The organism is Helicobacter pylori SA221C (assembly GCF_000476855.1).
Taxonomy (GTDB): Bacteria; Campylobacterota; Campylobacteria; order Campylobacterales; family Helicobacteraceae; genus Helicobacter; species Helicobacter pylori_DK.
Genome location: NZ_CBPT010000002.1, coordinates 115,344 through 173,014 on the forward strand (window position 1 = coordinate 115,344; position 57,671 = coordinate 173,014).

General features: G+C 38.7%; 52 protein-coding genes, 1 tRNA gene and 4 pseudogenes (1 of these 57 only partly in view). 22 read left to right on the top strand and 35 right to left on the bottom strand.

Features of this window, described 5'->3' with window-relative positions; translation table 11 throughout:
- Window positions 1-42: 42 nt before the first annotated feature.
- The 13 genes from QU01_RS02055 to QU01_RS02115 form a co-directional block, all read right to left on the bottom strand.
- A complete protein-coding gene (locus tag QU01_RS02055; RefSeq protein WP_000638531.1) occupies window positions 43-921 on the bottom strand; it encodes a carbon-nitrogen hydrolase in 879 nt (292 codons plus the stop codon).
- 3 nt (window positions 922-924) lie between these two features.
- Window positions 925-1,071 carry a hypothetical protein gene (locus QU01_RS02060; RefSeq protein ID WP_000656207.1) on the bottom strand — a complete coding sequence of 49 codons (147 nt, stop codon included), beginning with the start codon at window positions 1,069-1,071 and terminating at the stop codon, window positions 925-927.
- Complete coding sequence (locus tag QU01_RS02065; RefSeq protein ID WP_195742650.1) at window positions 1,037-1,744, bottom strand: tRNA threonylcarbamoyladenosine dehydratase; 708 nt, start codon at window positions 1,742-1,744, stop codon at window positions 1,037-1,039. Before QU01_RS02065 ends, QU01_RS02060 begins: the two co-directional genes overlap by 35 nt.
- 52 nt (window positions 1,745-1,796) lie before the next feature.
- Window positions 1,797-2,036, bottom strand: a complete 240-nt coding sequence (locus QU01_RS02070; protein ID WP_033761692.1) for a hypothetical protein — start codon at window positions 2,034-2,036, stop codon at window positions 1,797-1,799.
- Window positions 2,023-2,403: a flagellar export chaperone FliS gene (gene fliS / locus QU01_RS02075; protein WP_001199081.1), complete on the bottom strand. Its 381-nt coding sequence runs from the start codon at window positions 2,401-2,403 to the stop codon at window positions 2,023-2,025. The genes QU01_RS02070 and fliS overlap by 14 nt, the downstream gene beginning before the upstream one ends.
- A 41-nt stretch (window positions 2,404-2,444) precedes the next feature.
- Window positions 2,445-4,502 (bottom strand): flagellar filament capping protein FliD, encoded by a 2,058-nt coding sequence (fliD, locus tag QU01_RS02080; RefSeq protein WP_033761690.1) that lies wholly within the window; start codon window positions 4,500-4,502, stop codon window positions 2,445-2,447.
- 39 nt (window positions 4,503-4,541) lie between these two features.
- The gene (locus QU01_RS02085) at window positions 4,542-4,901 is read right to left on the bottom strand and encodes a FlaG family protein (RefSeq protein ID WP_033761688.1); all 360 of its coding nucleotides are present in this window, start codon (window positions 4,899-4,901) and stop codon (window positions 4,542-4,544) included.
- Window positions 4,902-4,993: 92 nt separating this feature from the next.
- Window positions 4,994-6,196 carry a murein hydrolase activator EnvC family protein gene (locus tag QU01_RS02090; protein WP_033761686.1) on the bottom strand — a complete coding sequence of 401 codons (1,203 nt, stop codon included), beginning with the start codon at window positions 6,194-6,196 and terminating at the stop codon, window positions 4,994-4,996.
- Window positions 6,189-6,995 (bottom strand): FtsX-like permease family protein, encoded by an 807-nt coding sequence (locus tag QU01_RS02095; protein ID WP_033761684.1) that lies wholly within the window; start codon window positions 6,993-6,995, stop codon window positions 6,189-6,191. The genes QU01_RS02090 and QU01_RS02095 overlap by 8 nt, the downstream gene beginning before the upstream one ends.
- Window positions 6,982-7,653, bottom strand: a complete 672-nt coding sequence (locus QU01_RS02100) for an ABC transporter ATP-binding protein (protein ID WP_000111063.1) — start codon at window positions 7,651-7,653, stop codon at window positions 6,982-6,984. The genes QU01_RS02095 and QU01_RS02100 overlap by 14 nt, the downstream gene beginning before the upstream one ends.
- Window positions 7,628-8,830, bottom strand: a complete 1,203-nt coding sequence (gene trmB / locus QU01_RS02105; RefSeq protein WP_033761682.1) for a tRNA (guanosine(46)-N7)-methyltransferase TrmB — start codon at window positions 8,828-8,830, stop codon at window positions 7,628-7,630. Before trmB ends, QU01_RS02100 begins: the two co-directional genes overlap by 26 nt.
- Before the next feature lie 10 nt (window positions 8,831-8,840).
- Window positions 8,841-10,088 (bottom strand): fibronectin type III domain-containing protein, encoded by a 1,248-nt coding sequence (locus tag QU01_RS02110; RefSeq protein WP_033761680.1) that lies wholly within the window; start codon window positions 10,086-10,088, stop codon window positions 8,841-8,843.
- A complete protein-coding gene (locus tag QU01_RS02115) occupies window positions 10,051-11,034 on the bottom strand; it encodes an RluA family pseudouridine synthase (protein WP_033761679.1) in 984 nt (327 codons plus the stop codon). The genes QU01_RS02110 and QU01_RS02115 overlap by 38 nt, the downstream gene beginning before the upstream one ends.
- Window positions 11,035-11,167: 133 nt before the next feature.
- Between QU01_RS02115 and QU01_RS08210 the strand changes: the two are divergent.
- The 4 genes and pseudogenes from QU01_RS08210 to QU01_RS02130 all read left to right on the top strand — a co-directional run bounded on the left by QU01_RS08210 (window position 11,168) and on the right by QU01_RS02130 (window position 13,586).
- Window positions 11,168-11,622 (top strand): annotated as a pseudogene (locus tag QU01_RS08210) (GTPase).
- A 203-nt stretch (window positions 11,623-11,825) separates the two neighbouring features.
- Window positions 11,826-12,380, top strand: a complete 555-nt coding sequence (locus tag QU01_RS07945; RefSeq protein ID WP_033761677.1) for a YcjF family protein — start codon at window positions 11,826-11,828, stop codon at window positions 12,378-12,380.
- Between the two features lie 22 nt (window positions 12,381-12,402).
- Entirely contained in the window at window positions 12,403-13,548 is a 1,146-nt protein-coding gene (locus QU01_RS07950) for an FtsW/RodA/SpoVE family cell cycle protein (protein ID WP_080248334.1), read from the top strand.
- A tRNA-Ile gene (locus tag QU01_RS02130) sits at window positions 13,510-13,586 on the top strand. Before QU01_RS07950 ends, QU01_RS02130 begins: the two co-directional genes overlap by 39 nt.
- Before the next feature lie 24 nt (window positions 13,587-13,610).
- Here the strand turns inward: QU01_RS02130 and QU01_RS02135 are convergent.
- From QU01_RS02135 to QU01_RS02160, 6 genes are all read right to left on the bottom strand, one after another.
- Window positions 13,611-14,567, bottom strand: a complete 957-nt coding sequence (locus QU01_RS02135) for a ribose-phosphate pyrophosphokinase (protein WP_080248325.1) — start codon at window positions 14,565-14,567, stop codon at window positions 13,611-13,613.
- 64 nt (window positions 14,568-14,631) lie between these two features.
- On the bottom strand, window positions 14,632-15,117 hold the full coding sequence (locus tag QU01_RS02140; RefSeq protein ID WP_033761675.1) for an HIT family protein: 486 nt from the start codon (window positions 15,115-15,117) through the stop codon (window positions 14,632-14,634).
- 9 nt (window positions 15,118-15,126) lie between these two features.
- On the bottom strand, window positions 15,127-16,608 hold the full coding sequence (locus tag QU01_RS02145; protein WP_033761674.1) for a Mur ligase family protein: 1,482 nt from the start codon (window positions 16,606-16,608) through the stop codon (window positions 15,127-15,129).
- Window positions 16,595-17,320, bottom strand: coding sequence for a lipase EstV (estV, locus tag QU01_RS02150; RefSeq protein ID WP_033761673.1), 726 nt, complete (start codon window positions 17,318-17,320; stop codon window positions 16,595-16,597). The genes QU01_RS02145 and estV overlap by 14 nt, the downstream gene beginning before the upstream one ends.
- On the bottom strand, window positions 17,320-18,363 hold the full coding sequence (locus tag QU01_RS02155; protein WP_033761671.1) for a D-alanine--D-alanine ligase: 1,044 nt from the start codon (window positions 18,361-18,363) through the stop codon (window positions 17,320-17,322). Before QU01_RS02155 ends, estV begins: the two co-directional genes overlap by 1 nt.
- Before the next feature lie 77 nt (window positions 18,364-18,440).
- Window positions 18,441-18,917 (bottom strand): phosphatidylglycerophosphatase A family protein, encoded by a 477-nt coding sequence (locus QU01_RS02160; protein WP_033761670.1) that lies wholly within the window; start codon window positions 18,915-18,917, stop codon window positions 18,441-18,443.
- 148 nt (window positions 18,918-19,065) lie between these two features.
- On the opposite strand from QU01_RS02160, the gene QU01_RS02165 reads away from it, so the two are divergent.
- The 11 genes and pseudogenes from QU01_RS02165 to sabA all read left to right on the top strand — a co-directional run bounded on the left by QU01_RS02165 (window position 19,066) and on the right by sabA (window position 31,895).
- Window positions 19,066-20,175, top strand: a complete 1,110-nt coding sequence (locus tag QU01_RS02165; protein WP_033761886.1) for a pyridoxal-phosphate-dependent aminotransferase family protein — start codon at window positions 19,066-19,068, stop codon at window positions 20,173-20,175.
- An 8-nt stretch (window positions 20,176-20,183) separates the two neighbouring features.
- Window positions 20,184-20,645, top strand: coding sequence for a phosphoribosyltransferase (locus QU01_RS02170; protein ID WP_033761668.1), 462 nt, complete (start codon window positions 20,184-20,186; stop codon window positions 20,643-20,645).
- Window position 20,646: 1 nt separating this feature from the next.
- The gene (rimO, locus tag QU01_RS02175) at window positions 20,647-21,966 is read left to right on the top strand and encodes a 30S ribosomal protein S12 methylthiotransferase RimO (protein ID WP_033761667.1); all 1,320 of its coding nucleotides are present in this window, start codon (window positions 20,647-20,649) and stop codon (window positions 21,964-21,966) included.
- Between the two features lie 11 nt (window positions 21,967-21,977).
- Window positions 21,978-23,498, top strand: a pseudogene (locus QU01_RS02180) (GTPase); the annotation flags it as partial.
- Window positions 23,495-25,210 (top strand): annotated as a pseudogene (locus QU01_RS02185) (LeoA/HP0731 family dynamin-like GTPase). The pseudogenes QU01_RS02180 and QU01_RS02185, both read left to right, overlap by 4 nt.
- A gap of 163 nt (window positions 25,211-25,373) precedes the next feature.
- Window positions 25,374-25,625 carry a hypothetical protein gene (locus QU01_RS02190; protein ID WP_229260235.1) on the top strand — a complete coding sequence of 84 codons (252 nt, stop codon included), beginning with the start codon at window positions 25,374-25,376 and terminating at the stop codon, window positions 25,623-25,625.
- 8 nt (window positions 25,626-25,633) lie between these two features.
- On the top strand, window positions 25,634-26,701 hold the full coding sequence (locus QU01_RS02195; protein WP_033761661.1) for an HP0729 family protein: 1,068 nt from the start codon (window positions 25,634-25,636) through the stop codon (window positions 26,699-26,701).
- 22 nt (window positions 26,702-26,723) lie between these two features.
- The gene (tilS, locus tag QU01_RS02200) at window positions 26,724-27,755 is read left to right on the top strand and encodes a tRNA lysidine(34) synthetase TilS (protein ID WP_080248335.1); all 1,032 of its coding nucleotides are present in this window, start codon (window positions 26,724-26,726) and stop codon (window positions 27,753-27,755) included.
- Between the two features lie 92 nt (window positions 27,756-27,847).
- Window positions 27,848-28,834 carry a tRNA dihydrouridine synthase gene (locus tag QU01_RS02205; RefSeq protein ID WP_033761658.1) on the top strand — a complete coding sequence of 329 codons (987 nt, stop codon included), beginning with the start codon at window positions 27,848-27,850 and terminating at the stop codon, window positions 28,832-28,834.
- Entirely contained in the window at window positions 28,804-29,721 is a 918-nt protein-coding gene (locus QU01_RS02210; protein ID WP_033761656.1) for an outer membrane beta-barrel protein, read from the top strand. Before QU01_RS02205 ends, QU01_RS02210 begins: the two co-directional genes overlap by 31 nt.
- Before the next feature lie 218 nt (window positions 29,722-29,939).
- A complete protein-coding gene (gene sabA, locus QU01_RS02215) occupies window positions 29,940-31,895 on the top strand; it encodes a Hop family adhesin SabA/HopD (protein ID WP_033761654.1) in 1,956 nt (651 codons plus the stop codon).
- Window positions 31,896-31,969: 74 nt separating this feature from the next.
- On the opposite strand, the gene QU01_RS02220 is transcribed toward sabA, so the two are convergent.
- Window positions 31,970-33,301: an anaerobic C4-dicarboxylate transporter gene (locus QU01_RS02220; RefSeq protein ID WP_080248327.1), complete on the bottom strand. Its 1,332-nt coding sequence runs from the start codon at window positions 33,299-33,301 to the stop codon at window positions 31,970-31,972.
- A gap of 74 nt (window positions 33,302-33,375) precedes the next feature.
- Between QU01_RS02220 and QU01_RS02225 the strand changes: the two genes are divergently transcribed.
- On the top strand, window positions 33,376-34,428 hold the full coding sequence (locus QU01_RS02225; RefSeq protein ID WP_033761652.1) for a type II asparaginase: 1,053 nt from the start codon (window positions 33,376-33,378) through the stop codon (window positions 34,426-34,428).
- A gap of 45 nt (window positions 34,429-34,473) precedes the next feature.
- On the opposite strand, the pseudogene QU01_RS02230 reads toward QU01_RS02225, so the two are convergent.
- The 3 genes and pseudogenes from QU01_RS02230 to QU01_RS02240 all read right to left on the bottom strand — a co-directional run bounded on the left by QU01_RS02230 (window position 34,474) and on the right by QU01_RS02240 (window position 36,001).
- A pseudogene (locus tag QU01_RS02230) lies at window positions 34,474-34,918 on the bottom strand (hypothetical protein).
- A gap of 170 nt (window positions 34,919-35,088) precedes the next feature.
- Window positions 35,089-35,550 carry a sialic acid-binding protein gene (locus tag QU01_RS02235; protein ID WP_033761650.1) on the bottom strand — a complete coding sequence of 154 codons (462 nt, stop codon included), beginning with the start codon at window positions 35,548-35,550 and terminating at the stop codon, window positions 35,089-35,091.
- A 28-nt stretch (window positions 35,551-35,578) separates the two neighbouring features.
- Complete coding sequence (locus QU01_RS02240; RefSeq protein WP_001254636.1) at window positions 35,579-36,001, bottom strand: DUF1104 domain-containing protein; 423 nt, start codon at window positions 35,999-36,001, stop codon at window positions 35,579-35,581.
- A gap of 262 nt (window positions 36,002-36,263) precedes the next feature.
- Here QU01_RS02240 and QU01_RS02245 point away from each other — a divergent pair, with 262 nt between their 5' ends.
- The 5 genes from QU01_RS02245 to QU01_RS02265 all read left to right on the top strand — a co-directional run bounded on the left by QU01_RS02245 (window position 36,264) and on the right by QU01_RS02265 (window position 41,048).
- Window positions 36,264-36,896, top strand: coding sequence for a LysE family transporter (locus QU01_RS02245; protein ID WP_033761648.1), 633 nt, complete (start codon window positions 36,264-36,266; stop codon window positions 36,894-36,896).
- Between the two features lie 68 nt (window positions 36,897-36,964).
- The gene (locus QU01_RS02250; RefSeq protein ID WP_033761647.1) at window positions 36,965-38,668 is read left to right on the top strand and encodes a DNA polymerase III subunit gamma/tau; all 1,704 of its coding nucleotides are present in this window, start codon (window positions 36,965-36,967) and stop codon (window positions 38,666-38,668) included.
- Window positions 38,665-39,066: a tRNA (adenosine(37)-N6)-threonylcarbamoyltransferase complex ATPase subunit type 1 TsaE gene (gene tsaE, locus QU01_RS02255; protein ID WP_001201278.1), complete on the top strand. Its 402-nt coding sequence runs from the start codon at window positions 38,665-38,667 to the stop codon at window positions 39,064-39,066. Before QU01_RS02250 ends, tsaE begins: the two co-directional genes overlap by 4 nt.
- A 12-nt stretch (window positions 39,067-39,078) precedes the next feature.
- Window positions 39,079-39,801: an LPS export ABC transporter ATP-binding protein gene (lptB, locus tag QU01_RS02260; protein ID WP_000353241.1), complete on the top strand. Its 723-nt coding sequence runs from the start codon at window positions 39,079-39,081 to the stop codon at window positions 39,799-39,801.
- Window positions 39,802-39,803: 2 nt separating this feature from the next.
- Window positions 39,804-41,048 (top strand): RNA polymerase factor sigma-54, encoded by a 1,245-nt coding sequence (locus QU01_RS02265; protein WP_033761645.1) that lies wholly within the window; start codon window positions 39,804-39,806, stop codon window positions 41,046-41,048.
- 11 nt (window positions 41,049-41,059) lie between these two features.
- Here the strand turns inward: QU01_RS02265 and QU01_RS02270 are convergent, their stop codons facing one another.
- From QU01_RS02270 to hopE, 7 genes are all read right to left on the bottom strand, one after another.
- Window positions 41,060-41,764, bottom strand: coding sequence for a Fic family protein (locus QU01_RS02270; protein WP_033761642.1), 705 nt, complete (start codon window positions 41,762-41,764; stop codon window positions 41,060-41,062).
- The gene (locus QU01_RS02275) at window positions 41,764-42,984 is read right to left on the bottom strand and encodes an HD domain-containing protein (protein ID WP_033761641.1); all 1,221 of its coding nucleotides are present in this window, start codon (window positions 42,982-42,984) and stop codon (window positions 41,764-41,766) included. Before QU01_RS02275 ends, QU01_RS02270 begins: the two co-directional genes overlap by 1 nt.
- A 190-nt stretch (window positions 42,985-43,174) precedes the next feature.
- A complete protein-coding gene (locus QU01_RS02280; protein ID WP_033761640.1) occupies window positions 43,175-45,268 on the bottom strand; it encodes a porin family protein in 2,094 nt (697 codons plus the stop codon).
- A 226-nt stretch (window positions 45,269-45,494) separates the two neighbouring features.
- Entirely contained in the window at window positions 45,495-46,397 is a 903-nt protein-coding gene (locus tag QU01_RS02285) for an SAM hydrolase/SAM-dependent halogenase family protein (RefSeq protein WP_033761639.1), read from the bottom strand.
- 241 nt (window positions 46,398-46,638) lie between these two features.
- Window positions 46,639-46,983 carry a hypothetical protein gene (locus tag QU01_RS02290; protein WP_033761637.1) on the bottom strand — a complete coding sequence of 115 codons (345 nt, stop codon included), beginning with the start codon at window positions 46,981-46,983 and terminating at the stop codon, window positions 46,639-46,641.
- A gap of 7 nt (window positions 46,984-46,990) precedes the next feature.
- The gene (rsmH, locus tag QU01_RS02295) at window positions 46,991-47,917 is read right to left on the bottom strand and encodes a 16S rRNA (cytosine(1402)-N(4))-methyltransferase RsmH (RefSeq protein WP_033761635.1); all 927 of its coding nucleotides are present in this window, start codon (window positions 47,915-47,917) and stop codon (window positions 46,991-46,993) included.
- A 180-nt stretch (window positions 47,918-48,097) separates the two neighbouring features.
- Complete coding sequence (hopE, locus tag QU01_RS02300) at window positions 48,098-48,919, bottom strand: Hop family outer membrane protein HopE (RefSeq protein ID WP_000395404.1); 822 nt, start codon at window positions 48,917-48,919, stop codon at window positions 48,098-48,100.
- Window positions 48,920-49,083: 164 nt separating this feature from the next.
- Here hopE and uvrA point away from each other — a divergent pair, with 164 nt between their 5' ends.
- On the top strand, window positions 49,084-51,909 hold the full coding sequence (gene uvrA, locus QU01_RS02305) for an excinuclease ABC subunit UvrA (protein WP_195742649.1): 2,826 nt from the start codon (window positions 49,084-49,086) through the stop codon (window positions 51,907-51,909).
- Window positions 51,910-52,809: 900 nt separating this feature from the next.
- Here the strand turns inward: uvrA and QU01_RS08365 are convergent.
- The 5 genes from QU01_RS08365 to QU01_RS02335 all read right to left on the bottom strand — a co-directional run.
- Window positions 52,810-52,992 carry a hypothetical protein gene (locus tag QU01_RS08365; protein WP_229260232.1) on the bottom strand — a complete coding sequence of 61 codons (183 nt, stop codon included), beginning with the start codon at window positions 52,990-52,992 and terminating at the stop codon, window positions 52,810-52,812.
- A gap of 514 nt (window positions 52,993-53,506) precedes the next feature.
- Window positions 53,507-54,652 (bottom strand): transcriptional activator FlgR, encoded by a 1,146-nt coding sequence (gene flgR, locus QU01_RS02320; RefSeq protein WP_033761632.1) that lies wholly within the window; start codon window positions 54,650-54,652, stop codon window positions 53,507-53,509.
- Window positions 54,649-55,122: a hypothetical protein gene (locus QU01_RS02325; RefSeq protein ID WP_033761629.1), complete on the bottom strand. Its 474-nt coding sequence runs from the start codon at window positions 55,120-55,122 to the stop codon at window positions 54,649-54,651. The genes flgR and QU01_RS02325 overlap by 4 nt, the downstream gene beginning before the upstream one ends.
- A complete protein-coding gene (gene gyrA, locus QU01_RS02330; protein ID WP_033761627.1) occupies window positions 55,122-57,620 on the bottom strand; it encodes a DNA topoisomerase (ATP-hydrolyzing) subunit A in 2,499 nt (832 codons plus the stop codon). The genes QU01_RS02325 and gyrA overlap by 1 nt, the downstream gene beginning before the upstream one ends.
- Window positions 57,621-57,635: 15 nt before the next feature.
- Window positions 57,636-57,671: the 3' end of a diacylglycerol kinase gene (locus QU01_RS02335; RefSeq protein WP_033761626.1), read on the bottom strand. Its footprint extends 351 nt past the window's final position; only the last 36 of its 387 coding nucleotides appear in the window; its start codon lies beyond the right edge, outside the window; its stop codon occupies window positions 57,636-57,638.

Consider the following 57,671-nt stretch of genomic DNA (forward strand, 5'->3'; position numbering starts at 1 on the left):
GTTTAATCCTTTCTAACCTTAAATTTTAAACTGATTGACTGATTAAATATAGCGTTTTAACAAATCGTTATAAAAATCAATGCGTCTGTCTCTTAAAAACGGCCACATTCGGCGCACTTCTTCGGTGCGTTCTAAATCAATTTCCGCATACAAAATCTCTTCTTTATCGCTCGCTTTAGCTAAAAACTCGCCCAAAGCCCCCACCACAAAACTAGAGCCAAAAAAAGTAATACCCCCCTTAATCGCGCCGCTAGGATCTAACTCCACGCCCACTCTGTTAGTCGCAATCAAAGGCAAGCCATTAGCGATCGCATGCCCTCTTTGGATCGTCTCCCATGCGTTTTGCTGACGCTTTTTTTCTTCGTTAGAATCTTCTTCTAAAAACCCTATCGCGCTAGGATAGATTAAAATTTCTGCCCCTTTTAAAGCCATAATCCTTGCTGCTTCAGGATACCACTGATCCCAGCACACCATAAGCCCTAATTTCCCCACGCTTGTAATAATAGGCTCAAAGCCCAAATCCCCCGGCGTGAAATAAAATTTTTCATAAAACCCTGGGTCATCAGGAATGTGCATTTTGCGATACACTCCAGCGATTGAGCCATCTTTTTCAAACACAACCGCGCTATTGTGATACAACCCTTTAGCGCGCTTTTCAAATAAAGAAGCGATAAGCACCACTTGAAATTTTTGAGCTAAAGCACTAAAAAAAGCCTTATCTTCTTCAAAATACTCGCCCAAATCAAAAAATTTAGGGTTTTCGCTTTGACAAAAATAACTATAAGGGTTTAATTCTTGCAACACCACTAAATTGGTCTTAGGGTGTTTTTTTAGCGCTTGTTCAAGCAGGTTGGCTGTATGCTCTATGGTTTTTTTTCTAGAGCCGCAATAAGCATGCTGGAGGACGCCTGCATAAATCATTTTTCACTCTTCTTCATAATCAGAGTTATAGTCTTCATAATCGTCATCATCATAGACATTCTTATAATCATTATACTCTTCATCTTCTTCTTCAAAGCCCTCTAATTCTTCTTCTTCAAAATCTTCCAATTCGTCTTCGTAATCTTTCATTCCACTGCCTTTCATTGTTGATAATGTCTTGCACGACTTCACTCGCTATTTGCAAACCAAAACTCGCTGTAACCGCATTAAAACTCCCAAGCTCTATGCAATGCGGAACTTCAGGGCTAAAAACCACTTTAAAATCCCCTTTAAAACGGCGTTTTTTTAAAAAATCCCTAAATTTACGCCCGAATTTATCGCCATAGCTTTCCCACACGCTCCTTACTTGGATGTGTTTAGGGTTCAAACGCTTCGCGCTCCCCATAGAGCTGATAAACTTCCCGTAAGCGAAATTCTGGCATTTTATCGCTAGGCTTGTTTTAATAGGCAAATCGTCCATGCAATCTAAAATGTAATCATAATCTCTAAAATTAAATGAATTTAAAAACGCTTCATCTATATGCAAATTCAAAGCTTGAATGCCCTTATAGAGATCTTGCAACACCAACACTTTAGATTCTCCTATCCTTTCTGAGCCAATCTGGCGGTTTTGATTGGTAACATCAAACACATCTTTGTCAATGATGGTGATTTGCCCTATCCCCACACGATACAAAGCGTCTAGTGCAAAGCCCCCAACGCCCCCCACACCACAGATTAAAACCCTTTGTTGGCGGATTTTTTCAAAATCGTTTTTAAACAACCACCTTATGCGCGTGAATCTATCTATGGGTTCAGACAATCTTTAGCCTTCAATAAAAATAGTGCTTTTATTGTATCGTAGTTTAAAAAATCTAAGACAAAAATTTTTGAATCTTCTTAGCCTTATGCATTTGCGATTGCAGTTCTTCTTTTTCTTTTTCTAATAATTCAATGCTTTGGGCTATCATTTCCTTAAGGCTTAAAAGCGTGTCTAAATCTAAACTTTTTATTTGCTCTAAAGAAAGGCGCTCTATCAATGAAAAGGCTTGCTTAGAATCTTTTTTAACAAGAGCGATTTTAAAGGAATCTAATAACACATCAGGCGAGTTCATCTGAATGGATTTCCCTCCAAGCTTCTAACAACCCCCTAGCCACATTCAACACCAAATCAATCTTACTCGCATCATTTTCCACATTGGCTTGCGTTAAAACTTTGATTTGATGGGTGTATAAGCCTGTAAGATACACCGCCACTTCCCCCCCTTTTTCATAATCTAAAATATTCAACAATTCCGTGAAAATATCCGTAACCCTATTAATATAATAAATTTTCTTTTCAATGTCTTCATTTTCAATACAGCGTTTGGCTTGCGAAGAAAATCTCAAAATCCCTTCATAAAGCATTTCAATGAGTTTTGCCGGGGACTCCACACTCACTCGGTTATGCTGGTAGGCTTGATAAGCGTTAGCGTATTGCATAATGTTCCTTTATCCTTTAAAATTGATAACTCTCTGTTTTTTTAATTCTTTTTAGCTGCCGCTTGATCGATCATCATTTGCACGGAATTGAATTTTTGATTGGCTTTAGAAATTTGGCTATCATAAGCGGCAAAACGCTCCGCCATAATGTTGTAGCGGGTTTTTAAAAGCTCTTGAGCGTTTTCTTTGTCTTTGGTTAGGCTTTTAGCGTCTCTGTCTAGGGAATCTTCATAAATCTTTAATTTAGCGTTCCCTCCATCTATGAGATTGGCGATGACTTGATTGAATTTAGAAAAAATGCCCTCTTGGTGGATTTCTCTGCCCCCCATATCCTTGCTATCGCTCCCATAGAAAAAATCTTGAGTCGCTTTAGGATTAGAATTTAAGGCACTACTCAATTTAGCCTCATCTAAACTCATCACGCCTTTATCGTCCAAACTAAGCCCGTATTTCATCAAGCTTTCTACCCCATTATCCGTATGCACGCTATAAGAAAACACATTATTAAGAGAAGATCGGATTGTGCGAATATCGCCCACGCCGTTAAAAATCCCAGCGATTTTGGTGTCAGCGTCATAACGCGTGTCTTCATCCAGTTTAGGGATAAGCTCATTATAGGCTTTGACAAATTCTTTAAGGCTGTCTATAATGGCTTGATTGTCCCTGCTCACGCTAATAATGGCGGGTTTATTAGGCTCTGTGGTTTGCTCTAAAGTGATATTAACCCCGTTAATCACATCATTGACCTCATTAGTGGGGCGTGTGATGCTCACCCCATTATAAGTGAATTCTGAATCGCTCGCTTTTTGTAAGTTTTTAGATATAAAAAGCGTGTCTTGCGAAGCTTCATAAGATTGCATTATGCCAGCGCTCAAACCCAAATCCTTCAAACTGGCCTTGCCTAAAGCGTCCTCGCCCTTAATGGTGAGCATTCCGGTTTTAGAATTGATCACAAGCTTGCCTTCGGCGTTTTTAAACGCACTCAAGCCTTCTTTGGAATTGATCGCTTGAACGATAGCGTCTGTGTTTTCTTCACTAGTATTGCTCTCTTTGGTTAAAGCGCTCAAATCCAGTTTTTGACCATTCAAACTAACCACCCCTTCTAATTTACCCTCTTTTATGGTGCGAGAGCTTTTTAACAAATCGCTTTCTTGGGTGGTGGTTTGCAAAAACCCAAGCTCTTTAGCCTTGCTCCCTTTAATTTCAATGTTTCCCCCACGCCTGTCATTAATGATTAAAGATTCCCCCCCATGAATAGTGTCTATGGAAATATCCCCATTAGCGATCAAATCTTTAAAATTAGGGTCATTTTCTAAAGCCTGCTCTATCGCTTTTTGGATTGCGGTGTTTTTTTGTTTGATAGAAGCGCTTTCAGGGAGTTCTAGCGTGATGGGGACTTCATGCATATTCCCATCAGCCCCTTTTAAATTCAAACTCACTTCACTTTTTCCGCTTCCATCAACCCCCAAAGAAAGGGCATTTTTGTTAGCGAGCGTGGATTGGAGGTGTGAGCCAAAATAGACTCGGTTGTCTTCGCCGGTGTTTTTGGTATTCACCATTAATTGGTAGGGGTCATTCCCTCCTGTTTTCATCACAATGCCCATCACTTCGCCATTGGTAGCGTCCGTGATGCTTTGAGCCACATCGCCTAAAGTCATTCCTGCTTTAATATCAACGGCGTAGTCCTTGTTTTGCGTGTAAAACTTGAGCGTGGTATCCACTTGGCTAAAAATATCGTCTCTTGAAGAAAATTTCGCCCCTAATTCGTTAATATCGCCTTGCGCTAAATTTTGCACATCCACTTTAATATCTTGAATAGGCACGCCAGCCCCCACGCTCGCGCTCAACGCATCGCCTGTAACATTGCTTTTCCTACTGATATAAGTGGAATAATCTGAAAGCGTTTTAACCGGGCCTTTTAGAGCTGAAAGGAGCGTTTTAATTTCTACAAGGGCTTTTTGTTTTTCAACATTTTGCTCCATTTTCTTGTCTAAGGGGGCGATTAACGCTTTTTCATCGGCGTCCTTAAGCTTGTCAATCACATCGTAATTCAAAACCTTACTGCCAAGCCCTAATGAGCTTAATGAACCTATTGCCATGTCTAACCTCTAAACTTTCAAAACTTTTGATTAGCCTTTTTAGCCTCTCTTATCAAAGATAATGCCTATCACATCGCGCATTCTTTGCATAAGCTCCACGGCTTCTTTAGAGGGTATTTCTCTTATCACCTTATCCCCATTAGCGTCTTTGACTGAAACCACTAACCCTTTGATCGTATCGTTATAACTAAAATTAATATCCGTGCCAATGCGTTTCATTTCTTCATTCAGACGCTCGCTCAATAATTCCAGTTTGGGTTTGTATTGATCAGAGTCTATCGTTGTCTTAGATTCATCAATAGTGTTTATCGTATTTGTGCGACTGATCTCTTTTGTAGGGGTTGTTTGAACGCTTGTGTGAGATGTGGGAATCCCAATCCCTTGAACTTCATTGACCATAAAAACCTCCAAATTTTTCCATGCCTACAAGTATAGTGATTTCTTTGTTTGCATAAGCTCTTTAGCCAATATCGGCAATAAAAATGATTTGTTTAATTGCGTGCAATGAGTTCTAAGGGGTTAATGTGTTTTTCTCTCATGGTAACTTCAAAGCCCAAGCGTTGATCAATGCGCCCTAAAACATAGCCTTTTTGGATCCGCATGCCGCTTTTAATGGTGGGGGCGATTTTATCCAATTGAGAATAAATCGTGCGGATGCCGTTTTTATGCTCAATGATAACGACTTTTTTAAGCATGTTGATTTCTTTAGCGAACACGATTTTCCCGTCTAAAACATTACGCACCAAAGCGTTTGGGGTTTTTGACACCAGCGTGATAGACTCGCTAAAAATTTTTAAATTATAAACCGGATCAATATAGGGGCCAAATTTTTGCACCACTTCATAATCGTTCAAAGGAGCGATCGTTTTTGGCCCGTTATAGCTCGTGGTATTGATATTTTGATAAGAGCTCGCTACTTGTTTGACTTCTAAGGCTTGAGAAGACTTTTTCAAACTGACTTTTTCTTCATTTTCTCTGTTTTGTTTGATGATATTCAAGCGTTTTAAAAGAGCGTTTAAATTCTGGCGCTCTTTTTCTAAAAGGGTTAGGCGTTGGTTATAGATCGCATAATCTTTTTGCATGCTCAAAATGAGCTTATTTTGTTCGGTTTGCAAGGATTTTAAGGTTGCTTCACGAGTTTTTTGCTCATCTATGACAGATGAGATTTTTTGAATGCTGCTTTTGACTTTTAAAGCTTGCGCATTGAGATCCTTTTCTTCTTGGCTTAGTTGCGACATTTTAGACAGAGTGCTTTGGTGCAAGTTTTCAAACGCCACTTGCAAAATCACATCGTTAGAAGAGGCTAAATTCTGCCCCTTTAAGGCTTGTGAGAAAAGAAAATCCTCTAAAAGCGTATCAAACACTCTCTTTTGTAAAAATGATCGCTGTTTTTGCAAATGATCTAAAGACTTGCGGTAGTTAGTTAGGACTTTTTCTTGCGCCAAACTTTCGTTACGATTTTTTTCAAGACTCTTTTTTAAAGCGATCATTTGGCGCTCCATCTCAGCTTTTTGAAGCTCTTTAGAGCGGATCGCTTCGCCTAAAGAACTCAAACGGCTGTTTAGTTGGTTTTTTTCTTCATGGGTTTTTTTTAAAAGGGTTTCTTTATGTTGGATATCTTTAGCAATATCGCTCACTTTTTGCGTGTTAGCAAATAGTAAGGTGGCTAATAAAAATATTCCTAATTTATACATGTCTAGTCCTCCAAGCTACAAGTAAAACAGAAACAAATGAGACCACAAGGCTAAAAAGCAGTCCCCATAAAAAATGGTTTAAAACAAACGCGTCTCCTATAATACCCAAAGTATCCATCGTTTTTTCAAAACCTTTTTGCGAAGTGGTATAAAGCATGAGCATGGGGGCTAAAAAACTGGCGATTACAGAATCCATTAAAGCTATTTTATACAAAAACCCGTTTTTAAAAGACACCGAAGCCCCTAATAAATCCATGATTTCTAATCTCTCATGGTATTGATAGATCCAGATGCGGACTTGTTTAAACATCAATAAAACCGATAAGACAAAGACCACTAACGCAAAGATATAGACCGCTGCTTTAATAAAACTCAAGAGATCATACACTTGCATGTAAGTTTTGGCAAAGACTTCAACTTTTTGAACGCCAGGGATTTTGAGCAATTTTTCTTTAATGTTTTCTAAACGCTCTTGAGTGGGGAATGTGGAAAGTTGTAAAGAATAAAAAAAGGGTAAATTTTTTTTTAATTCCTTAAGCCCGTCTGTGCCTAAAGTTTTTTGAAGAGGTTCTAAAGAATAATTAGGATCAATTTCTTTTAACGCTATGATTTCGTTAAAATTTTGGCGCAACAATTCCAAGCTTAATTTTTGTGTGCTGGCCAACACAACCGAATAATCTTCAATCAATTTTTTTTCTTTTTGTTCTATCGCTTGATTGATAAATAACACGCATTCCAAGCTAAACAATAACGCTACTAGGGGAATGATAAAGGCTAAATGCTTTTTAAGAGTATTCATAAACTTCCCCATCTTCTATATAAAATTTTCGGTGATAAGCGCTAAAATTTTTAGGGAATTTGTGCGTAACTACCACGATCGTAGCGTTTAATTGCGTGTTCATGCCCCTTAATAGGCTCCAGATTTTATCGCTAGAATAATCGTCTAAATTCCCGGTAGGCTCATCGGCTAAAATGAGTTCAGGGCAGTTCGCCATAGCCCTAGCCATAGCCACTCGCTGTTGTTCGCCCCCACTGAGTTCTTTGGGGTAGCGGTTAGCCTTATGGCGTAAATCAATATGCCCTAAAAGTTTTTCTAGCTGCAAGTGGCATTCTTCTTTTTTAACGCCACAAATCACCATGGGTAGTTTGATGTTTTGCTCAATCGTGTAATCTTGGATCAATTTATAATCTTGGAAAACCACGCCAATATTTTTACGCAAATCCAAAATCGTTGCTTTTGAAGCGTTGTTCATGTTGATATTGCAAACTTCTAATTTGCCGCTAAAAAGTTTTAAATCCCCATAAAACGAACGCAAAAGCGTGCTTTTACCGCTCCCGCTAGGCCCTGAAATGAACACAAAATCCTTGCGTTTGATGCGCAAATTAGCATGCTTAATGACCGGTTCGTTTTGCTGGTATTGTAAGCATAGATTATTCGCTGCAATGATCACACTCATCTAATTCCTTTTGGCTTAGGATATTTTGAAGCAAAAGATGCGCTTTGTGGTTGTTTAAGGTTTTTAAGGGGCTTTTATTGAGGTAAAAAAGCTTATTTTCTGCCAATAAAACAAACAAACGCACAGGCCAATCAAAATCCCCCATACTCAATTCCACTAAAAAATCCCCCTTATTCTCATAAATATTACAAACATGCACAAAATACCCTTCTTTGATGATTTTTGGGGTTTTTAAAATCGCTCCAACGCTTTCTTTATTAATTGTTATTGTATCAAAAGAAAAATCCAATGCATGGTTTTGAGTAGGGTTTTCATCCAATCCTAAAGAATAAATTTTTAAATCATAAATATCTTTTTTGAGTTTATTCCAACGCGCTTCATACTTGCTGACCACCGGTATTTGAGCGTTTTTTTTGATTTCTATCTCGCATTGAAAGTTTTTTAGGGCTAATTTTAGGCTGTCTTCAAAATAAAGGCTATCATCGGTGCGTAATTCCAAAAACCCTTTAGGCTTTAAAACCCTTAAAGCTTCGTTTAAAAACTTTTCGCTTAGCACCCGGCGGTGTTTTTTCTCATTCCATGGCACAGGGAAATGCACAAAAATCTTTTCGCATTTGTGATTTGGCATGCTCTCTAAAACCAAACGGCCATCGCCTTGCAAGATGTGCAGATTTTTTAAATCCAACAACTCCATTTGCTTTAACGCTTGCGCGATAGAGGGGGTGTGAATCTCTATCCCTAAGCATGTTTTAGTGGGGTTGTTTTTGGCTAATTCTATCAAATGCCTCCCACTCCCAAAACCAATTTCTATTAGAATAGGGGCTTGATTTTTTTGGATAAAGTCTTCAAAAGCCTCTAAATCAAGGGCTTTTTTTTGGCTCGCATGTTTAGAATTTTCTTGCAAATTATGCGAAATGACTTCAAAAGATTGCGAATAAATCCTTAAAGCTTGTTTTAAAACCTCTCTTTTTAAGGGCGTTGCTTTTTCGCTTTTGATCAAAAAATCACCCGCTCGCCGGATTTTTTGCAATAAAAAAATATGATTCTTAAAACTCGCATACACACAGCTTTTAGTGGGGTGTTTTAAGCTTAAAAATTCCTTATGAAAACAAAAATCCCCCTCAATTAAGGGGTATTCTAAAGGTTTAAAATCCAGCTTGGCTAAAAAATGGGGCATTAAAACCCTTTTAGCGCTCTAAAAACAAACGCACTTCTTTGCTTGGGTGCGACTCTAAACCATCTTTATCCACGCTCACCACTTGATAGCGATAAGCCACGCCCACTTTCATGTCCTTATCCACGAATTGGTTTTTGGTGATATTCCCAAAGCGCAAAGGGGTTTTAGAATTGGCTTCAAAGCGATACACCGCATAAGTGGCTATTTTAGCGCTTGGGTTATTTTCCCATTGGATAAAGGCTGAAGAATCTTGAATAGTCCCTTTAGTGATGATAGGGGCTTCGGGTCTGTCAGCGGTCTCACCCATGACAGGCTCTTTGGGTAACGCCCCTTCAAGATGCGTTTTATCAAGGGCGACGACTTTATAATAACGAGTGAGGTTGTCTTTTTCTATTTTATCCACATAGGAAGTGTTAGTGGTTTGAGCGATGAATTTGTATTTATCGTTGCGGTTATTGGAAGCGTAAATGCGATAAGCTATCACATCTTCTTGGGTGGATTTATCCCAACTCAATTCAATGTGTCGTGTGAGGTTTTGGCTCACTCTAACATTAGTGATTTCTTTGGGTAAATCTTTGGTTTTCCCCTCCACTATGATACTAGGCCTGGATTTATCCCCCATGAAATTTTCAGCAATGACTTGGTAGCGGTATTTTTTCCCATCCTCTAAATCTTTATCAAAAAACTCCACAAACAAGCGGTTTTTCACAGCCCCTACATTCAAAAATTTGCCTTCTTTATTCTGCCTTTGAATGATGTATCTTGAAACGCTAGGGTTAGGGTGCGGGCTCCAAAAGACTTTCACGCTTTTAGGGTATTCAAGGCTTGCGAACACGCTCTCTACAGGATTGATAAAAGAGGTTTTTACTAGAATGAGATCTGAAAGGTTAGAGATTTTATCGCCCTTGTAAGTGGCTAATTGGTAAGTGTAAGAACTCTCTGTTTCTAGCCCCTCATCATAATAATGGGTCGCATAAGGGTTTTTAATCGTGGCGATTCTTTTAAGCTTGGAGTCTTTTTTCAAACGATACAAAATAAACCCATCAATGTCATAAGTATCAGCGATTTTAGGCCATTCAAAACCCACTGAACTCACATCGTTAATGGTTTTAATAGAATGGACTACCGGAAGCTTAGTATCTATATTTTCTTGATTATTAAGGGCTGAAAAAGTATGATTCCTGGTAGAAGAACACCCTATAAAAACCGCTAATACCACACTACTTTGCAATAAAAGCGTGAAGTATTTTTTCTTCATCCAAGACCTCATCTAAATTCTCCTTGTCAAAAACTTTTTTAAGATATTCTAACATATCCTTTAATAGGGGAACTTTAAAGCGCAGTTTTTGCTCGCTTCTAGGGTGTTTGAACTCTATCAAATAGGCATGCAGCATGATTCTTATTTCTTCTTTGGGGAGCGCTTGATTAAGCCCATAAAGATTATCGCCTATGATGTGTCTGTTCAAATACTCTAAATGCGCTCTGATCTGGTGCGTGCGCCCGGTGAATAGTTTAGCCCCTATCAAATCCATGCCATTTTGAGAAGTCAGCAAGCTAGTAAATTCGCTTTTAGAATAGCGGCTTTTTTCTTTTTTGGCCGCTTTGAGCGCTATCATTTTTAAGCGGTTATTAGGGTTTCTTGTCAAATAGCATTCCACGCTCATTTTTTCTTCTTTTAAGGGCGTTGAGAGCAAGGCGATATAATAGCGCCCCATCATTTTGGTTTTGAGCTGCTCGCTCAAATGAACATGGGTAAAATTGTTTTTAGCGATGACAATCCCTCCGCTCGTATCCTTATCCAAACGATGCACAATCCCATAGCGCTCTTTTAAGCCAAGATTAGAAAGCTCGTAATTTTTAAATTCCAGCCAATCCACTAAAGTAGGCTCTTTCACGCTTGGGGCTTTATGGACGACTAGATTAGGGGGCTTATTCAACACTAACAAGTCTTCATCTTCAAAAATGACTTCTATTTCTAAATCAAGCTCTTTTTTTAAGGGTTTGGGCACGATTTTGGGCGTTAAAAGCGTGATTTCATCGCCCTCTTTTAAAGCTAACCCCCCTTTTTTGACCTCCTTTTTTTGACAAAACACTAACCCCTCTTTAATCAAATTCAATACCTGGTTTTTAGAAATTTGCAATTCTTTGGCTAAAAATTCATCAATGCGTTTGTAATGGGTAGGGGCGATGAAAACTTTTTGCATCCAAACTCTTTTTTGCATTTTTAAAAACCATTATTCTACTCAAAACCTTAAAAAAATCCTATTTCATTATTTGAATACGCTATAATCGGTGCACCAACATTTTGTGGCTCAAATCATTTTTAAAGGGGTTCTAATGGAACATAACGGGCATGATAAACTGAACGGCGTTTTGCGTGGTTTTTTAGGCGACGCGTTCACGCTTGATGGGAAAGAAGGAGGATTGAATATGGAAAAACTGCACGAAGCCATCAAATAAAGAAAAACCAATCATGAATATTTTGCTTATGGGGGCTACTGGGGTGGGTAAAAGCTCGCTCATTAACGCTCTATTTGGTAAAGAAATCGCTAAAGCAGGCGTAGGAAAACCCATCACTCAGCATCTTGAAAAATATGTTGATGAAAAGAAGGGCTTGATTTTGTGGGACACCAAAGGCATTGAAGATAAAGATTACCACGACACCATGCAAAGCATTAAAAAAAGAAATGGAAGATTCTTTTAAAACGCTTGATGAAAAAGAAGCCATTGATGTGGCGTATCTGTGCGTTAAAGAGACTTCTTCTAGGGTTCAAGAGAGAGAGAGCTATTAAGCTTCGCTAAAAATTGGAATATCCCAACGATTATCGTTTTCACAAACACTCAAGCCGAAGACGGCGAGGCGTTTGTCCAAGAAACTAAAGAAATCATAGACGAAGAATGGGGGTTTAAAGGTTTTATCAAAGCCTATGCGAGAGTCAATTCCGTTGCCTTTTCGTTTAGGGGGTTAAAAGTCCCTGTTGAAGGTTTAGAAGAATTGGTAGATGAAACGAAAAAATGCTTGATAGAAGCTAAGAAAAACAAACAAAACCATTTCTTGCTGATTCAAAAAGCTAACATCCAAGCAAGAAAGCAAGCCATGATAGAGGAATGTAAAACCATTATCCATGTTGCATCAGGAGCGGCTGGAGCGGCTGGGCTTATCCCCATACCCTTTAGCGATGCGCTCGCTATCGCGCCCATTCAAGCAGGAATGATCTATAAAATGAATGACGCTTTTGGAATGGATTTGGATAAATCTGTGGGCGCGAGTTTGGTCGCAGGATTGTTAAGCGTAACCGCAGTTGCGCAAGTGGGGAGAACGCTCGTTAATGGTTTCCTTAAATTCATTCCTGTTGTGGGGAGTGTTGCAGGGGGCGTAACCGCTACTGTTATCACAGAAGGCATTGGGTTTGCGTATTTGAAAGTGTTAGAAAAATGCTTCAATGATGAGACGGGCGAAGTCAATTTACCTGGTGAAGTTGGCATGATAACTTCTCTCTTTAAGGAGAATTATCTTAACTTGGATACAATCAAGAAATTAACACAATAAGATTAGGGGTTATGAAAAACGCATGGCATTAGACAAAAGGATTTGGATACATTTTGATCTTTTGCCTTTTGTGTTTATCATTCCCTTGTTGGTGGTTTCTTTTTTATTGATTTTTGAGAGCAGTGCAGTTTTGAGCTTGAAACAAGGGGTTTATTATGCGATAGGGTTTCTTCTCTTTTGGATCGTGTTTTTTATCCCTTTCAGAAAGCTCGATCGCTGGCTCTTTGTGTTTTATTGGGCGTGCGTTATTTTATTAGCGTTAGTGGATTTTATGGGGTCCAGCAAGCTTGGGGCGCAACGATGGCTAGTCATTCCCTTTACCTCTATCACTTTACAGCCTAGCGAACCCGTGAAAATCGCTATCCTTTTGTTATTGGCGCATTTGATTAAAATAAACCCGCCTCCTTTTAAGGGCTATGATTGGGGCATGTTTTTAAAGCTCAGTTTTTACATTTGCTTACCGGCGGCTTTGATTTTGAAACAGCCTGATTTAGGCACGGCTCTTATTGTGCTGATCATGGGTTTTGGGATTTTACTTATCGTGGGCTTAAGGACTAGGGTGTGGCTCCCTCTTTTTATCGCTCTTTTAGTGGCTTCGCCTATCGCTTATCACTTTTTACACGATTACCAAAAAAAGCGCATCGCAGACTTTCTTTCTGAAAAGCCTAATTACCATGTCATGCAATCCATTATCGCTATAGGATCGGGCGGGTTTTTAGGCAAATCTAAAGAAGCCTGCACGCAAACCAAATTCAAATTTTTGCCTATTGCAACGAGCGATTTTATTTTCGCTTACTTCGTGGAGCGTTTTGGGTTTTTAGGGGCTATGTTGCTTTTTGCAATTTATATAGGCTTGAGTTTGCATTTATTTTTTTATCTGTTTGAGAGCAACAGCGATTGGTTTTTAAAGATTGTAGCCCTTGGGATTTCTATTTTAATCTTTGTTTATTCCAGCGTGAATATCGCCATGACTTTAGGGTTAGCTCCTGTGGTGGGGATTCCCTTACCCTTATTCAGCTATGGGGGGAGCAGTTTTATCACTTTTATGATCCTGTTTGCAATCCTAGAAAACCTGCTTGCTTTTCGCTATATTTTTGGATACAATAGCAAACCATCCTTTGGGAATTTTGGATTCTTAGCTCAGCTGGTCAGAGCGCTCGGCTCATAACCGATTGGTCGTAGGTTCAAGTCCTACAGAATCCACCACTCCCACTTTTTTATTCTTTTTTTTTAAGTGAAAAGCGATTGGACGCTTTCGTTATGATAAATCCTTCTGATCACTTCCGCAAATAAGGGCGCTACGCTTAAAGTGGTGATTTTATCGCATTTTTGAACTAAAGGGATAGAGTTAGTTACCACCACTTCATCTAACGCACTTTCTTTAATGCGCTTGATCGCATTCCCGCTCAAAACCGCATGCGTGCCTAACGCCATGACAGAAGTTGCCCCTTGTTCTTTTAAAGCCAAAGCGGCTTTACAGATCGTGCCTGCGGTATCAATCATGTCATCCACTAAAATCACATCGCGCTCCTTGGCTGAGCCGATAATATTCATCACTTCGCTTTCATTAGCTTTTTCACGGCGCTTATCCACGATGATTAAATCTAAGCCCATTTGATTGGCAAAATACCTAGCTCTTGTAACCCCACCCACATCAGGGCTAGCGATTATAGGGTTTTTTAACGCTTTAGAGCGGATATAGTCTCTAAAGACGATAGATCCGTATAAATTATCCACCGGCACATCAAAAAAGCCTTGGATTTGCCCGGCATGCAAATCCATTGTAATGATCCTTTCAATCCCCACTTCTTGCATCAAATTAGCGACCATTTTAGCCGTGATAGGCACTCGTGGAGCTGCTTTTCTGTCCTGTCTGGCATAGCCAAAATACGGCAACACCGCTGTGATAGAATTGGCCGAACTGCGCCTTAAAGCATCTACCATGACTAACAATTCCATTAAATTGTCATTGACCGGCACGCAAGTGGGCTGGATGATAAAAATATCCTTACCGCGCACCGATTCGCTGATTTGGATATTGATTTCACCATCGCTGAATTTGCCGATCACCGCTTTGGATAAGGGAACGCCTAAATGCTTTGACACTTCTTTGCCAAAGGCAGGGTGAGCGCTCCCTGAAAAAATTTTAAAACCACGCATCTTTGCCTTAAACCCACGTGCCTTCATCGTTTACACTCCCTAAAATGAATTAAAATCAATTGTAGCGCACCCAAACTAAAAGCGTTTGTTTTCAACCAAGCTCCTTTTCTAATAAGTTTTTTAACGCAAGATAGGTTTCATTAAGATCCATCCCGCATACCCTAGTTTGAGCGATAACGCTCATAAAATTGCTATCGCCTAAAAACCTAGGCACTAAATGCATGTGCAAATGCTCAGGAATCCCTGCACCGGCGTTTCTGTGCAAATTCAAACCTAAATTGATCCCTTGAGCACCATAAGCATACAACGCTTTTAACACTTTAGGCGCTAATTTATTCATGTTCAGCCAAATGTTAAGATCTAAAAGTTCAACGCTCGCTTGATGCACATGAGTAACGATCAACAAATGCCCCGGGTTATAAGGGTAGGCGTTCATCACCACAAAGAGATCGCTATTTCTATAAAGCACTCTGTTTTCTGAATCTTTTGTGGGGTTTTGAGAAATTTCACAAAAGACACAACTCTTATTTTTCTCTTTCAAATAACTTTCGCGCCAAGGAGCGTATAAATGTTGCATGTTCATTTCCTAAATGTAATTAGGGGCGTCATTAGCAAATAAAATCAAATCGCCTTGAATCGTGGTGGCTTGTAAGATATTTTCCAATTGCGCCTTATCCTTGAGTAAGATTTTTTGGGGAGTTTTTAATTTGGAGGCAATCGTTTTGGAGTTCAACTCCCCTGTGATGATAGCGACATCAAAAACCCCGTCTATTTTTTGCGCTAAAGCCTCATTACTTTCTGTATTGCTTTCCACTAAACCCGGTGTTACAATGACTTTACGCCCTTCATACAAACTCGCTAAACGAATGCCCTCTAACATGCCCTTTAAATTCCCATTAAAGCTATCGTCTATGATGATTTTTTGATTCACTTCCAAAAGTTGCAAACGATGGGCGATAGGGTTGAGTTCCAAAACAAGCCGTTTGATCCTTTCGGTCTCTAAGCCTAAATGCTTAGCGATCAAAATGGCTGAAGCGATATTATAAGCGCTAAATTCCCCTAAAACCTTTGTTTCAAATTTTTCCCAAACGCTATCTATAAGCATTTCAAAAGAAGTGCCTTTTAAAGTGGATTGGATGTTTTTAACCAAGCTAGAAACATCTATTAAAGGGCTATCTTTAGGGGCATAGGGTTTGATCTTTTCCACAGAATAACAAAAGGCTTTTTCTAAGCGTTTGGAATCCAATAATTCCGCTTTAGTCTCGCAAATATTTTCTAAAGTTTTAAAGTATTCTAAATGCTGTTCGCCCACTTCTGCGATCACGGCAAGGTGTGGTTCAATAAGGCGGGTGATTTCTTTAATATCGCCCTTATTCCTTGCCCCGGCTTCAGCGATATAGATTTCGCTCTTATTGTCTAAATTCTGGTTAATGTCGTTCGCAATGCCTAAAAGGGTGTTGACGCTTTTGGGGCTTGCATGCGCGTTGAATGTGGTTTGTAAGATTTGAAGCAAGAAATTTTTGGTGCTGGTTTTCCCAAAGCTTCCGGTAATGGCGATGACTTTTAAATTTTTTAAAGAGGCGATTTTGTCTTTAGCGGTTTGCAAATACCGCTTGGATAAGGCTTTTTCAAAGATTAAAGAAGCACTCAAAACGAATATAAACAAACACAAACAGCCTAGCGCAAGCGAAATCCCGTTCAAAGGGACTAGTTCTATATTTAAGATTTCATGCAAGATTAAAAAGAGTAATAAGAAGATGAAAAAGCGCTTCACCCTTGGCGTGAAAACTAAAGGCTTGTCGTTGCGTTTGGCCCAGATAATGAGCATGGGCATTTGAATAACGCCACAAAAGAAATCAAAAACAAACGGCATTTTGAAAGCATACGATACGATAAACACCCCTAAAGGCAATAAAAAATAAATCCCATGCCAACGCATTTTATGATGCTTGGTTAAAATCCTAAACACGCTGTAATGATACCATTGCAATAAAGTCATTATATAATAGCCGAGCCCTGTTATAAAGAGCCAACGAAACGCTAAATTCAGCCAACTAAGACTTTGCATGATGATATTTCTCCACTAGTTTTTCAATCTCTTTTGCTTGGTTTAAAAAAAAGAAATGATCCCCTTCTAAAACAAATAATGCGCTTTTTTTCAATAAGGTTTGCATTTTTTGAGCGGAGCTTAAGGGGGTTGCTTTATCATCTTTACCCCAAAATAATAAAACTTCCTTCTCGCATCGTTTGAAATGCTCGCTAAAGTCTTCGCTAATCACTTTTTTAAAGGTTTCATACATCACTTGATTAAGCCCCATAGCGTCCTTACTCCTCAAAAACTCTAAATTCAAGCCTAATTTTTTAAAGATTTTAGCTAAAAGGATTTTACAACGCACTTTTAAGGGTTTTGGCTCTAAGATCCCCGCACTGCTCAATAAAACAATGCGTTCGTTTTCACACAAGATCGCTACTTTCCCTCCAAAGCTATGCCCAAAAACGACATGCGCTTTTTTACCCACGCTTTTTAAGAATAAATTGATGATATTAGCATAATCTTTAGTTTCTAAGACTTTTTCATCGTTAGGGCTTTGATTGAAGCCGGGCAAATCCACATACAAATGGTTGTAATTTAAAAAACAGCCTTGAAACGCTTGTTGCATGATTTCTTTAGAACTCCCCCAGCCATGCAAAAACAAGGCGTTTAAAGGGCTATGGTGGTCTATAAAAGTGTAGGAAATGTCAAAAACGCTATCCAAATAAGCGATACTGCGTTTGGCCATTACTTATTCTTTTGGATTTGCAACAAATAAGAGTTTTTGATTTGGATTTTAGGGGTTTTGGGTAATGATTGCGCTAAATTTTCTAGCGTTGTTTTAAAATCATCAAACAAATAATTGGCCAAACTGCCAGGAATGGGGTTGATCTCATTAAGATACACTTCATTTTCTATGACAAAAAAATCGCAACGAATGAGCGCGCCATCAAACAAATCGTTATAGAGTTTTTTAAAATTTTCTTTCAATTGTTCTTCTAGGGCGTTAGAAAGATTCGCTTTAGGGGCTTTGGTGCGTGAAAAATCCAAATATTTTTGTTTGAAATCTAAAAATTCCTGTTTGTTAGGCTCTTCAATATAGGAAAAACAAAAATCCTTTTTGATCTTGCAACCGGCTAAATTGTATTCTTTCACCCCTTGAATGAAAGGCTCTATTAAGACCTCTTTAGAATATTCAAACGCACCGTCTAAAGCGTAAATCAATTCTTTTTCTTCTTTCACCACGCTCACCCCTAAAGAGCTCCCGGCGCTATTAGGCTTGATTATGAAAGGAAAATTAAAGTTCATCAAATTTAGGGCGTTAGCGCGGTTTTTTTCATTCAAAAGAACATGATCTAAAGTCTTTACCCCTAAATCTTTAGCGTAAAGCTTGGTTAAATATTTGTTATAACTCAACACGCTCGCTTCAATCCTAGGGCCTATAAAAGCGATACGATAAAATTCTAACAGGCTCGCTAATTTCCCGTCTTCGCCATCGCCCCCATGCACAAGGTTGATCACTAAAGGCAATTCTATCGTTTTAGTGCCTAAAAACGAATTTTTAAGCAAACCCTTTTGCGTAAGGATTAGGGGGGGTAATTTTTTTTCTTTGATTTGAGCGAAGTATTTTGAATGCATGTTAGATTCTTCAATCAAATAAAAATGATGGTTTTCATCTAAAAAAATAAAATATTTAATCCTATCCTTTAACGCTTCTTTAAGCGCAATCGCACTCACAATGCTGATTTCATGCTCAAAACTCGCCCCACCAAATAAAACGCAAAACTCCACGATCAAACTCCCTAAAAACGATTGCGATAAAGTCTATCTATATTTACCTAAAAAAAGGCTTTTGAATTTTCTTAAAATTAAAGTTTAATGTTGAAAAATCCTAAAATATGGATGACTAACAACGCGCTCAATCCGGCTAAAATCCCGGCTAAAGCGTCATCAGCCACCACCCCTAAGCCCCCTTTAACTTCTTTGTCTATTTTGCCAATGAGTGAGGGCTTAGTAATATCATAGATCCTAAAAAAGATAAAACTCAAAACCACGCCCGCTAACGATAACCCGCTAATCGCCATCGCCAACCACATGCCCACTAATTCGTCTATCACAATGTAAGAGCTGTCATGGATATTAGTCTCTTCTTCTTCCTTGTCTATTTGAGCGATAGCGATAAGCCCAACAAAAATCGCCCCTAAAAACAAAGTGTTAGCCGAAAAAATTAAAACGGGTAAGCCTAATAACAACGCTACTAAACTCCCTATCGTTCCAGGAGCTTTTTTAGAATACCCGCTAAAAAAAAGGGTTAAAAAACATGCGCGAAGACTAAATTTATCCAATCATTGCCTTAAATTCTTTTTAAATCATGGCATTTTAGCATTTTATTTGCATTAAAAAGCGATTTTCTTAAACAATAAGGCTTAATTTTAAGCGCGTTTTAGTATGATAACTTTTAAATTCTCTCAAAAATTAAAGGTTAATTTTAAAATGTTGCTTTTCACTCCAGGCCCTGTAGCCATTAGCGAAGAGATGCGCTCAAGCTTTTCTCAGCCAATGCCCCACCACCGCACTAAAGATTTTGAAAAGATTTTCCAAAGCGTGCGAGAAAATTTAAAAAAAATGACCGGTTTAGAAGAAGTCTTGCTTTTAAGCAGTAGCGGGACAGGGGCTATGGAAGCGAGCGTGGTTTCGTTGTGTCAAAAAGAGTTGCTTTTTGTTAATGCGGGCAAGTTTGGCGAAAGGTTTGGCAAGATCGCTAAAGCCCATTTTATCAAAGCCCATGAATTAGTCTATGAATGGGACACGCCGGCTCAAGTAGATGGAATATTAAACGCGCTTAAAGCCAACCCTAACATTGATGCGTTTTGCATTCAAGCATGCGAGTCTAGTGGGGGGTTACGACACCCTGTAGAAAAAATCGCTCAAGCGATCAAAGAAACTAACCCGAATGTTTTTGTCATAGTAGATGCTATCACCGCTTTAGGGGTTGAGCCTTTAGAAATAACGCATATTGATGCACTCATTGGAGGGAGTCAAAAAGCGTTCATGCTGCCTCCTGCGATGAGCCTAGTCGCGTTGAGCCAGAAGGCGATTGAACGCATAGAAGAACGCAATGTGGGGTTTTATTTCAATTTAAAGAGCGAATTGAAAAACCAAAGGGATAACACCACAAGCTACACCGCTCCTATTTTACACACTTTAGGGTTGCAACGCTATTTTGAATTGGTGCAAAATTTGGGGGGCTTTGAAGCGCTCTATCAAGAGACTAAAAGAGTTGCTTTAGCCACTCAAAAAGCCGTTTTAGCGCTGGGTTTAAAGATTTTCCCTAAAAGCCCGAGCTTGAGCATGACAACGATTGTTAATGAGCATGCCAAAGAATTGAGAAACCTTTTAAAAGAAAAATACCAGGTGCAATTTGCGGGCGGTCAAGAGCCTTATAAAGACGCGCTCATTCGCATCAACCACATGGGGATCATTCCTGTTTACAAAAGCACCTACGCCTTAAACGCCCTAGAATTAGCCTTAAACGATTTGGATTTAAGGGAGTTTGACGGTGCGGCGAATACAACCTTTTTGAAGCAATATTATGGAATTTGAGGATTACAATGCATTATTCTTATGAAGCCTTTTTGAAAGACAGCTTAGAATTAGTGGAACAAGTGGAGTGCATTTGCGGTGTCCCAGAAGCTCTTGTGTGCGTGATGCGAGGGGGCATGACTTTAGCGCATTTTTTGAGTTTGCACTGGAATTTAAGGGAAGTTTATGGTATCAATGCGATTTCTTATGACACCACCAACCGACAAAACGCCCTAAAAATTGAAAATATCCCCACGATTAAAGAGCGTCTAAAAACCATTTTAGTAGTAGATGAAATCGTAGATAGCGGTAATTCTTTAGAAGCGGTGCTTAAAGTGTTAGAAGAAAAACACCCCGATAAAAAGTTTTATAGCGCGAGTTTGTTCCAAAAAACAAGCGCGAAATACAAAGCCGATGCGTTTTTAAAAGACGCTCCTGAATGGATTGATTTCTTTTGGGAAGTGGATTTAAAAAACTTGAAAAGCCATTAACATGCAAATTAAAGAAAACAAACAACTCTGCTTGATCTCATTAGGTTGTTCTAAAAATTTGGTGGATTCAGAGGTGATGTTAGGCAAGCTTTATAACTACACGCTCACTAATGACGCTAAGAGCGCTGATGTGATTTTGATCAACACTTGCGGTTTTATTGAAAGCGCTAAACAAGAGAGTATCCAAACCATTCTCAACGCCGCCAAAGACAAAAAAAAGGGAGCGATTTTGATTGCGAGCGGGTGCTTGAGCGAACGCTATAAAGATGAAATCAAAGAGTTGATCCCTGAAGTGGATATTTTTACCGGCGTGGGGGATTATGACAAAATTGATATTTTGATCGCTAAAAAACAAAACCAGTTCAGCGAGCAAGTGTTTTTAAGCGAGCATTATAACGCGCGCATTATCACAGGTTCTAGCGTGCATGCTTATGTTAAAATTTCTGAGGGTTGTAACCAAAAATGCTCTTTTTGTGCTATCCCTAGCTTTAAGGGGAAATTACAAAGCAGGGAATTAGATTCCATTTTAAAAGAAGTGGAGGATCTGGCCCTTAAAGGCTATAAAGATATGACTTTTATCGCTCAAGATTCTAGCTCGTTTTTATACGATAAGGGGCAAAAAGACGGCTTGATCCAGCTCATTAAGGCGATTGACAAACAGCAAGCCTTAAAGAGTGCTCGTATTTTATACCTCTACCCCTCTAGCACCACTTTAGAGCTGATTGGCGCGATTGAAGACTCGCTTATTTTTCAAAATTATTTTGACATGCCCATCCAACATATCAGCGACTCCATGCTTAAAAAGATGCGCCGTAACTCCAGCCAAGCGCACCATTTAAAGCTTTTAGATGCCATGAAGCAGGTTAAAGAAAGCTTTATAAGAAGCACGATCATTGTAGGGCATCCAGAAGAAAATGAGGGCGAATTTGAAGAATTGAGCGCGTTTTTAGACGAGTTCCGGTTTGACAGATTGAATATTTTTGCTTTCAGTGCGGAAGAAAACACGCATGCCTATTCTTTAGAGAAAGTGCCTAAAAAAATCATCAACGCCCGCATTAAAGCCTTGAATAAAATCGCTTTAAAACACCAAAACCATTCTTTTAAGGCTTTGTTGAATAAGCCCATTAAGGCGTTAGTGGAAAATAAAGAGGGCGAGTATTTTTACAAAGCAAGGGATTTGAGATGGGCGCCTGAAGTGGATGGGGAAATTTTGATCAACGACAGCGAACTAACCACCCCTTTAAAACCTGGGCATTACACGATTGTGCCTAGTGTGTTTAAAGACAATATCTTACTCGCTAAGGTTTTAAGCCCTTTTTAAAAGCTAGCCATAAGGCTGTTTTAAACGAACTTCATTCATTGCAAGATGGAGCGATTATAGGCGATGGGAGGAGCGATTTCACTTTAAAAACACGATCTTATTCTTTCCAATACAACCATCAAAATTTTGTTTTGTTGGATGTGCCAGGGATAGAAGGCAGCGAACAAAAAGTGATTGATCAGATTTCTAACGCAACGCAAAAGGCCCATGCTATTTTTTATGTTACCAAAACGCCTAATCCTCCGCAAAAAGGAGAAGAAGGGAAAAGGGGAACGATTGAAAAAATCCAAAAACAACTCGGTTCGCAAACAGAGGTATGGACGATTTTCAACAAACCGATTAATAGCCCAAGAGCCTTAAAAGATAAGCTTATTAATGAAAGCGAAAAAGAAAGCTTAAAAACTTTAGACGAAAAGATGAAGGGCGTTTTAGGCGAACATTACAAGGGTCATAAGGTGGTTAGCACCCAAGCGGCTTTTTATGGCCTTTCACAGGCTTTGATCCCAGGGACTGATTTTGATAAAAAGAAACAAAAATTTCTAGAGGTTTTTAAAGAGGAAGAATGGTTATTGTATAAATCCCGTTTCCAACAATTAGGAGAATTTATAACCGAAGCACTTCTTGAAAACTCGCGCGCCAAAATCATAGAATCCAACTGCAACAAAGCCTTAAAAGCGATAGAAAAATTACAAGAAGCGATCAAAATCACGATTGACAGACAGATCGATCCAACGATTAAAGAAATGCAAGAACACCAGCAAGAAGCTCGCTTTGATTTGGATCGTTCTAAAGAAAAATTTATATCAGATTTGGAAAAATCAGCGTTCAGCAAAATCAATCAATTCGAATCTGATTTTAGAAAAGAAATGCATGAACGCATTGAAAGAGGTATTGGAAATGGTGAATGTGAAAGAATTTTTGAAAATGAACTCAAACAAAGAGAGACAAAATTGATTGAATGCATAGAACGGCGGTTCAAAGAATGTGAGGAACGATTCCGTGGAAGTGTAGGAAAAAATATTGAACAATTTGAAGAAAGAGTTAAAGATTCTCTAGCGATTACAGAACGCATCGGTATTAATAATTTTAGTTTTAATCCTAATTCTAATTTTAATATGGATAGCGGCATTGATATGATAGGCTTATTTAGTTCAATAGGAGGTTTGGTGTTGCTTTTCTTGACGCCTATAGTAGGTGAGTTTGCGCTAATTGCAGGAGTGGGTTTAGCATTTGTGGGGATAGGTAAAGCAGTGTGGAGTTTTTTTGATTCAGACTATAAAAAATCCCAACAAAGAAAAGAAATGAATAAGAATTTAGATAAAGCTTGTGAAAAAATTGCAGAGAATGTGAAAAGCCGCATTGAAAGTTATAAAAACGGTGCATTGGGAATGATTGAAGAACTCAACGCCGGTTTTAACGATCTCGTTGTTTGTTACGAGCGCATGAGGGAAGGATTGATAAAAGCCGGCGAAGACTTATGGCATTTAGATGATCGCATCAAAACCACATTAAAACAAAGGATCGCACAATGAAGAATGAAACGCTAGAACAATTTAAAAGAAATCAAAAGAGGAATCAAGAAAATCTTAAAAAATTGCTTGATTTTATCCATACTGGGGAAGAATACGGCATCAAGGTTGAAGAGTCTCTCAAAGACAAGATCCATAATGCGATTAAAAATGTTGCCGGTCAAAAACTTAAAGTGGCTTTAGTGGGAGGTTTTTCTGAAGGAAAAACATCCATAGCGGCAGCTTGGATCGAGCGGTTGGATAAAGAGAGCATGAAGATAGATCACAAAGAATCAAGCGATGAAGTTAAAATCTATGACATAGATGATGAAATTGAGCTGGTTGACACCCCAGGACTATTTGGGTTTAAAGTGAAAACACACGATAGCGGCAAAATAGAACGCTATAAAGATATTACAAAAAAATATATCAGCGAAGCCCACCTCATTTTATACGCTCTCAACCCGTCAAATCCCATCAAAGAAAGCCATAAGGACGATTTGAACTGGTTGTTTAGGACGCTCAATCTTTTATCCAGGACGATATTTGTCATCAGCCGTTTTGATGAAGAAGCGGATATTGAAGATGAAGAAGATTACAACAAAAGATTTAAAATCAAAAAAGAAAACATCCAAAACCGACTGAATGATCTGATTTCTTTAAGCGAAGAAGAAAAAGAAAGTTTGATTATTGTCGCTGTCGCTGCAAACCCTTATGATTTGGGGGTGGAACACTGGCTAAAGCATCAAGAAGAGTTTCAAAAGCTCTCACACATCAAAGCCTTGCAAGATGCGACACAAAAAAAGATTAAAGAAAATGGCGGGAAATTAACCATCATAGAAGAAGCTAAAAAAAGCATCATTCAAGATGTTATCTATAGGCAAATGCCGCCCGCAAAACAAGCGTTGCAAGGTATTAATGGAGAAATGGAATATTTGAATAAAACGCTTGAAAGGCGAAAAGAGATTCAAAAATTAAGTGGAGAAATTTCTCAAGCCCGCATTCATTTAAAAGAATTTATAACGAGGTATTTTAGCGATCTTATCTCTCAAATTTCTGGCACCAGTCTAGAAATCTTTAATGATTTTGTTATGAGAGAAATAGGCGATAAAGGTATCAATATAGAAACAAGAGTCCAAAATGCATTTGAAAGAGAAACGCAAGGGATCTTCAATGAAATGGCTAAAATTGAAACGGGTTTTAATGCCGATATGAGTTTTTTTGAAAAGCATGCCGGAGCATTGGGGAAAATTGGAATCAATTTTTTAAATCAAAGCGGGTTTATCAATGCGACTAACATCAAACTGGTTAGAGACGGAATAGTGGCTGTGGCAAAATTTGTGGGCATAGATTTGGCTTTAAAATTCAAACCTTGGGGCGCTGTCAGATTGGCAGGCAATTTGAATAAAGCTTTACCACTTATCGGTATTGCTTTTGAAATAGGGGATTCTGTGATGAAGCTCAAAAAGGAAAAAGAACTTGAATAAACCAAAGAAAAAATGAAATCCAATTTTGAAGAAGCTAAAGAACAAATGATAGAGTTCATCAATGATGAAACCAAATTCAAACAAACATGTTTTCCGAACGCGTTGGAACTGGAAAAATCCTTTCAAGAATTAGAAGAAAAAATTAAAAAAACGCAAGAGTGCGCTCAAGGACTGGAAAAATGAATTCAAACTGGCGAAGATTTTATCAAGGGCGAAGATATTATAGATGTTGAGCCTGAAGAGGAATGAACTGAATTTGTGTTAGAATTTCAAAAACGCATCAAAAAAGCTTTTTGGCTGAGCTTGAAACGGTCTAATCCAACAAGCGGCATTTTAAATGTTTTAATAAGGAAAAGTGATGTTTTCTAAAATTTGTGCATCTTTTAAGCTTGCCAACGCATTCAAAGGCTTTATATGCAAACGCATTTCAAGCCCTGGGCAAAGCACTCGCATTACCAAAATGGTTTTGGGTATCAAAGACGCTTTCAATGGCGATAAAGATCCATTGAATAACGCTTGTGAAGCTTTGGATTTGGTAGTGAAATTTAAGAAAGAGCACCCGCAAGATTTTGACGAATTGTTTGAAATTTTAAAAGAACTCATCCAAGAATACGAACAAAATCCTGATGAGATCAAACAAAATCTCAAAGAAATCCTAAAATAAGATAGGGCATGAACCACCTTTTAATCCTTTATAACCCTTATTATCAAAAAGATGTCATCCAACAACATTTAAGCGTTTTACAGGAAAAATCCCAAGTGGGTTTTGGTAAAATCCGATCAAAGCTCAACGATCAAGAAAAGCAAGACTCTTTAGAAGAGATTTACAAAGCCACCAATGAAAAAAATTTTTTGCAGCTTTTTTTGACCGATTACGCTAATTTATTTGTCGCTAAGGTGATAAAGGTTTCTAAGGATATTGATGAGAGTTTGATCCCTAGCTATTATAAAGAAAAAAATCTGGAAGTTGAAGATTTTTTTATTATCAGCGATTTAAGGGAATTAGTCAGGGAAGACTTCAGCCTTTTAAGGGATCGATTTTTAGCCAATTTCATCGTGCCAAACAACCACACTTACGCCATTTATGGGAATAATTATGTCTATCCTTTGCCGGTGAGACTAAAAGAAGAGCGTTCTTGTTTTTTAGGCGATGAAAAGCATTATCTGAGCGTGTATAAAAGCAAAGAATATTTAACCATGCAAGAAAATTTCATGCGTTTTGTTTTTGGCAAAAGGCTTTTTTACCTCTTACACCCTGATAGCATCAATAACATCATTCATGCAGAATTAGAGCTTTTACAAAGCGAAAACGATCTTTTGAATGATTTTACCAGCATCATCGTCAAATACTCCAAAACCTTAGAATACGAAATTTATACTTTTGCTAAACAAGTTCTTTTAAAGGCTTGCAAAAAAGATCCCAGCCTTTATGATTTAGATTATGAAGTCCAAGGAAAATCTTTTACGCTTAAAGATTTTTTCACTCAAAAGCCCAATCTTGGGAGCGTTAAATTTTTACTCAAACACGAAAAAATCCAATGCCATTTAGAAGAAAACTTAAAAAGATTCATCAATTATCCTTTTTCAAGAAGCCTAAGCCTCATTCAAAACATCCGCAACGAAGCCGTCCATGAAAAAGCCCCGAGTTTGCATGAAGTGGAAAAGCTTAGGAATGAAATTTTAGGCATAGAAGGCATGAGCTTGTTGAAAAACATTCTGACTCGCAAGGAAGTTTCATGAAAGAATGCGATGGATTAAGCCTATGCTTAATGCCGATTTGATAGCGCAAGGTTTTAAAACCTATTTAGAGCCTTTAAGAGAGAAGAAAAATTTATTGGGTTTTTCGGGTGGGTTGGATTCTGTTTGCTTGTTTCATCTTTTAGTTGGAGAAAATATCGCTTTTGACATCGCTTTAGTGGATTACAACACGCAAAAACAACGCCTTGAAATCATCCAGCACGCTCAAACACTCGCAAAAACACACCATAAAAAATGCTATATCCATTACGCCCCAAAGATCGCGCGCAATTTTGAAATGCAAGCGAGAAAGATCCGTTATGATTTTTTTGAAACCCTAATCAAAGAGCATTCTTACAAGCATTTGATTTTAGCGCACCACTTGAATGACAGACTGGAATGGTTTTTGATGCAATTAAGCAAAGGAGCCGGGCTAAACACGCTTTTAAGCTTTCAAGCTTATGAAAAAAGAGGGTTTTATGCGATTGTTCGCCCCTTACTCTACACCCCTAAAGACACCCTTAAAACGCTCGCTAAAGATTTGAAATTTTTTGAAGATAGTTCTAATTCTTCTTTAAAATTCAAACGCAATTTTTTCAGGAAAAATTACGCTAACGCCTTGATGCAAGATTATTCTAAGGGCATTATCCAAAGTTTTAAATTTTTGGATAAAGAAAAAGAGCGGCTTTATCCTTTAACACCCGTTTCACAAATGCATGGGATCACTTTTTTCAAGCATTCGCAAAATGCGCTTTTTATGGTGGATAAAATCTTAAAGCAAAAGGGGTATGTGTTGAGCTTTTCTCAAAAAGAAGAAATCAAACGCCATTTTTTTAGCTTAGAAATCGCTCAAAAATTCATCATTGAAAGCGACAAAGAGCATGTGTTTATCGCTCTTAAACCCCCAAAAACTTTAAGCATGCCAAAGGATTTTAAAGACAGAGCCAGGAGGCTGAATATCCCTAAACGCTTACGGCCTGTTTTATACGCAGAGTTTTTAAAACAACCAACAAATGATTTTTTAACCCGTTTTAAACAGAGTTTAATGGATCTATAAAAAGCTTGATTTTAATCAAGCGATAAGTTTTTAAAGCGCTTTTTAACCTTGATTGTGTCAAAATACAGCAAAAAACTTTGATATGAGAGCGGATGGACTTTAAAAATAAAAAATGGCTTTTTCTAGCCCCTCTAGCAGGCTATACGGATTTGCCTTTCAGGAGCGTGGTGAAAAAATTTGGCGTGGATGTTACCACAAGCGAAATGGTGAGCTCGCATTCGTTGGTGTATGCGTTTGATAAAACTTCTAAGATGTTGGAAAAATCCCCTTTAGAAGATCATTTCATGGCACAAATTTCAGGCTCTAAAGAGGGCGTAGTCAAAGAAGCGGTGGAGAAAATCAACGCTTTAGATCATGTGAGTGGGATTGATTTTAATTGCGGTTGTCCCGCTCCTAAAGTGGCTAATCATGGTAACGGGAGCGGACTATTGAAGGATTTAAACCACTTGGTGAAGATTTTAAAAGTGATTAGAGAAAACACCAATAAAAAAATCACGAGCGTGAAAGTGCGTTTAGGCTTTGAAAAGAAAATCCCCCAAGAAATCGCTCATGCCTTGAATGATGCGCCGGTGGATTATGTGGTGGTGCATGGGAGGACACGAAGCGACAAATACCAAAAAGACAAAATAGATTATGAAAGCATCGCTTTAATGAAAGGGATTTTAAAAAAGCCTGTGATAGCCAATGGCGAAATTGACAGCGTGAAAAAAGCCTTTGAAGTCTTGCAAATCACGCAAGCGGATGGGCTAATGATAGGGCGAGCAGCCTTAAGAGCCCCATGGATATTTTGGCAAATCAGAAACAACACCACAAAATTACCCGCAGTCGTGAAAAAAGATTTGGTTTTAGAACATTTTGATAAAATGGTGGAGTTTTATGGGGATAGGGGGGTAGTTATGTTCAGGAAAAATTTGCATGCTTACGCTAAGGGCGAAATGCAAGCGAGTGCGTTTCGCAACTGCGTCAATACCCTTACAGAAATAAAGAGCATGCGAGAGAGCATAGAGGAATTTTTTAATCAAGAAATGTTGCAAAGTGAAGTGCCATTATGGGTAGAATTGAATCAAAAAAGCGTTTGAAAGCGCTTGTTTTTTTAGCCAGTTTGGGGGTTTTGTGGGGCAATACCGCTGAAAAAACGCCTTTTTTTAAAACGAAAAACCACATTTATTTGGGTTTTAGGTTAGGCACAGGGGCTAATGCGCTCACAAGCATGTGGCAACAAGCCTATAAAGACAACCCCACTTGCCCTAGCAGCGTGTGTTATGGCGAGAAATTAGAAGCCCATTATAAGGGGGGTAAAAACCTGTCTTATACTGGGCAAATAGGCGATGAAATAGCTATTGATAAATACCATATTTTAGGATTAAGGGTGTGGGGGGATATAGAATACGCTAAAGCGCAATTAGGTCAAAAAGTGGGGGGTAATACCCTTTTGTCCCAAGCGAATTATGACCCAAGTGCAATTAAAACCTACGATCCTATTTCAAACACTCAAGGCTCTTTGAATTTGCAAAAAACCCCAAACCCCCAAAACTTCCTTTTCAATAACGGGCATTTCATGGCGTTTGGTTTGAACGTGAATGTGTTTGTTAATCTCCCTATAGACACCCTTTTAAAACTCGCTTTAAAAACAGAAAAAATGCTGTTTTTTAAAATAGGCGTGTTTGGTGGGGGTGGGGTGGAATACGCAATATTATGGAGTCCTAGTTATCAAAATCAAAACACGAATCAAGATGATAAATTTTTTGCAGCGGGTGGGGGGTTTTTTGTGAATTTTGGGGGTTCTTTGTATATAGGCAAGCACAACCGCTTCAATGTGGGGCTAAAAATCCCTTATTACAGCTTGAGCGCGCAAAGTTGGAAAAATTTTGGCTCTAGCAATGTGTGGCAGCAACAAACGATCCGACAAAACTTCAGCGTTTTTAGGAATAAAGAAGTTTTTGTCAGCTATGCGTTCTTGTTTTAGTGCGGTTTCGTTCTTATTAAATACTGATGATAAAATTCAAAAGATGATTTTATCGTTACAAAAGTCAACGCTTCAAAGATAAATAAGTTAAAAACACCCCAAAATCTTTTTTTTTTTTTGAAATCCAATAGGTTTATTATAAAATTAAACTCATTGTAAATCTATTATCATTTTATAATATTTTTGCAACAAAAAAATTACTTTGAAGGAACACTTTTATGAAAAAACGATTTTTACTTTCTCTATCCCTTGCAGCGTCATTACTTTATGCTGAAGACAACGGCTTTTTTGTGAGCGCGGGCTATCAAATCGGCGAAGCGGTGCAAATGGTCAAAAACACCGGTGAATTAAAAAACTTGAACGAAAAATACGAGCAATTAAACCAGTATTTAAATCAAGTGGCTTCGTTGAAGCAAAGCATTCAAAACGCCAACAACATTGAGCTGGTCAATAGCTCTTTAAACTATTTAAAAAGCTTTACCAACAACAACTATAACAGCACCACCCAATCGCCCATCTTTAACGCCGTGCAAGCCGTTATCACTTCGGTATTGGGTTTTTGGAGTCTTTATGCGGGGAACTACTTCACTTTTTTTGTGGGCAATAAGAATGATCAAAAACCCGCTGATGTCTATGGTAACCCTCCTTTTCAAACGATTATAGACAACTGCTCAGGAATTGAAAACTGCGCTATGGATCAAACCACTTATAATGAGATGAAAAAACTCGCTGAAGATCTCCAAGCAGCTCAAACAAACTCTGCCACTAAAGCGAACAATCTTTGCGCTTTATCCGGATGCACTGCAACAGACTCAACATCAAACTCGCCAAACTCAACCGTGAGTAGCGCTCTTGAAACCGCGCAAAAGCTTATGGACTTGATCGCAAGCACCAAGACCGCTATGATGTGGAACAATATCGTCATCAGTGGTATTTCAAATACATCCGGCGCTATCAAATCCACTGGTTACCCCACTCAATACGCGGTGTTTAACAACATCAAGGCGATGATACCTATCTTGCAACAAGCGGTTACGCTTTCTCAAAGTAACCACACCCTATCTGCTAGTTTGCAAGCTCAAGCTACAGGATCTCAAACAAACCCCAAATTCGCTAAAGACATCTACGCTTTCGCTCAAAACCAAAAGCAAGTCATCTCTTACGCTCAAGATATTTTCAATCTCTTTGATTCCATTCCTAAAGATCAGTATCGTTATTTGGAGAAAGCTTATTTGAAAATAGCCAATGCGGGTTCAACGCCTACTAACCCTTATATGGCAGTTGTGAATTTGAATAAAGAAGTTCAGACGATTCAAAACAATGTGAGTTATTATGGTAATCGGATTGATTCGGCTTTAAGCGTGGCTAAAGATGTTTATAACCTAAAATCCAATCAAACAGAGATTGTAACCACTTATAACGACGCTAAGAATTTGAGTGAAGAGATTTCTAAACTCCCGCACAATCAAGTCAATACAAAAGACATTGTTACGCTACTTTATGATAAAAACGCCCCAGCAGCGGGCCAATACAACTACCAAATCAACCCAGAGCAGCAATCCCAACTCTCTCAAGCTTTAGCGGCGATGAGCAATAACCCTTTTAAAAATATAGGAATGATTAGCTCTCAAAACAATAACGGCGCAATGAATGGGCTTGGCGTGCAAGTGGGCTATAAACAATTCTTTGGCGAAAGCAAAAGATGGGGGTTAAGGTATTACGGCTTTTTTGATTACAACCACGGCTATATCAAATCCAGCTTTTTTAATTCGTCTTCTGATGTATGGACTTATGGCGGTGGGAGCGATTTGTTGTTTAACTTTCTCAACGATAGTATCACAAGAAAGAACAACAAGCTCTCTGTGGGTCTTTTTGGAGGCATCCAACTAGCAGGGACTACATGGCTTAATTCCCAATACATGAATTTAACAGCGTTCAATAACCCTTACAGCGCGAAAGTCAATACTTCCAATTTCCAATTTTTGTTCAATCTCGGCTTGAGAACCAATCTCGCTATGAAAAAGAAAAAAGACAGCGAACATTCCGCGCAACATGGCATGGAACTAGGCGTGAAGATCCCCACCATTAACACCAATTACTATTCTTTTTTAGGCGCTCAATTGCAATACAGGAGACTCTATAGCGTGTATCTCAATTATGTGTTCGCTTACTGAGTGATTCAAACTCTCTTTTTTAAGGGGGTTTAGAAAAATCGCAATATCAAGCTTTTTGTCGTTAATGATAAAATCTACAAAACTAACGGCGCGACAACAAACCCTAACGCCACGCTCAAAGACACGACTAAAACCCCAGGGATCAAAAACGCATGATCAAACACATAACGGCCCATTTTAGTGGTGCCGGTGTTATCCATAGCGATCGCTCCTAGTAAAGTAGGGTAAGTGGGTAACACAAACAACGCCGAAACGCTCGCAAAAGAAGCCACGATAATATACAAATGCTCTGTATGGTTAGCGCTAATGCCTAAGGCTGTGATCACGCTTGGGATGAGCGCTTTAGAGGTGGCGGCCTGCGAATACAAAAGCATGGAAGCCAAAAAAAGCGCTACGGCTAATAAAAACGGATAATCAGCGATCAAAAAAGAAGCGTATCGCTTGATTTCATCTATATGATTGCTCACAAAAGTATCGCCCAACCACGCCACGCCTAACACGCACACGCACGCTTGCATGCCGGATTTAAACACGCTTGAATGAGCGATTTCATTAGCGTTAATTTTGCAAAAAATCACAATGAGAGTTGCCACGCTCAACATGAAAGACACAATCGCGTAATCTCTGCCTAAAACCACCGGGCTAATCAAAGCGATATTTTTGGAAATCGCGCTCGCATAAAAAACGATCGCTACAACCCCACCGATAAAAATCCATAACGATAATTTCGCGCTTTTTGAGGCTTTTTTTTCTTCTTGGATTGTGGGGGGCGAAATCTTTCTTGTTTTCAAACGCTCTAAATAATGCGGGTCGCTGTCTAATTTCAAATCAGTAAAACCCATCATAAACGCCGTGAGCATGCATGCTAAAAAAGTCGTAGGGATCCAAACCATTAAAAGGGTCAAGTAATTCGCTCCTAAAGGCTCTAAAATGCCACTCATAAACACCACCGCCGCGCTCACCGGGCTTGCGGTAATAGCGACTTGACTGGAGACTACCGCTAAGCTTAAAGGCGCTTTGGGTTTGATGTTTTGGCTCTGGCTCACTTCCACAATCACCGGGATCAAGGAAAAAACCGTATGCCCAGTGCCAGCTAGTATCGTTAAACAATACGCCACGCTTGGCGCGAGGTAATTGATTTGCTTGGGGTGTTTCCTTAAAATTTTTTCAGCGATTTTGACTAAGTAATCCAAGCCCCCCGCTTTTTGCATCGCACTGATAGCGCTAATGACTGCCATGATGATTAAAATCACATCAAAAGGGATTTTGCCCGGATTTAGCCCCAAAAATAAGCATAAAATAAGCACGCCCAAGCCCCCCGCATAGCCCACCCCTAAGCCCCCTAGCCTTGCCCCTAAAAAAAGCGAAAAAAGTAACACGATAATTTGGAAAAAGGCATCCACCATTAACCCTTTTTAAATTTATTTTAACGATGTTTTACTATACTATAAAATCTTTTAATTTCAAAAGGTGGTCCATAATGAGAATATTTTTGAAATTGTTGATTCTTTTATTTTGTTTGAAGGGGCAGGTTATGGCTCAAAATTTACCCACCATTGCTTTACTGGCGACAGGGGGGACGATTGCAGGGAGTGGTGCGAGCGCGAGTTTAGGTAGTTATAAGAGTGGTGAGTTGGGCGTCAAAGAGCTTCTTAAGGCTATCCCTAGTCTCAACAAGATCGCTCGCATTCAAGGGGAGCAGATTTCTAACATCGGCTCACAAGACATGAATGAAGAAATATGGTTCAAACTCGCTAAACGCGCCCAAGAATTGCTAGATAATAGCCGCATTCAAGGCGTGGTGATCACGCATGGCACGGACACTTTAGAAGAGAGCGCGTATTTTTTAAATTTGGTTTTACATTCCACAAAACCGGTCGTGCTGGTGGGAGCGATGCGTAATGCTGCTTCTTTGAGCGCGGATGGCGCTTTGAATTTATATAACGCACTGAGCGTAGCGATCGATGAAAAAAGCGCGAATAAAGGCGTGTTGGTGGTGATGGACGATAATATTTTTAGCGCTAGGGAAGTGATCAAAACGCACACCACCCACACTTCCACCTTTAAAGCCCTAAATAGCGGTGCGATAGGGAGCGTGTATTATGGCAAAACGCACTATTACATGCAGCCTTTGAGAAAACACACCACAGAAAGCGAATTTTCCATTTTAGAGCTCAACCCCCCCTTGCCTAAAGTGGATATTATTTACACGCATGTCGGCATGACCCCTGATCTATTCCAAGCGAGCCTAAACTCGCATGCAAAAGGTATTGTGATAGCCGGGGTGGGTAATGGGAATGTGAGCGCTGGGTTTTTAAAAGCGATGCAAGAAGCGAGCGAAATGGGGGTGGTTATTGTTCGTTCTAGCAGGGTAAATAGCGGTGGAGTTACTTCAGGCGAGATTGATGACAAGGCTTATGGTTTCATCACAAGCGACAATTTAAACCCCCAAAAAGCCAGGGTGCTTTTACAACTCGCTCTAACTAAAACGAACGATAAGGCAAAAATCCAAGAAATGTTTGAAGAGTATTAAAACACTCTTTTGAATGGTTTGCAACGCTGAAGCACTTTTAGGTTTTTATTTTTTGATGGGGATTTTAATCAAATCGTGGTTGGGGGTAGAAGTTGCCTTTAATGGTAAATTCAGCACTTGTTACTAAATCTATAACATTGAAATCCAAAGTTACTTGTTTTATCACATATTGATAGCCCGCATCATCTTTTAAAGTGCATTCGCCTAAAATAGGATTTTGCATCCTTGCGTTAAGCCATGTTTTATACGCTGGGCTTGTTTTAAGAATGGGGATTTTAATTGTGATTGGTAAGAAAATATTCACGCTTGCTACGGTTTGCATGGCGGTTGGTAACCTTTTGACTACCTCATCTTCCATTTCCACGCTCATCTGTTCCCCAACTAAATCAAGGGGTGTTATATCAAAGGCGGAATTGTTACTAAAGACTGCGGTGTTAAATACGCATGCTAAAATGGACATTTCGCTGTTTTGGTTATAAGTGTAGGGCATTAGTTACTCCTTGTAGGATTTTTAACCATATTTTATTAAAAAAACAATAAAAATTACTAATAATATTTTATACAATACTTGAAAGCTTCTACCCCAAACGCTAAAAAGCGTTTAGGATTTCTGCTTGAAGAGTTTGAAGCTTTGATAGAGAAAGCGGTGTAATTTAAGCTTTATTTTTTATCTTCGCCATGATCATTGTGATCGTGATCTTTTTTGCCTTGTTCTTTATCATGCCCTTTGCCATGTTTATCATGACCACCGTGTTTATGGTGTTTGTGCATTTTCCCATGCTTGCATGATCTCAACCCCAAATCATCATCCATGTCTTCCATGTTGCCTTTTTTAAGCGCTTCTTTAACGGCTTTTTGGCGGGCTTCAAAATCCGCTACGGTCATGCTGTCTGTGTTTTTGATCGCGTATTCATGCAATTGCTTATGGAACGCCTTTCTCTTGTCTTCAGGCATTTTTTTCATGCGCATTTTCAACTCTTTTGTGTAATCCACAATATCCTGCGGAGCGACAACGCCAGCCATTTTAGCCAAATCTTCATCGCTTGTTTTGCTGAAATCTTTGGCGTTTAAAGCCACAAATAACAACGCGCTAACAGAAAGTATTCTCAACGCTTTTTTCATGTTTTATCCTTTTAAATTAAATTTTATCTCACTTAGGAGAGCAATGTTCGTCTTTTTTCTTAACAGCCCTACACCAAACTTTTCTCGTATCGCCACTGCAAACGCTCACATTAAGCCCTTTTGCCTTAATTTCTTCATCGCTCAAACCTTTGGTTTTTTCTTCTAATTCTTTACGCACTTCTTCACGCATTTTTTTGAAATCCTCTTCGCTCATTTTGGAAAGATTTTTCCTAGCGATCCGGCTGAAATTCGCGCGGAATTTCTTAGCGTCCTCAGCGTTTAAAGCTTTAAGGCGTTTAGACACTTCCATGCGATAATCAATCGCTTCATTAGAAGGCAGAGTGCCTGCTAATTTTAAAAGTTCTTCGTTTTTGAGTTGCGAAAAATCCCTAGCGCCTAAAACCTGTAATCCAAGCAAAGCTAACAGGCAAAAAGCCAAACTCCTTCTCATTCCCAATTCCTTGTTGTCCAAATTTTTGCCGCATGACGACAGCAAATTTCGGCATTTTACCATGTTAATTTTAATTTATTCTCAAACGCCACTAAGATCGGTAAAAATGGGGCTTTTAAATTTCGCGCAAGCCATTGTGTCATTTAACTTTTATTTATAAAGGTCATTTTAAACCCTAAAATTTTAAAATACCATTTTGAATGATTGGTTTGTATGGTGTTGGTAGTTTTTGGCTTATTTTGAGTGAAAGGATTTAATCAAGATGTTTGTGGTTTTTATAGAAGGTTTTGGTTTAGCGATTTCTTTGTGCGCGGCTGTGGGGGCGCAATCCTTGTTTATTATAGAGCGAGGCATGGCTAGGAATTATGTGTTTTTGATTTGCGCTCTGTGTTTTATGTGCGATATTGTGTTAATGAGCATGGGCGTGTTTGGCGTGGGGGCTTATTTTGCTAAAAACCTTTATTTGAGTTTGTTTTTGAATTTATTTGGGGCAGTTTTTACCGGATTTTACGCTTTTTTAGCTTTAAAAACCCTTTTTCAAACCTTTAAAAAGAAGCAAGTCCAAACCCCTAAAAAACTATCCTTAAAAAAGACCTTATTATTCACTTTAGGCGTTACCTTACTCAACCCTCAAGTGTATTTGGAAATGGTGTTTTTGATTGGCGCGAGCGCTTTGTCTTTTGATTTAGCACAAAAATTTGTCTTTTTAGCCGGCACTTTATCGGCGGCTCTTTCTTGGCTTTTATTGTTATGCACTTTATCGTTGCGTTATGGCTCTAAACTTTTAAACAATCAAAAAATCTTTATGGGCGTGAATCTCTTTGTAACCGCTATCATGGGAACGCTTAGCGTTACTTTATTTAGGGATTTTTTAGCGCTATTGAGCAAAACCTAAAAAGGGGCTAGTTTTAAGTCATTTTGCATTACAATACTCCTAAATGAGTTTTAAGGATTACAATCAATATGCAAGTTTTAGCGTTAAAATACCGCCCCAAACATTTTAGCGAGCTAGTCGGTCAAGAGAGCGTGGCTAAAACGCTTTCTTTAGCCCTAGACAACCAGCGTTTGGCTAACGCTTATTTATTCAGCGGGTTAAGAGGTTCAGGCAAAACCAGCTCTTCTAGGATTTTTGCTAGGGCTTTAATGTGTGAAGAAGGGCCAAAGGCTGTGCCTTGCGATACTTGCATCCAATGCCAGAGCGCTTTAAACAACCACCACATAGATATTATAGAAATGGATGGGGCGTCTAATAGGGGGATTGATGATGTCCGTAACCTCATAGAGCAAACGCGTTACAAACCAAGCTTTGGGCGCTATAAAATCTTTATCATTGATGAAGTGCATATGTTCACTACCGAAGCGTTTAACGCGCTTTTAAAGACTTTAGAAGAGCCTCCTAGCCATGTGAAATTCCTTTTAGCGACAACGGACGCTTTGAAACTGCCCGCTACCATACTCAGCCGCACCCAGCATTTCAGGTTTAAAAAAATCCCTGAAAATTCCGTTATTTCCCATTTAAAAACCATTTTAGAAAAAGAACAAGTGAGCTATGAAAGCAGCGCGTTAGAAAAACTCGCTCACAGCGGGCAAGGGAGCTTGAGGGATACGATTACTCTTTTAGAGCAAGCCATCAATTATTGCGATAACGCTATCACAGAAAGCAAGGTGGCTGAAATGTTAGGAGCGATTGATCGGAGCGTTTTAGAAGATTTTTTCCAAAGCTTAATCAACCAAGATGAAGCGCGATTACAGGAGCGTTATGCCATTTTAGAAAATTATGAAACCGAGAGCGTTTTAGAAGAAATGATGCTTTTTTTGAAAGCGAAATTATTAAGCCCTGATTCGTATTCTATCCTTTTGATAGAGCGCTTTTTTAAAATCATTATGAGTAGTCTCAGTCTTTTAAAAGAAGGGGCAAATGCCAGTTTTGTGCTGTTGTTATTGAAAATGAAATTCAAAGAAGCTTTGAAGCTCAAAGCCCTAGATGATGCGATTTTGGAATTAGAGCAAAGTAAAGAAAGCGTTTTTCAGCCTTTAAACCAAAACGCTAACGCTTCTAAACAAGAATTTAAAAGCGCAGAAAGGATAGAACAAGCAGAAAGAATAGAAAAGCTAGAAAAAAGAGAGAGTGCAAAAACCCCACAAACTCCCATGCTTTCAGCTAAAGATCGCATTTTTCACAACCTTTTCAAGCAAGTTCAAACATTGGTTTATGAGCGCAATTACGAATTAGGGGCAGTGTTTGAAAAAAATATCTGTTTCATTGATTTTGACAGCCAGACTAAAACCTTGACTTGGGAGTCTTTAGCCACTGATAAGGATAAGGAGCTTTTAAGAGAACGATTTAAAATCGTGAAAAGTATCGTTGATGGGGTTTTTGGCAAGGGTGAAAGTATCAAAATCGCTTTAAAAAATCATTTGGAAAATAAAAGCGCTAGAGAAGAAACTAAAGAGGTTAAAATCTCTTCTTTAAGGGAAAAAATCTTACCCAAACCAACCACCGAAACGACGGCTGAAACTAAAGAAAAAGAGATTAAAGAAAAAGAGATTAAAGAGACCCAACCCAAAGAATCCCTTACAGCCTTGCAAGAATTTATGGCTAACCATTCTAATCTCATTGAAGAGATTAAGAGTGAGTTTGAAATCAAAAGCGTGGAATTGTTATGAGAGCGCATTTAGACGAGTTAGACAAAGTGGCGGCTGCAATTTTAAAAGATGATTTTAAGGGGGTGGTGCTTTTAAAGGGCGTTGTGGGGAGCGGTAAAACGACTTTAGTTCAAGCGTGCTTGAAACGCTTGGGTTTAGACATTCAAGCGACTTCGCCAACCTTTAGCTTGATGCATGCTTATAGCGAGAGCGTGTTCCATTATGATTTTTACATGCGCGATTTAGAGGCTTGCTTGGAGCTTGGCATGTTAGAGTGCTTGTTGGAAAAGGGGATCCATTTTGTGGAATGGGGCGATGAAAAATTAGAAAAAATTTTAAAAAAATACGATTTAGCTATTAAGGTTGTGGAAATTAAAACCGAATCAACTAGCCGTTTTTATACAATAAAGATCGCTTAAAGGGTCGTTTGGATGGATATTTTAAAAGCAGAGCATTTAAACAAACAGATTAAAAAAACCAAAATCGTTTCAGATGTTTCTTTAGAAGTGAAAAGCGGCGAAGTGGTGGGGCTTTTAGGGCCTAATGGGGCGGGTAAAACCACCACCTTTTATATGATATGCGGGCTTTTAGAGCCTAGTGGGGGGAGCGTTTATTTAAACGATGTGAATTTAGCTAAATACCCCTTACACAAACGCTCTAACTTAGGCATAGGCTACTTGCCCCAAGAATCTAGCATTTTTAAAGAATTGAGCGTGGAAGAGAATCTGGCCCTAGCAGGAGAGAGCACTTTTAAAAACTCTAAAGAGAGCGAAGAAAAAATGGAAAGCTTGTTGGACGCTTTTAATATCCAAGCCATAAGAGAGCGCAAGGGCATGAGTTTGAGTGGGGGAGAAAGAAGGCGTGTAGAAATCGCTAGGGCTTTAATGAAAAACCCTAAATTCGTGCTATTAGATGAGCCTTTTGCGGGCGTGGATCCGATTGCGGTGATTGACATTCAAAAAATCATTGAAAGCTTGATTGGATTAAACATCGGCGTGTTGATCACTGATCACAATGTGCGAGAGACCTTGAGCGTGTGCCATAGGGCGTATGTGATTAAAAGCGGCACGCTTTTAGCGAGCGGGAACGCTAATGAAATTTATGAAAACGCTCTGGTGCGTAAGTATTATTTAGGGGAAAATTTTAAGGTATAAACATGGCGGTTTTACGCGCAAATCTTAGCCCTAAAAACAAATTAAACGCTACCTTAAAAGGGTGGCTCCCCATTTTACAAAGCGAGCTTGAAGATTTAGAAGAAGTGTTGAAACAAAACGCCCTAGATAACCCCCTAATCAAAATTGAAAACAAACGCATTAAAAATTTTAGCGATCGTTTTAGCGCTAAAAAGAGCAGCGATCATTTAGAAAATTTTGCAATCGCATCTAAAAGCCTTTTTGAAACCCTAGAATCTCAAATCATTCCCCCCCTTTTTCCTACTGAAATCTCTCAAAAAATCGCTATGGATATTATCAGCGGGTTGGATAGTGAAGGGTATTTTGAAGAAAACATTGAAGAAAGGGCTAGAATTTTAGGGGTAGAGAGCGAAGTTTATGAAAAAGTGCGCAAGCGTTTTAGTTACCTTAATCCCGCTGGCATTGGCGCTAAAGATGTGAAAGAGAGCTTTTTATTCCAGTTAGAGAGTAGGGAATTGGACAATAACGAGCTTTATGAAGAAACGCGAAAAATCATTTTAAATTTAGAAAAACACCATGAATTTTCTAAAGATTTTTATTATGAAAAGGCTTTAAAGATTTTAAAATCCTTTAAAAACCCCCCGGCCATTGAGTTTTTAGAAAAAGAAATAGAAGTCATTCCGGAGCTTTTTATTCTAGAAGTGGATGATGAAATCATCGTGCGTTTGAATGATGAGAGCTACCCAACGATCAGTTTGGAAGAAAATCGCTTTAAGGATAGCGATTATTTAAAAGAAAAGTTAAAAGAGGCCAAAGATTTGATTGATGCGTTAAATTTAAGAAAAGCCACGATTTATAAAATCGGTCTGATGCTTTTAGAGTATCAATACGATTTTTTTAAGGGTAAGGAATTACGCCCTTTAAAGCTATTAGATTTAGCCAATGAGTTTAACCACTCTGTAAGCACGATTTCAAGGGCCATTTCTAATAAATATTTGGCATGCGAAAGGGGGGTTTTCCCTATTAAACATTTCTTTAGCATCGCCTTAGACAATAGCGAGACTTCAAACGCTGTGATTAAAGACTATCTTTTAGAATTGATTAAAAATGAAGACAAAAAAGAGCCTTTGAGCGACGCTAAGATTTTAGAACTCATTGAAGAAAAATTCCATTTGAAAATGGTAAGAAGAACGATCACTAAATACCGCCAATTGCTCAACATCGCTTCTTCAAGCGAAAGGAAAAAGCTCTATTTGATGCGCGCTTGAAAACCATGATTTTAGGGCTTATTCTTATTGAGTATCATTTGCCCTTGTATGCGTGTGAGTTCAAACTCCTGGGATACTTTGGCGAGTTGGTATAAGCCTTCTGTATTGCGCGTGTCTAAAGCCTTAATGTAAGCCTCTTTTTGTTCTTTGGTGATCACAAATGGTATTAAGTTTTGCTCTAAAACGCTATAAAAGATTAGCATTCTGCCCACCCTACCATTACCATCGCTAAAAGGGTGTATCCTTTCAAACAAAATGTGTTGTTCTAAAATAGCTTTTAATTTTTCTTCTTTATCTTGTAAGGTTTTCATCTTATAATTGAGATTATCGCACCATTCTTTTATAGCCATAGGCACTTGAAAATGGGGGGTCGTTTCAAAACTAGCTCCTAAAATGGTATTATCAGTCGTTTTGAAAGCCCCCTTATTAGGGAGTAAAAAATTCATTAAAATCCCATGCAACTCTCTTATAAAAAAGCTATCAACGCTTTGTCCTTTATCTAGGTTTTCTAATAGAAAAGGGAGCATGTTTTGATAGTTTTTCACTTCAAAGAAAGCTCTTTGGGGCATTTCTCTAGGAATGTATTCAGTGGTTAAAATACTTATAGTTTCAGCAAGGCTCAAAGGATTGTTTTCAATAGCAGTGCTATGATGAGCCATGCGAATGGTTAAATCCATAGCGTAATCGTTAAATTCTAGTAATTCTTTATAGTTCATTATTTAAAATCCCTAAACAATTTCCCTAAATCCAAATCAAGCAATTCCGTTTGGGATCGCAATTCTAAAAGGTTTTGAGCCCCTTTAATCAAATCGTTGCTGGAAATGCCATGAGAAAGAGAGATTTGGGCTTCTAAAAACGCGCTCAAATGATCGCACACTTTCAAAAGCTCCCCACAAACCCCAAGATATTCATCGCTGTTATAAAGCGTGAACAATTCTTCAGCGTCTTTAGTGAAAACGATTTGATGAGACTTGTCTTTGTAGCGGTTTTTAAACTCGTTTTCGGTGAAATATTTCAAATCTTCTTGAACGCCCAAAGACACAAAGGAATAGACTTTGTTTTGCATTTCCTTTTTTTCAATTTCTTTAATGCAATGATCAAGCCCTGCAACGCTTTGTTTGATAGGCGTGATAATGTCTCGGGTTAAAATCTCGGGCAAATCATGGAAAAGCCCGCCCAAAAAATGATTGATTCGCATGCTTTTACAAGCTTTTAAGTCAAAACTCAATAAATACCCCATAATCGCCACGCATAAGGTATGCCCTAAAACGCTGGTTTGCGGCACTCTTGGGGTCTGGCTCCAGCGCTTTTGGAAACGCAACTGCCCAAACATGCTCACCAATTTTTTCAAATCTTCTTTTTCCCCAAAAAGCCCTTCAAACAAATGATCGTTATTGTGGAGTTGCTTATCAATTTTTTCTTTAATTTCTTTCACGCCATACATGTTGGGGTTAAAATGATAGATAATATCAAACTCCCATTTGGACGCATAAAAATGCGCGCTCTCTAAAATTTGAGTTTCTAAAATTTGGGGCCTGTGGCTTAAATACTCTTTTAATTCCTCTAAAGAAAAATACGCGCTGATTTCATCTTGCAAACTTTGCGCGACATAGGAGGCTAATTCTTGGCTGTGCGTTTGTTGGAGGGCGTAAAAAATAGGGGGTTTAATATCGGTTAAAACCAAGCGCTCCAAAAATTCAAAGCAAAAGAACTTGATTAAAAGATCCAAATCTAAGTCATTACCCCTGTCTTTTAAATCTTTAGCGAGCAAATACGCAATCATCGCTTTATGGGCTTGCTTGTCTAATTCCACAAATTCCAAAGGGCATGCTTGGTCATTCCAACGCCTAATAGACGCACCCACAAACACACGCCTCAAAAATTTAGTTTTGAGTTTAGGGGCTTTTAGGGGTTTAATAGGATGAGCCGCATACATAACTTTCCTTTTTATACTATTTTGAATATTAAAGCTATGATCTTATTAAGAAACATTGATTGGATCGCACAAGATTGAAAAACCTTAACGCACCACTATCAATACTAACCTAAATTTTATTATACGAAAAAAAGACAAAAATAAGGCTTTTATTTAAAAAAACATTATTTCTATCTAATTCATTTCACGCTCAAAACACCCACCCGTAATTAAAAAACACCTTAAAATGGCTAGCCCCTTCATTGAAAACAAAAGAGTTCGTATAATCGCCACCGCTAGAAACAACGCTAGCTTTTCTTTGGATTAAAGGAATGCTAATCCCTACAGAATATTTAGAATGCTTATAGCGGTAGTTCAACCCGGTAGCCACATCTAAATTGCCGCTTCCTTTGACTTTATTGAGCGCATAATAGCTGTTATACAAGCCCCTTAACCCCCCAAAGATACCAAAAGATGAAGAAAAATTCCTTTTGGTTTGGATGCCTGTAGGGTTATTTTTATTGGAGTAAGTGGTGATGAAATCCAACAATAAATCTATCCCCCCACCATAGCTCAATTGCTGGAATTTTTGATTAAGGGCTTTAGAATAGTTGTATTTGATAATGCCATAATAAGCCAACCCTATGAAATCATTAAAGTAGTTTTGATAGCCTATTTTAGCGTTAACGCCCAATAAAGGGGATCTGAAGCGTTGCGAACTCTTTGAATGGTGATAAGAAGTCGTTGTTGTCGTGGAAGTGGTCGTCAGGGTTTTTTGAATGGTGCCAATCACAGAATTAGCCATATCTTGCGTGTTCAAACTAGCGTTCAGGTTGTAGTTTGTTTGGCTATTGAGATTAGCGAAATTGATGGGTAAAGCGTTTTGATTGATGAGCTGCTGCCAAACCGCTGCTGTTACCCCTAAAAAGCCAGCCGGGACATCCGCGCAATTGTGGTAGATGGAATTAGGGTAGTTGCTAGGGAAAGCGGGCTGATTGGATTTTCCATAAAGCGAACACACATTATAAGGGAGGCCATCAGAATCTTTTGGCTTGCCATTACTATCCTTTTCCACTTGACCATCTTTCGTTACCGGCACTCTTTGATAGGTCATGTTCCCGTTATGGGTGTAGCCTTTGGTGTGGCTGAATTCATGCAAGATGGTTCTTAAATCCTCTAAATTGATGGTCTTAAGGTTGTTGCCAAAGAGTTTTTGGGGGTTTAGAGCCGAAGCGACTACGGCTAATTGACCGTAATTCTTGCCATCATCATTATTTGTGGGAGTAGTATTAGAACCTAGCCCATCAACCCCAGCTCCATTCAAAAGACTCACATCAAGATCCGTTTTGCCTCTGAAATTATTGACGATGCTTTGCTTGTCTAGCACATATTTTTTATCGACATTAGATTTGACACGCCCGTTTGTCCCGGGATTTACGCATTCATTCTCTTTGCTAGTATCGCATTCCTCTCCGCCTTTATTAGTGAATTCAAAAGGAGCGTTTAAAATCGCATCACCCCAAGATTGAGAATCTAAGACAGCGATCATGTTCAACATTAAATTAGTGAATTCTTCGGCGGTTTTAGCGGTGAATTTTTCCGTCTTATCTTTGGCGCTTTCAAAATTATTTGTATCGCTGTATTTCATGACCAAATTGGTGTTGATTTTACTGAGCGTTTCAAACACCCTTTGCGTGTTAGGATCAGAATGTGGCGTGCTCAAGACTTCGAAAGTGGGGAAAGTGAAGCTAGGCTCACGCTTGGTTTCACTAACACTGCTAGTTGTTTTATTTTTCCTGCGTTCAGCTTCTTTTTCATAGTACTTCTTCTGCTCCTCCATAATATTATCAAAAACCTGTTTGGTTTCATTGAATTGTTGGTAAGATAAAACGATTTTAGATTGCTTAGGGATAGTCTCTATCACGCCTAAATCGATCACATTGCCTTGAGCGTCTGTAAAACTAAGCTTAACATTATTTAAATTATAAGGCAAAAAGTTTTCTATAGTTAAACGACCACTCAAATCTAAACTCGCCCTAACAGGGCTTAAAGAGGAAAACGATAATTTGGATATATCCGCATCCTTAAACAGATTAGTTGCTCTTTGTAAAATGGAGTTTAGTGGTAAATAATTGTAATTGTTCGTGGTGGTTTTTGTGGTCGTTTGAGTCGTGGTGTGTCTTTTTTCTTGCGTTTGAGTTCCTTCTAATAGCCCGGTTTCAAACCCGGCTTCTATGAAAAAGCCATTTTTCTCATTAGCTTCTAAAGCGCTGAACAATAAAAGTGGGATGAATAGTTTTTTCATGGTTATCCTTTGTTAGCTTATAGTGTTTTCATTATACAATTTAAGGGAATGGTTTGTTTATTTTTTTGAAATTTAAAGCTTTTACAAGGGATTAGTGTTTCGTATTGAAACAAAATTCTAAAAACAAGCATTTGTTTTAGGGTTTATTTAGCGTTAATTGGGCTGTGTTAATGAAAGTTTGATAGTTAAAAATCTCTAACTCCCCTTAATTTTTCTAAACAGCACTTTACTTAGCGCACTTCTTTATATCAATATTCCAATCAGCACCGGATTTAATTTGATATTTTTGCGCAAAATTATCCCTATTCAGCGCCACGGAAACGTTCAACAAGCTGTTTAAATAGACCAATGGCTGGCCCTCTGGCACATCGCCAAAGCTCGCAACATACGGCATTTTCCCTTCGTATTGTTTCTTGGAACCTTTAGAAATCGTTACACACAGCGTGTCATTGAGTTTGATTTTTGCTTGATCGAGTAATTTATCGCTGATGTTGCTCCAAACATTGCCATATTGAATATCCAAAATCGGGATATTGCCTTTCACTTCCCCTTTTGTGGCTTTCGCTTTTTGGTAAGGAATTTCAACGACTTTTGGGGGAAGCTCTGGCCCAACTTGCTCGAATGTGATCGCCCCAGAAGCCAAACGCGCCCCAGTGTAAGCATACACATCACGACCATGGAAAGTATAGGATTTTTCAGAACCTTTCAAGCGGTTAGCTTTTTCGTCAATTTCACGCACGCTATCAATCCCCAAAGTTTGCGCCACCAAAGTCAGCGTGCCGTTATCCGGCGAGACGAAATACTGGCCGTTTTTAGTTTTCAATACCACCGATTTACGCTTAGTGCCTACGCCCGGATCAATCACGCTCACAAATACCGAACCTTTTGGCCAATAACTAGCGGTCTGATACAAGCGGTAAGCACCCTCCCAGATGTTATACGGAGGGATTTCGTGCGTTAAATCAAAGATTTTAAGATTGGAATCAACGCTGAAAGCGACGCCTTTCATCGCCGAGACAGCCCCATCTTTTAGGCTAAAATCCGTTTGTAAAATCAAAGCGTTATCTGCATAAACAGACGATAACCCTATGCACGCTGATAAAAACAACGCTGAAATCGTTTTTTTCATCTGTATTATTTCCTGAATAACAAAAGTGGAGTGAAGCGTTTTCTCATGGTTATCCTTTGTTGGATTAAAGTGTTTTTATTATACAATTTAAGGGGGTTGTTTGCTTGTTTTTCACAATTTAAAGCTTTTACAAGGGATTAAAATTTCGTATTGAAACAAAATTTTAAAATAAGTCTTTATGTTAAAATAATTTAAAATGATTGACTATTAATTAAGCTCTCTTAAGGATAGGGGGTTTTATTTAAAACGCAATATCGCCAATGTTTTCACTATTCTCTATATAGTATTTAAAACGCTCTTTTTCTAATTCGTTTTTTAGGATTTGTTGTTCTTCTAAAAGCAGGCGTTTTTGATCTTCTAGGGTGTTGATTTTACGGCTAATATAATAAATATTATTGCTTAAATAGATTTTAGGCGCTAATAAGGCTAGAAACGCACCCCCAAAAACCAATACCCCTATTAAAGCCATTAAAGAAAGGCCATGCGAATTTTCATTTGCAGTTCCAGCGAATAATTCCTTTTTTTCGTCCTCTTCTATGCGCACAAAGCGTTCTTTTTCATTTGAAGCATTGTTTTTTATATTCATGGCTTACTCATGGCTTGAATTGAAACACTCTCATTTTAGCGCTTCGTGAACGCCTATTGTTTTTAATTTCTTCTGGGCTTGGAGTGATGGGCTTTTTGGTTAAAATTGCACCTAAAGCGTGATTGTTAGAGCAAGTGCATTTGAAACTTGAAGGATCGCAAATGCAATTTTTAGCGTAATCTTTGAAAGCGTTTTTCACTAACCCATCTTCTAAAGAATGAAAAGAAATCACGCACAAAATCGCTCCCTTAAGGTTTCTAGCGCATTGTAAAAATTCTTTTAACTCTTCTAATTCGCTATTGACTTCTATGCGAACGGCTTGAAACACTAGTGTCGCTGGATGGATTTTTTTATTTTTAGAAAAAGAGCTTAAAAAATCGCTCAAATCCTTAGCGTCTTTGAAGGGTTTTTTAGCACGCCTTTCTGCAATTTTATGGGCGATTTTTTTGTATTCTTTGATTTCTCCATAGTCTCTAAAGATTTTTTCTAACGCTATTACAGGATAAGAATTGATGACTTTTTGAGCGTTCAAATCGCTCTCTAAATCCATGCGCATATCCAAAGCGTGCGAGTGGAAATTAAACCCTCTGTCATCATCATCAAGTTGCAAGGAGCTCACCCCTAAATCCACTAAAACCCCCTTGATTCGATCGCCATGAATTTCTAGGGCTTCTTTAAAGCGTTTGGCAAACCCTCCACTTAAGAGATTATAACGCCCTTCAAAGGCTTTCAATCGTTCTTTAGCGATTTCTTGAGCGAACTTATCTTTATCAATGCCAATGAGTTTTAGGTGTGGTTTTTGGGATAGAAGAGCTTTAGAATGCCCCCCTAACCCTAAAGTGCAATCAATCAAAACCCCTTCTTCTAAAGGCGTGAACGCTTGCAAAACTTCTTGCAACAAAACGCTTTGATGCAAACTCTCTATTTCTTGCAAACAACCCCCTTAAAACCCCTAGATGAATTTTCCAAACGCCCACTCAATGGTATTGGTTCTGTTGGTTACACTCAAAAGTTTCTTTTTATAATCAATCTTAGCTTTTTAAGATGCAAAAACCCAAACTAAAATCCCTTTTATAAAGACTAAAAAGGGTTTAAAGACACCCTTTTAAAGGGTTTAAAAAGTGTAGTTATACCCTAAATAAAGCGAATAATCCCGTTTCAAATGGTAATAAAGATTAGTAGCGTTAGGACCCGCACTCAAAAACTTGTTGATGAGTAGCGGCACTCTCACGCCAAACTCTACGCCATTATGCTTGTAGATATTGGCTCTCACCCCAAAATTCAACCATACCTGAAAAGCAACGGTTGAAGTTTTGGTGCTATAAGGAGCATTAGGGTTACAATAAGTAGGGGTACAAACATCAGGACCTTTAGCTTCAATGATTTGCTCTTTCCAATAGTTTGCCGCTGAGCTTTTCCAAGTGTTACCGCCGATAGCGACCCCACCAAAAACACCAAAAGAAGCGTTATCGTTATCAATAATATCAGCTAACAAATCGCTCCCCACACCCCAAGAGACCATATCCAACTGAATTTTATTAGGTGCATAAACTTGCTTGCCCAAAGTGGCATGCCCGTAATCAAAAAGCCCATACACCCTAAAACCAAACCACTTACTTGTCATATCAAAAGACTTGAATTGGAAGAACTTCTTATAACCCACATTCAACCCAAGACCATTCAAAGCCCCATTAGCGTATTTAGCATGCCAATTGATATTGGTATGTCCTGGATTATACTTATTAGCGGTAAGACCTGGGGGGCAACCTACAACACTCCCTGTGCAATCCCCTGTGTTATAAATATTACTATTCAAACGGGCTTGTCCAAGCTGATAATTAGTCCCTATATAAACACCATCACCTTCAGCTAACAACGAAGAGCTTAAAACTGCGGATAGAAGCCCTAAAGCTACAAACTTTTTCATAAATTCCATTCCTTTACATTCCTATCTTTAAAATTGTCTCATAAAATAATAGCATGTTTATCCTTAATCAAGCAAATATTTTTAACTCTTATGAATAAGAAATGATAATAAAACCATTCTTTTTTGAAGTATAATAGCTCCTTTTAATCCATTTTCTTATTTTAAGGAAACTCTTGCAACATAAAACCATTATGGATAAGATCATTATTCAAGGGGCTAGGGAAAATAATCTCAAAAATATCTTTTTAGAAATCCCTAAAAACCAGTTTGTTGTTTTTACCGGATTGAGCGGTTCGGGTAAATCCACTCTGGCGTTTGATACTTTATACGCTGAAGGCCAAAGGCGCTATTTAGAGAGTTTGTCCAGCTATGCTAGGCAATTTTTAGACAAAGTGGGTAAGCCTAATGTGGATAAGATTGAAGGCCTAACCCCAGCGATTGCTATTGATCAAAAAACCACTTCTAAAAACCCTAGATCCACTGTGGGGACGATCACTGAGATTTATGATTATTTAAGGTTGTTGTTTGCAAGGGTTGGGGAACAATTTTGCCCCACATGTTTAGAACCCATTAGTTCTATGAGCGCGAGCGATATTATTTCTCAAATCTGTCATTTAGAAGAAAATTCTAAAATCATTATTCTAGCCCCCATTATTAAAGATAAAAAAGGTTCGTTTAACGATAAATTAGAGAGCTTGCGTTTAAAGGGGTATGTGAGGGCTTTTGTTGATGGGGTGATGGTGCGTTTAGATGAAGAAATCCATTTGCACAAAACCAAAAAACACACCATTGAAGCGGTAGTAGATAGGGTGGTTATCAATAGCGAAAATGCTTCACGGATCGCTAGCGCAGTAGAAAAAGCCCTTAAAGAAAGCTATGGGGAATTAGAAGTGGAAATCTTGCAAGACAACGCGCCAAGCATCAGAAAGCATTACAGCGAGCATAAGGCATGCTTTAAATGCAAGATGAGTTTTGAAGAATTAGAGCCTTTGAGTTTTTCATTCAATTCGCCTAAAGGGGCGTGCGAGAGCTGTTTGGGTTTGGGGACAAAATTCAGTTTAGACATTAGTAAGATTTTAGATCCTAACACGCCTTTAAATCAAGGAGCGATTAAAGTGATTTTTGGGTATAACCGCAGTTATTACGCTCAAATGTTTGAAGGCTTTTGCGAATATAATGGTATTGACAGCACGCTTTGTTTTAATGAATTGAATAAAGAGCAACAAGACGCTCTTTTGTATGGGAATGGCACTGAAATCAGCTTTCATTTTAAAAACAGCCCTTTAAAACGCCCTTGGAAAGGCATCATTCAAATCGCTTATGACATGTTTAAAGAGCAAAAGGATTTGAGCGATTACATGAGCGAAAAAACCTGTTCTTCGTGCGAGGGGCATCGTTTGAAAGCCTCTAGTTTGAGCGTTCAAGTCGCTGGCTTGAAAATGGCGGATTTTTTAACCAAGCCCATTGAAGAAGTCTATCACTTTTTTAATGATCCCACGCATTTTAGCTATCTTAACGAGCAAGAAAAAAAGATCGCTGAACCCATTTTAAAAGAGATTTTAGAAAGGGTGTTTTTTTTATACGATGTGGGGTTAGGGTATTTGACTTTAGGGAGGGATGCGCGAACGATTAGCGGAGGGGAGAGTCAAAGGATACGAATCGCTAGTCAAATCGGGAGTGGTTTGACAGGGGTTTTGTATGTTTTAGACGAGCCTAGCATTGGCTTGCATGAAAAGGACACGCTCAAACTCATCAACACCCTTAGGAATTTACAAAAAAAGGGGAACACGCTCATTGTCGTAGAGCATGATAAAGAGACGATTAAGCATGCGGATTTTGTTGTGGATATTGGGCCAAAGGCTGGAAGGCATGGGGGTGAAGTGGTTTTTAGCGGGAGCGTAAAAGATTTATTGCAAAATAACCATTCTACCGCCTTGTATCTCAACGGCACTAAAAAGATTGAGCGCCCTAAATTTGAACTCCCTAAAGAAAAGCATTTTTTAGAAATCAAAAATGTCAATATCAATAACATTAAGAATTTGAGCGTTCAAATCCCTTTAAAACAATTGGTGTGCATTACTGGGGTGAGCGGGAGCGGTAAAAGCTCGCTGATTTTACAAACTCTTTTACCCACCGCTCAAACCCTTTTAAACCATGCCAAAAAAACTCAAAGCTTGAATGGGGTGGAGATTGTGGGGTTGGAGCATTTGGATAAAGTGATTTATTTAGATCAAGCCCCCATAGGCAAAACCCCACGAAGCAACCCTGCCACTTACACAGGAGTGATGGATGAAATCAGGATTTTATTTGCCGAGCAAAAAGAAGCTAAAATTTTAGGCTATAGCGCGAGCCGTTTTAGTTTTAATGTTAAAGGGGGGCGGTGCGAGAAATGCCAAGGCGATGGGGATATTAAAATAGAAATGCACTTTTTGCCTGATGTGTTAGTCCAATGCGATAGCTGTAAGGGCGCTAAATACAACCCCCAAACTCTAGAAATCAAGGTGAAAGGCAAATCCATTGCTGATGTGTTGAACATGAGCGTGGAAGAAGCTTATGAATTTTTTGCTAAATTCCCTAAAATCGCCGTGAAGTTAAAAACGCTTATAGATGTGGGCTTGGGCTATATCACTTTAGGGCAAAACGCTACGACTTTAAGCGGGGGGGAGGCTCAAAGGATCAAATTGGCTAAAGAATTGAGTAAAAAAGACACAGGCAAAACCCTTTACATTTTAGATGAGCCTACTACCGGTTTGCATTTTGAAGACGTGAATCACCTTTTACAGGTTTTGCATTCTTTAGTGGTGTTAGGCAATTCCATGCTAGTGATTGAGCATAATTTAGACATTATCAAAAACGCTGACTACATTATAGACATGGGGCCTGATGGGGGGGATAAGGGCGGGAAAGTCATTGCGAGCGGCACGCCTTTAGAGATGGCACAAAATTGCGAAAAAACCCAAAGCTATACGGGAAAATTTTTAGCTTTGGAATTGAAATAGCTTGCATGGGGTTTGTTTGTTAAAACGATGTAGGGCTGAATAAAATAACAGACAGCCAAATATTAGAGAGCAGAAAAATTACAAGGCTAGAGGCAATAATAGCCACTTGATCATGCAAGAGTTAGCAAAGAAGCCATGCCTTTGAAATCCATCGCATGAGAGTTTGAAAAATGAGAAAGCATTAAGGAAAATAGAGACTATTAGGACACTATTTAATCATTACAGAAACGGCAATAGCGTCTCAAACCTTAATGGGAATAATCCTACCACAAACGACTTAAAACACAAGAGCCATAATGAACCAAGCAAGAAAGAATGCACCATAGTTAAATCCATGTTAGAGATTATAAAAAGCTTGAAATAAGCAGGTTATCAGCCATTAAAAATCGTGAGAGTGGACGCTATTATTTTCGTCATGTAACCCAAATTACAAGGGGTAGGGTTAAAAACCTCATAAACTCACTATTTTTAGTCCCACACAAAAACTACTAATAAGGCTTTATTATCATTAAGTGTTAATCATAAATTATAAAAAATGCTAAAAAACATTTTTTATAGTCAATAGTAAAGAGTTTGATTTTAATTTTAATTGCATGATAATTTTTGTAGTGCGGTCTTAGGGGTTAAAAAATGACTTTTAATTTAAAAAATAAGAAGATTAAGACCCAACAAGATTTTATTTATTATTGTTTTCTTTCCGCATTATAATCGCTTAATGGGATCTTTGCCAAGGAGATTGCCAAACAGAGGCCCTTTTGACAACTCATAAAACACCTTGCTTGTTATTTTAACGGCTGTCTTCTTTGAGTCTTTAAGGTATTTGAGGAATTGCATTTTAACTTCTCTATCAATCATAGACCCCCACTTTTTATAGCGGAATTTGATCACGAATTCCGTTCCTTATATCCGCTCTATTTTGTAACTCCTAAATCCAACCCCCAAATACTTCCTCACCAACCACTCAATGTTGTAAGGCCCTTTGTCCAAAAAACGCCTGATATTTACAGAATTGGTTTCATAATATATTGCAGGCTCGCCATTTTCAAGCAAATCAGCAAGAGTGGTGTTGTCATTATCAATCATAGGGGGAACATAAAACCCTAAACACTCATCAACCCCTAATTCCTTAACGATAAGCAATCTGCAACTGATAAAATCACCATCCTTATCGTTAAGAACATCAATGATTTTATAAGAGCTACCATTAATAGATCGAGTGAGGTTTTTGTGGTTCTTTATTAGTCTTTAATCCATTAAATTCATCAAAAATACCCGCCATGAGATCATCATTATTTGCTAAAGCGGTCTTGCTATTCAATCTAACAATTTTTTCCTGACTCAATTGAACAATAACTTCGTTATCTCTTTATCCGCTCCAACACCAATCACTCTATAGCCAAATCTATCCACTCTTTGACTCAATTTGCTACACAATAAACCATGTAATCCCTTGTTTTTTAATTTCTTAACCATAAAATCATTCGCTAACATAAAAACTCCCCATTAATTGAACCCCAATCTTTAAACCCCTTTAAGCAAAAATCCCAAATTAAGCGTTTCTAATAAATGCTTTTTTTAATAACTCCATGAAATTATACTACCTTTCCAAAAACAAATCTTTTTCTTGGATTTCTGCTCCTTCGCTTAAAATCGCCGCTCTTTCCACGACGCCTAAAAGCTCTCGCACATTCCCATGCCAAGAGTATTCTAAAAGGCGTTTTGCGGCGTTTTTTGAAAAAGATTTTGGCCCCAAATGATACGCATCGCACACTTCTTTAAGCTTGATTTCAGCAATGGGTAAGATCTCTTCTGTCCTCTCTCTTAAAGGCGCGATAGTTATAGGCACAATTTGCAAACGGAAAAACAGATCCTCTCTGAATTCTTTCGTAGCGATTTTTTCTTTCATGTTAGCGTTGGTAGCGGAAATGAAACGGACATCAATTTTAACGCTCTTATTGTCCCCAAGGCGCGTGATTTCTTTTTCTTGAACCACTCTTAAAAGTTTGCTTTGCAATTGAAAGGGCATTTCAGCGATTTCATCTAAAAAGATCGTGCCTTTATTAGCGCTTTCAAAAAGCCCCATTTTAGGCGCTGTGGCGTCCGTGAACGCCCCTTTTTGATACCCAAAAAGCTCGCTTTCTAATAAATGCTCTGGGATAGCGGACATGTTGATCGCTATAAAAGGGTGTTTAGAGCGTTGCGAATGCTGGTGGATGAAATGAGCAAAAACCTCCTTACCCACCCCGCTTTCGCCTAATAGCATGACATTAGCGTCCGTGCTTGCGACTTTTAAGGCCTGCCGTTTGCTCTCTTCTAACGCTTTTGAAGCGGCTAAAAAGCTGTGTTTGTGTGGTTTTTTTAAAGGTTTTTCTAAAGGGTGTTTTTTTTGAAATTCTAAAACTTTTTTGGTGCGATAGATGGATTCTAAAAGCAATTCTGGTTTAAAAGGTTTTTGGAAAAAGTCTTTCACGCCTAAACGAATGGAATCAATGGCTTTATTCAAGGTCGCATTACCGGTAATCACAATGGATTCATACTTGCCTTCTAAAAGGCGTAAAAATTCTAAGCCGTCCATATGGGGCATGTTAATATCCGTGATGACTAAATCAAAGCTTTCATCTAACTTGGCTAAAGCGTCTTTAGGGTTTTTAAAACTCACAATCTCTAAATCGTCTTGAAGCTCAAAAAAAAGCTCCAGACTTTTACGCATATTAATATCATCTTCTACGATGGCGATTTTCATTCTTCTTCCTTTCTAAAAATATCTAAAAACAGCACATCTCCCACTAAACTCGCTTTAACGCTTAAGGCTTTGAGGTTAAGAATGCTTGTGGTAGTGGTGCCGTTTTTATAGCTGTGATCATAATGCGTGATAGCGACTTGGCTTTTTAAAATGCAGTCTATGACTCGCTCTTTTTCTTTTTTTAACGCTATTTCTAAAAGGAAGCGTTCTAACTTTATTTGGAGCAAGGGGTTTTTCAAATTAGGTAAGTTGCTAGTAATAATAGAGCAATGATAGTCTAAGACATAGGGGGCTGTTTTGATGCGGCTAACGATAGGTTTAGAGACAGAATACTCTTCGCCCATCACTCTAGAATCAACGATTTTTAAGCGATACGAAATTAAAAATTCTTGATCTTCTAGGGGGCTTAGGGCATGCAAAGAAACCCCCAAAAAATACAATAAAAAATAAAAGAATGAAAAGAAACGCATCACTCAAATAATTGTGTAGGAGGGTTTTCTAAATTTTCTGGCTCTTCTTCTTTAGGGCAAGAATTGACATACATGACTTTATCGGCGGTGTTTATGAGCTTTACCCCACTGGCGTTTCTTCCGGTTTCTCTAATGTCTTTAATGGAAACTCTGATCATTTTTGCGCTTGCAGTAAGGATCATCAAATCCAGATTTTCATCATCCACGCTGATAACGCCCACTAGATTGCCGGTTTTTTGAGTGAGCTTCATGCCAATGACCCCCTTACCTCCACGAGATTGCTCTCTATACGCTTCGGCTAAAGTTTGCTTGCCAAGCCCGTTTTCACTCACGCTCAAAAGCTTGTTGCCATCATCGCTAATAACGACCGCGCCGACAACAAAATCGTTTTCATTCAGCCTAATCCCTCTAACCCCACGAGTAGTTCTTCCAATCTCGCGCACATCTTCTAAAGGGAATTTAATGAAAATGCCCAAATGCGATGCGATGAGCAAATGCTTAGCGTTGTTATCCACAACTTTTGCGCTCACTAATTCATCGCCTTCATCTAAAACAATCGCTCTGATACCGCTATAACTCCTATTACCGCCAAATTCGCTCAAATTGGTGCGCTTCACTACGCCATTTTTTGTAAAGAAGGCCAAAGAGCGTTCATCGCTAAAGTCTTTGGTGCTTAGAGTCGCCATGATCTTTTCATCCGGAGCGAGCGAGATTAAATTCACAATAGCTTTACCCATAGCGATCCGGCTCGCTTCTGGGATTTTATAGACTTTTAGATGATACAATTGCCCCTTATTGGTGATAAAGAGCAAAATATCATGCGTGTTAGCCACAAAAAAGTTTTCAATGAAATCGTCTTCATAAGTGCTGCCTGAAAGCTTGCCCTTACCGCCACGATTTTGCTTTTCATAAGCTTTTAAATCCACTCTTTTCACATAGCCTTTATAGCTCATGCTCACTACCATAGGCTCATTAGCGATCAAATCTTCTATGTCAATATTTTCATACGATTCTTGAATTTCAGTGCGCCTTGGAGAAGAAAATTGCTCCTTGGCTTCTAAAAGCTCTGTTTTGACGACCTCATTCAAGCGATCTTCGCTCTTTAAAATGCCATTGAGATCATCAATAAGCTCTAGCAAGTTTTGGTATTCTTCTTTGATTTTATCTCTTTCAAGGCCTGTTAAGCGTTGCAAACGCATTTCTAAAATGGCCTTGCTTTGGATTTCGCTCAAAGTGAAACGCTCCATTAAGGCGTTTTTAGCCGCTTCTGGGCTTGGGCTTGTTTTAATGAGTTGCACGATTTCATCAATATTGTCTAATGCGATCAAATAGCCCTCTAAAATATGCGCTCTGGCCTTAGCCTTTTCCAATTCAAAAATCGTGCGTCTTATAATAATGGTTTTTCTGTGGTTTAAGAAAAGGCGCAACAACTCTAAAAGCGTGAAAATCTTAGGCTCTTTATTATAAATAGCGAGTAAAATGATGCTAAAAGTGGTCTCCATAGTGGTGAGTTTGTAGAGATGGTTTAAGACAATTTCACTCATCGCGTCTCTTTTTAACTCAATCACCACTCTAATGCCCTCTCTATCGCTCTCATCGCGCACTTCGCTAATGCCTTCAATTTGTTTTTCTCGCGCTAAATCGCTGATTTGTTCCACTAATTTGGCTTTATTGGTTTGAAAAGGCATTTCATCTAAAACAATGATTTCTTTATTTTTCGTCTTTTCCACATGCACTTTGGCCCGCACTTTCACGCGCCCTCGCCCCATTTTATAGGCTTCAATAATACCCGCCTTGCCATAAATGATCCCGCCGGTGGGAAAGTCAGGCCCTTTGACAAATTCCAAAATTTCATCTAATTCAGCGTTAGGGTTTTCTAAGACATGCGCTAAAGCGTCTATGATTTCATCAATTCTGTGGGGGGGGATAGAAGTCGCCATTCCTACGGCGATCCCATTAGCCCCATTGACTAAAAGGTTAGGCAGACGGCTTGGTAAAATATCTGGTTCTTTTAAGGTGTCATCATAATTAGGCACAAAATCAATGGTGTCTTTATCAATATCCCTTAAAATTTCTTCACTCGCCTTAGTCATTCTGGCTTCAGTGTAACGCATTGCTGCAGCGTTATCGCCATCAATAGATCCAAAGTTGCCCTGCCCATCCACTAATTCCAAACGCATAGAAAAATCTTGCGCCATTCTCACTAGTGCATCATAAACCGCGTTATCGCCATGGGGGTGGTATTTACCAATCACATCACCCACGATCCTAGCGCTTTTTTTGTAAGCGACTTTGGGAGTAAGGCCTAATTCATGCATCGCATACAAAATACGCCTATGCACAGGCTTTAAGCCATCTCTAGCGTCCGGTAAAGCGCGCCCTATGATCACGCTCATGGAATAAGCTAAATAGCTCTCTTCAATAGAAGAGTCAATCCCCACTTCTACAATATTTTTTGTTTCATTGACTGAATTATCTTGGACTGAATTATCTTGCATGTGTCTCCCTAAAATTTAATTAAAATAAAGCGTTAAAAGATAACGCCCCCA

Excerpts from the sequence above, each read along its gene's own strand:
- QU01_RS02250 (WP_033761647.1), top strand. The coding sequence starts at position 36,965 with ATGCAAGTTTTAGCGTTAAAATACCGCCCCAAACATTTTAGCGAGCTA.
- QU01_RS08365 (WP_229260232.1), bottom strand. The coding sequence starts at position 52,992 with ATGATTGATAATGACAACACCACTCTTGCTGATTTGCTTGAAAATGGC.
- rimO (WP_033761667.1), top strand. The coding sequence starts at position 20,647 with ATGCAAATTAAAGAAAACAAACAACTCTGCTTGATCTCATTAGGTTGT.
- fliS (WP_001199081.1), bottom strand. The coding sequence starts at position 2,403 with ATGCAATACGCTAACGCTTATCAAGCCTACCAGCATAACCGAGTGAGT.
- QU01_RS02205 (WP_033761658.1), top strand. The coding sequence starts at position 27,848 with ATGGACTTTAAAAATAAAAAATGGCTTTTTCTAGCCCCTCTAGCAGGC.
- QU01_RS02060 (WP_000656207.1), bottom strand. The coding sequence starts at position 1,071 with ATGAAAGATTACGAAGACGAATTGGAAGATTTTGAAGAAGAAGAATTA.
- lptB (WP_000353241.1), top strand. The coding sequence starts at position 39,079 with ATGGATATTTTAAAAGCAGAGCATTTAAACAAACAGATTAAAAAAACC.
- QU01_RS02095 (WP_033761684.1), bottom strand. The coding sequence starts at position 6,995 with ATGAATACTCTTAAAAAGCATTTAGCCTTTATCATTCCCCTAGTAGCG.
- QU01_RS02195 (WP_033761661.1), top strand. The coding sequence starts at position 25,634 with ATGAACCACCTTTTAATCCTTTATAACCCTTATTATCAAAAAGATGTC.
- QU01_RS02285 (WP_033761639.1), bottom strand. The coding sequence starts at position 46,397 with ATGAAAAAAACGATTTCAGCGTTGTTTTTATCAGCGTGCATAGGGTTA.
- estV (WP_033761673.1), bottom strand. The coding sequence starts at position 17,320 with ATGGCCAAACGCAGTATCGCTTATTTGGATAGCGTTTTTGACATTTCC.
- gyrA (WP_033761627.1), bottom strand. The coding sequence starts at position 57,620 with ATGCAAGATAATTCAGTCCAAGATAATTCAGTCAATGAAACAAAAAAT.
- QU01_RS02170 (WP_033761668.1), top strand. The coding sequence starts at position 20,184 with ATGCATTATTCTTATGAAGCCTTTTTGAAAGACAGCTTAGAATTAGTG.
- QU01_RS02220 (WP_080248327.1), bottom strand. The coding sequence starts at position 33,301 with ATGGTGGATGCCTTTTTCCAAATTATCGTGTTACTTTTTTCGCTTTTT.
- QU01_RS02240 (WP_001254636.1), bottom strand. The coding sequence starts at position 36,001 with ATGAGAAGGAGTTTGGCTTTTTGCCTGTTAGCTTTGCTTGGATTACAG.
- QU01_RS02265 (WP_033761645.1), top strand. The coding sequence starts at position 39,804 with ATGGCGGTTTTACGCGCAAATCTTAGCCCTAAAAACAAATTAAACGCT.
- QU01_RS02270 (WP_033761642.1), bottom strand. The coding sequence starts at position 41,764 with ATGAACTATAAAGAATTACTAGAATTTAACGATTACGCTATGGATTTA.
- QU01_RS02325 (WP_033761629.1), bottom strand. The coding sequence starts at position 55,122 with ATGCGTTTCTTTTCATTCTTTTATTTTTTATTGTATTTTTTGGGGGTT.
- QU01_RS02225 (WP_033761652.1), top strand. The coding sequence starts at position 33,376 with ATGAGAATATTTTTGAAATTGTTGATTCTTTTATTTTGTTTGAAGGGG.
- QU01_RS07950 (WP_080248334.1), top strand. The coding sequence starts at position 12,403 with ATGGCATTAGACAAAAGGATTTGGATACATTTTGATCTTTTGCCTTTT.
- QU01_RS02070 (WP_033761692.1), bottom strand. The coding sequence starts at position 2,036 with ATGAACTCGCCTGATGTGTTATTAGATTCCTTTAAAATCGCTCTTGTT.
- QU01_RS02135 (WP_080248325.1), bottom strand. The coding sequence starts at position 14,567 with ATGAAGGCACGTGGGTTTAAGGCAAAGATGCGTGGTTTTAAAATTTTT.
- QU01_RS02085 (WP_033761688.1), bottom strand. The coding sequence starts at position 4,901 with ATGGTCAATGAAGTTCAAGGGATTGGGATTCCCACATCTCACACAAGC.
- QU01_RS02165 (WP_033761886.1), top strand. The coding sequence starts at position 19,066 with ATGTTGCTTTTCACTCCAGGCCCTGTAGCCATTAGCGAAGAGATGCGC.
- hopE (WP_000395404.1), bottom strand. The coding sequence starts at position 48,919 with ATGGAATTTATGAAAAAGTTTGTAGCTTTAGGGCTTCTATCCGCAGTT.
- QU01_RS02145 (WP_033761674.1), bottom strand. The coding sequence starts at position 16,608 with ATGCAAAGTCTTAGTTGGCTGAATTTAGCGTTTCGTTGGCTCTTTATA.
- trmB (WP_033761682.1), bottom strand. The coding sequence starts at position 8,830 with ATGCCCCATTTTTTAGCCAAGCTGGATTTTAAACCTTTAGAATACCCC.
- QU01_RS02245 (WP_033761648.1), top strand. The coding sequence starts at position 36,264 with ATGTTTGTGGTTTTTATAGAAGGTTTTGGTTTAGCGATTTCTTTGTGC.
- tilS (WP_080248335.1), top strand. The coding sequence starts at position 26,724 with ATGCTTAATGCCGATTTGATAGCGCAAGGTTTTAAAACCTATTTAGAG.
- QU01_RS02275 (WP_033761641.1), bottom strand. The coding sequence starts at position 42,984 with ATGTATGCGGCTCATCCTATTAAACCCCTAAAAGCCCCTAAACTCAAA.
- QU01_RS02210 (WP_033761656.1), top strand. The coding sequence starts at position 28,804 with ATGGGTAGAATTGAATCAAAAAAGCGTTTGAAAGCGCTTGTTTTTTTA.
- QU01_RS02115 (WP_033761679.1), bottom strand. The coding sequence starts at position 11,034 with ATGCAAAAAGTTTTCATCGCCCCTACCCATTACAAACGCATTGATGAA.
- QU01_RS02235 (WP_033761650.1), bottom strand. The coding sequence starts at position 35,550 with ATGAAAAAAGCGTTGAGAATACTTTCTGTTAGCGCGTTGTTATTTGTG.
- QU01_RS02100 (WP_000111063.1), bottom strand. The coding sequence starts at position 7,653 with ATGAGTGTGATCATTGCAGCGAATAATCTATGCTTACAATACCAGCAA.
- QU01_RS02055 (WP_000638531.1), bottom strand. The coding sequence starts at position 921 with ATGATTTATGCAGGCGTCCTCCAGCATGCTTATTGCGGCTCTAGAAAA.
- QU01_RS02090 (WP_033761686.1), bottom strand. The coding sequence starts at position 6,196 with ATGTATAAATTAGGAATATTTTTATTAGCCACCTTACTATTTGCTAAC.
- QU01_RS02280 (WP_033761640.1), bottom strand. The coding sequence starts at position 45,268 with ATGAAAAAACTATTCATCCCACTTTTATTGTTCAGCGCTTTAGAAGCT.
- tsaE (WP_001201278.1), top strand. The coding sequence starts at position 38,665 with ATGAGAGCGCATTTAGACGAGTTAGACAAAGTGGCGGCTGCAATTTTA.
- flgR (WP_033761632.1), bottom strand. The coding sequence starts at position 54,652 with ATGAAAATCGCCATCGTAGAAGATGATATTAATATGCGTAAAAGTCTG.
- QU01_RS02140 (WP_033761675.1), bottom strand. The coding sequence starts at position 15,117 with ATGCAACATTTATACGCTCCTTGGCGCGAAAGTTATTTGAAAGAGAAA.
- fliD (WP_033761690.1), bottom strand. The coding sequence starts at position 4,502 with ATGGCAATAGGTTCATTAAGCTCATTAGGGCTTGGCAGTAAGGTTTTG.
- QU01_RS02110 (WP_033761680.1), bottom strand. The coding sequence starts at position 10,088 with ATGAAGAAAAAATACTTCACGCTTTTATTGCAAAGTAGTGTGGTATTA.
- QU01_RS02290 (WP_033761637.1), bottom strand. The coding sequence starts at position 46,983 with ATGAATATAAAAAACAATGCTTCAAATGAAAAAGAACGCTTTGTGCGC.
- sabA (WP_033761654.1), top strand. The coding sequence starts at position 29,940 with ATGAAAAAACGATTTTTACTTTCTCTATCCCTTGCAGCGTCATTACTT.